58 protein-coding genes (1 of these 58 running past the window's edge) are annotated in these 56,948 nt (G+C 65.7%); 48 read left to right on the top strand and 10 right to left on the bottom strand.

The genetic code is table 11. The annotated features are described in order from the left end of the window. A protein-coding gene (locus CA236_RS13390) for an SDR family oxidoreductase (protein ID WP_225883564.1) crosses the window boundary here: on the top strand, nt 1-735 show its 3' portion. It extends 117 nt beyond the left edge of the window; only the last 735 of its 852 coding nucleotides appear in the window; the start codon falls outside the window, past its left edge; its stop codon occupies nt 733-735. Nucleotides 736-1,254: 519 nt separating this feature from the next. On the opposite strand, the gene CA236_RS13385 is transcribed toward CA236_RS13390, so the two are convergent. The 4 genes from CA236_RS13385 to CA236_RS13370 form a co-directional block, all read right to left on the bottom strand. Further along, nucleotides 1,255-1,932, bottom strand: a complete 678-nt coding sequence (locus CA236_RS13385) for a sigma-70 family RNA polymerase sigma factor (protein ID WP_225883563.1) — start codon at nt 1,930-1,932, stop codon at nt 1,255-1,257. A gap of 177 nt (nt 1,933-2,109) precedes the next feature. After that, on the bottom strand, nt 2,110-3,723 hold the full coding sequence (locus tag CA236_RS13380; protein WP_116462998.1) for an AarF/UbiB family protein: 1,614 nt from the start codon (nt 3,721-3,723) through the stop codon (nt 2,110-2,112). Further along, complete coding sequence (locus tag CA236_RS13375; RefSeq protein ID WP_225883562.1) at nt 3,723-4,397, bottom strand: TetR/AcrR family transcriptional regulator; 675 nt, start codon at nt 4,395-4,397, stop codon at nt 3,723-3,725. The genes CA236_RS13380 and CA236_RS13375 overlap by 1 nt, the downstream gene beginning before the upstream one ends. Nucleotides 4,398-4,522: 125 nt before the next feature. Further along, a complete protein-coding gene (locus tag CA236_RS13370) occupies nt 4,523-5,467 on the bottom strand; it encodes an MlaD family protein (RefSeq protein WP_125945981.1) in 945 nt (314 codons plus the stop codon). Nucleotides 5,468-5,557: 90 nt separating this feature from the next. Here CA236_RS13370 and CA236_RS13365 point away from each other — a divergent pair, with 90 nt between their 5' ends. From CA236_RS13365 to CA236_RS13340, 6 genes are all read left to right on the top strand, one after another. After that, a complete protein-coding gene (locus CA236_RS13365; protein WP_018251276.1) occupies nt 5,558-5,971 on the top strand; it encodes a PaaI family thioesterase in 414 nt (137 codons plus the stop codon). Then, a complete protein-coding gene (locus CA236_RS13360; protein ID WP_018251277.1) occupies nt 5,968-6,372 on the top strand; it encodes a PaaI family thioesterase in 405 nt (134 codons plus the stop codon). Before CA236_RS13365 ends, CA236_RS13360 begins: the two co-directional genes overlap by 4 nt. Nucleotides 6,373-6,405: 33 nt before the next feature. Then, nucleotides 6,406-7,644 carry an HlyD family secretion protein gene (locus CA236_RS13355; protein WP_018251278.1) on the top strand — a complete coding sequence of 413 codons (1,239 nt, stop codon included), beginning with the start codon at nt 6,406-6,408 and terminating at the stop codon, nt 7,642-7,644. After that, entirely contained in the window at nt 7,644-9,170 is a 1,527-nt protein-coding gene (locus CA236_RS13350) for a DHA2 family efflux MFS transporter permease subunit (protein WP_018251279.1), read from the top strand. Before CA236_RS13355 ends, CA236_RS13350 begins: the two co-directional genes overlap by 1 nt. Continuing rightward, a complete protein-coding gene (locus CA236_RS13345) occupies nt 9,170-10,597 on the top strand; it encodes an efflux transporter outer membrane subunit (RefSeq protein ID WP_030541334.1) in 1,428 nt (475 codons plus the stop codon). Before CA236_RS13350 ends, CA236_RS13345 begins: the two co-directional genes overlap by 1 nt. A gap of 100 nt (nt 10,598-10,697) precedes the next feature. After that, nucleotides 10,698-11,129, top strand: coding sequence for a MarR family transcriptional regulator (locus tag CA236_RS13340; protein WP_018251281.1), 432 nt, complete (start codon nt 10,698-10,700; stop codon nt 11,127-11,129). Nucleotides 11,130-11,194: 65 nt separating this feature from the next. Here CA236_RS13340 and CA236_RS13335 read toward each other — a convergent pair whose 3' ends face one another. Continuing rightward, nucleotides 11,195-11,764, bottom strand: coding sequence for a DUF4142 domain-containing protein (locus CA236_RS13335; RefSeq protein WP_018251282.1), 570 nt, complete (start codon nt 11,762-11,764; stop codon nt 11,195-11,197). A 141-nt stretch (nt 11,765-11,905) separates the two neighbouring features. On the opposite strand from CA236_RS13335, the gene CA236_RS13330 reads away from it, so the two are divergent. Together CA236_RS13330 and CA236_RS13325 are read left to right on the top strand one after the other, a co-directional pair. Beyond that, nucleotides 11,906-13,468, top strand: coding sequence for a DUF4403 family protein (locus tag CA236_RS13330; protein WP_241212657.1), 1,563 nt, complete (start codon nt 11,906-11,908; stop codon nt 13,466-13,468). Between the two features lie 80 nt (nt 13,469-13,548). Continuing rightward, complete coding sequence (locus tag CA236_RS13325) at nt 13,549-14,226, top strand: phosphoribosylanthranilate isomerase (protein ID WP_083949045.1); 678 nt, start codon at nt 13,549-13,551, stop codon at nt 14,224-14,226. Between the two features lie 66 nt (nt 14,227-14,292). Here the strand turns inward: CA236_RS13325 and CA236_RS13320 are convergent, their stop codons facing one another. Then, nucleotides 14,293-14,628: a response regulator gene (locus CA236_RS13320; protein ID WP_241212656.1), complete on the bottom strand. Its 336-nt coding sequence runs from the start codon at nt 14,626-14,628 to the stop codon at nt 14,293-14,295. Between the two features lie 572 nt (nt 14,629-15,200). Beyond that, complete coding sequence (locus CA236_RS13315; protein ID WP_066516455.1) at nt 15,201-15,869, bottom strand: recombinase family protein; 669 nt, start codon at nt 15,867-15,869, stop codon at nt 15,201-15,203. 273 nt (nt 15,870-16,142) lie between these two features. On the opposite strand from CA236_RS13315, the gene CA236_RS13310 reads away from it, so the two are divergent. From CA236_RS13310 to CA236_RS13270, 8 genes are all read left to right on the top strand, one after another. Beyond that, on the top strand, nt 16,143-16,367 hold the full coding sequence (locus tag CA236_RS13310) for an AbrB/MazE/SpoVT family DNA-binding domain-containing protein (RefSeq protein WP_206430571.1): 225 nt from the start codon (nt 16,143-16,145) through the stop codon (nt 16,365-16,367). After that, nucleotides 16,360-16,758 (top strand): type II toxin-antitoxin system VapC family toxin, encoded by a 399-nt coding sequence (locus tag CA236_RS13305; protein WP_093068112.1) that lies wholly within the window; start codon nt 16,360-16,362, stop codon nt 16,756-16,758. The genes CA236_RS13310 and CA236_RS13305 overlap by 8 nt, the downstream gene beginning before the upstream one ends. A 48-nt stretch (nt 16,759-16,806) precedes the next feature. Next, complete coding sequence (locus CA236_RS13300; RefSeq protein ID WP_093068110.1) at nt 16,807-18,201, top strand: toll/interleukin-1 receptor domain-containing protein; 1,395 nt, start codon at nt 16,807-16,809, stop codon at nt 18,199-18,201. Further along, complete coding sequence (locus CA236_RS13295) at nt 18,198-19,733, top strand: hypothetical protein (RefSeq protein ID WP_125945980.1); 1,536 nt, start codon at nt 18,198-18,200, stop codon at nt 19,731-19,733. Before CA236_RS13300 ends, CA236_RS13295 begins: the two co-directional genes overlap by 4 nt. Nucleotides 19,734-19,959: 226 nt before the next feature. Beyond that, nucleotides 19,960-21,135, top strand: coding sequence for a tyrosine-type recombinase/integrase (locus CA236_RS13290; protein WP_125945979.1), 1,176 nt, complete (start codon nt 19,960-19,962; stop codon nt 21,133-21,135). Nucleotides 21,136-22,148: 1,013 nt separating this feature from the next. Then, nucleotides 22,149-23,501 carry a plasmid replication protein RepC gene (gene repC, locus CA236_RS13280; protein WP_241212655.1) on the top strand — a complete coding sequence of 451 codons (1,353 nt, stop codon included), beginning with the start codon at nt 22,149-22,151 and terminating at the stop codon, nt 23,499-23,501. A 176-nt stretch (nt 23,502-23,677) separates the two neighbouring features. Next, the gene (locus tag CA236_RS13275) at nt 23,678-24,565 is read left to right on the top strand and encodes a replication initiator protein A (protein WP_093068102.1); all 888 of its coding nucleotides are present in this window, start codon (nt 23,678-23,680) and stop codon (nt 24,563-24,565) included. Between the two features lie 84 nt (nt 24,566-24,649). Further along, nucleotides 24,650-24,925 carry a hypothetical protein gene (locus CA236_RS13270; protein ID WP_093068099.1) on the top strand — a complete coding sequence of 92 codons (276 nt, stop codon included), beginning with the start codon at nt 24,650-24,652 and terminating at the stop codon, nt 24,923-24,925. Here CA236_RS13270 and CA236_RS19280 read toward each other — a convergent pair. Continuing rightward, nucleotides 24,892-25,773 (bottom strand): lytic transglycosylase domain-containing protein, encoded by an 882-nt coding sequence (locus tag CA236_RS19280; protein WP_277600068.1) that lies wholly within the window; start codon nt 25,771-25,773, stop codon nt 24,892-24,894. The genes CA236_RS13270 and CA236_RS19280 overlap by 34 nt on opposite strands. A gap of 262 nt (nt 25,774-26,035) precedes the next feature. Here CA236_RS19280 and CA236_RS13260 point away from each other — a divergent pair, with 262 nt between their 5' ends. From CA236_RS13260 to CA236_RS13195, 14 genes are all read left to right on the top strand, one after another. Beyond that, complete coding sequence (locus CA236_RS13260; protein ID WP_093068094.1) at nt 26,036-26,713, top strand: ParA family protein; 678 nt, start codon at nt 26,036-26,038, stop codon at nt 26,711-26,713. Next, the gene (locus CA236_RS13255) at nt 26,710-27,021 is read left to right on the top strand and encodes a hypothetical protein (RefSeq protein WP_093068092.1); all 312 of its coding nucleotides are present in this window, start codon (nt 26,710-26,712) and stop codon (nt 27,019-27,021) included. Before CA236_RS13260 ends, CA236_RS13255 begins: the two co-directional genes overlap by 4 nt. Before the next feature lie 38 nt (nt 27,022-27,059). Beyond that, nucleotides 27,060-27,896, top strand: coding sequence for a toprim domain-containing protein (locus tag CA236_RS13250; protein WP_093068089.1), 837 nt, complete (start codon nt 27,060-27,062; stop codon nt 27,894-27,896). A 59-nt stretch (nt 27,897-27,955) separates the two neighbouring features. Next, the gene (locus CA236_RS13245) at nt 27,956-32,191 is read left to right on the top strand and encodes a strawberry notch family protein (RefSeq protein WP_125945977.1); all 4,236 of its coding nucleotides are present in this window, start codon (nt 27,956-27,958) and stop codon (nt 32,189-32,191) included. 94 nt (nt 32,192-32,285) lie between these two features. After that, complete coding sequence (locus CA236_RS13240) at nt 32,286-34,352, top strand: ParB/RepB/Spo0J family partition protein (RefSeq protein WP_125945976.1); 2,067 nt, start codon at nt 32,286-32,288, stop codon at nt 34,350-34,352. Between the two features lie 100 nt (nt 34,353-34,452). Next, nucleotides 34,453-35,415 carry a zincin-like metallopeptidase domain-containing protein gene (locus tag CA236_RS13235; protein WP_125945975.1) on the top strand — a complete coding sequence of 321 codons (963 nt, stop codon included), beginning with the start codon at nt 34,453-34,455 and terminating at the stop codon, nt 35,413-35,415. A 24-nt stretch (nt 35,416-35,439) separates the two neighbouring features. Beyond that, a complete protein-coding gene (locus tag CA236_RS13230; RefSeq protein WP_125945974.1) occupies nt 35,440-35,928 on the top strand; it encodes a hypothetical protein in 489 nt (162 codons plus the stop codon). After that, on the top strand, nt 35,925-36,122 hold the full coding sequence (locus CA236_RS13225) for a hypothetical protein (RefSeq protein ID WP_125945973.1): 198 nt from the start codon (nt 35,925-35,927) through the stop codon (nt 36,120-36,122). Before CA236_RS13230 ends, CA236_RS13225 begins: the two co-directional genes overlap by 4 nt. 72 nt (nt 36,123-36,194) lie before the next feature. Next, the gene (locus tag CA236_RS13220) at nt 36,195-36,839 is read left to right on the top strand and encodes a hypothetical protein (protein ID WP_125945972.1); all 645 of its coding nucleotides are present in this window, start codon (nt 36,195-36,197) and stop codon (nt 36,837-36,839) included. 50 nt (nt 36,840-36,889) lie between these two features. Beyond that, entirely contained in the window at nt 36,890-37,180 is a 291-nt protein-coding gene (locus tag CA236_RS13215) for a hypothetical protein (protein WP_125945971.1), read from the top strand. Nucleotides 37,181-37,731: 551 nt separating this feature from the next. Then, nucleotides 37,732-39,645, top strand: coding sequence for a reverse transcriptase domain-containing protein (locus tag CA236_RS13210; protein ID WP_241212654.1), 1,914 nt, complete (start codon nt 37,732-37,734; stop codon nt 39,643-39,645). A 78-nt stretch (nt 39,646-39,723) separates the two neighbouring features. Beyond that, nucleotides 39,724-40,056 carry a hypothetical protein gene (locus CA236_RS13205; protein ID WP_125945969.1) on the top strand — a complete coding sequence of 111 codons (333 nt, stop codon included), beginning with the start codon at nt 39,724-39,726 and terminating at the stop codon, nt 40,054-40,056. Nucleotides 40,057-40,089: 33 nt separating this feature from the next. Then, the gene (locus CA236_RS13200; RefSeq protein WP_125945968.1) at nt 40,090-40,299 is read left to right on the top strand and encodes a hypothetical protein; all 210 of its coding nucleotides are present in this window, start codon (nt 40,090-40,092) and stop codon (nt 40,297-40,299) included. Next, a complete protein-coding gene (locus CA236_RS13195) occupies nt 40,296-40,811 on the top strand; it encodes a thermonuclease family protein (protein ID WP_125945967.1) in 516 nt (171 codons plus the stop codon). The genes CA236_RS13200 and CA236_RS13195 overlap by 4 nt, the downstream gene beginning before the upstream one ends. A gap of 64 nt (nt 40,812-40,875) precedes the next feature. On the opposite strand, the gene CA236_RS13190 is transcribed toward CA236_RS13195, so the two are convergent. Further along, nucleotides 40,876-41,397: a hypothetical protein gene (locus tag CA236_RS13190; RefSeq protein ID WP_125945966.1), complete on the bottom strand. Its 522-nt coding sequence runs from the start codon at nt 41,395-41,397 to the stop codon at nt 40,876-40,878. 76 nt (nt 41,398-41,473) lie between these two features. Between CA236_RS13190 and CA236_RS13185 the strand changes: the two genes are divergently transcribed. The 11 genes from CA236_RS13185 to CA236_RS13135 all read left to right on the top strand — a co-directional run bounded on the left by CA236_RS13185 (nt 41,474) and on the right by CA236_RS13135 (nt 52,113). Further along, nucleotides 41,474-42,784, top strand: coding sequence for a hypothetical protein (locus tag CA236_RS13185; protein ID WP_125945965.1), 1,311 nt, complete (start codon nt 41,474-41,476; stop codon nt 42,782-42,784). Between the two features lie 47 nt (nt 42,785-42,831). Next, the gene (locus CA236_RS13180; protein ID WP_206430570.1) at nt 42,832-43,473 is read left to right on the top strand and encodes a hypothetical protein; all 642 of its coding nucleotides are present in this window, start codon (nt 42,832-42,834) and stop codon (nt 43,471-43,473) included. A gap of 73 nt (nt 43,474-43,546) precedes the next feature. Beyond that, complete coding sequence (locus CA236_RS13175) at nt 43,547-44,122, top strand: hypothetical protein (RefSeq protein WP_206430569.1); 576 nt, start codon at nt 43,547-43,549, stop codon at nt 44,120-44,122. Between the two features lie 30 nt (nt 44,123-44,152). Next, entirely contained in the window at nt 44,153-45,829 is a 1,677-nt protein-coding gene (locus CA236_RS13170; protein ID WP_125945964.1) for an ATP-binding protein, read from the top strand. Then, the gene (locus tag CA236_RS13165) at nt 45,826-46,761 is read left to right on the top strand and encodes a hypothetical protein (protein ID WP_241212652.1); all 936 of its coding nucleotides are present in this window, start codon (nt 45,826-45,828) and stop codon (nt 46,759-46,761) included. The genes CA236_RS13170 and CA236_RS13165 overlap by 4 nt, the downstream gene beginning before the upstream one ends. Nucleotides 46,762-46,795: 34 nt before the next feature. After that, nucleotides 46,796-47,155, top strand: coding sequence for a DUF3768 domain-containing protein (locus CA236_RS13160; protein WP_125945963.1), 360 nt, complete (start codon nt 46,796-46,798; stop codon nt 47,153-47,155). Next, the gene (locus tag CA236_RS13155) at nt 47,155-48,207 is read left to right on the top strand and encodes a hypothetical protein (protein ID WP_125945962.1); all 1,053 of its coding nucleotides are present in this window, start codon (nt 47,155-47,157) and stop codon (nt 48,205-48,207) included. Before CA236_RS13160 ends, CA236_RS13155 begins: the two co-directional genes overlap by 1 nt. A gap of 63 nt (nt 48,208-48,270) precedes the next feature. After that, nucleotides 48,271-50,664 (top strand): DNA cytosine methyltransferase, encoded by a 2,394-nt coding sequence (locus CA236_RS13150; protein WP_125945961.1) that lies wholly within the window; start codon nt 48,271-48,273, stop codon nt 50,662-50,664. Beyond that, entirely contained in the window at nt 50,652-50,912 is a 261-nt protein-coding gene (locus CA236_RS13145; protein WP_125945960.1) for a hypothetical protein, read from the top strand. Before CA236_RS13150 ends, CA236_RS13145 begins: the two co-directional genes overlap by 13 nt. Before the next feature lie 31 nt (nt 50,913-50,943). Next, nucleotides 50,944-51,750, top strand: coding sequence for a hypothetical protein (locus CA236_RS13140; protein WP_125945959.1), 807 nt, complete (start codon nt 50,944-50,946; stop codon nt 51,748-51,750). Nucleotides 51,751-51,813: 63 nt separating this feature from the next. Beyond that, entirely contained in the window at nt 51,814-52,113 is a 300-nt protein-coding gene (locus CA236_RS13135) for a hypothetical protein (protein ID WP_125945958.1), read from the top strand. A 12-nt stretch (nt 52,114-52,125) separates the two neighbouring features. On the opposite strand, the gene CA236_RS13130 is transcribed toward CA236_RS13135, so the two are convergent. Then, nucleotides 52,126-52,707 carry a hypothetical protein gene (locus tag CA236_RS13130; RefSeq protein WP_125945957.1) on the bottom strand — a complete coding sequence of 194 codons (582 nt, stop codon included), beginning with the start codon at nt 52,705-52,707 and terminating at the stop codon, nt 52,126-52,128. 103 nt (nt 52,708-52,810) lie between these two features. Here CA236_RS13130 and CA236_RS13125 point away from each other — a divergent pair, with 103 nt between their 5' ends. From CA236_RS13125 to CA236_RS13100, 6 genes are all read left to right on the top strand, one after another. Continuing rightward, complete coding sequence (locus tag CA236_RS13125; RefSeq protein ID WP_241212651.1) at nt 52,811-53,110, top strand: hypothetical protein; 300 nt, start codon at nt 52,811-52,813, stop codon at nt 53,108-53,110. Nucleotides 53,111-53,206: 96 nt separating this feature from the next. Beyond that, a complete protein-coding gene (locus tag CA236_RS13120) occupies nt 53,207-53,716 on the top strand; it encodes a hypothetical protein (RefSeq protein ID WP_125945955.1) in 510 nt (169 codons plus the stop codon). A 27-nt stretch (nt 53,717-53,743) separates the two neighbouring features. Next, the gene (locus tag CA236_RS13115) at nt 53,744-54,448 is read left to right on the top strand and encodes a hypothetical protein (protein ID WP_125945954.1); all 705 of its coding nucleotides are present in this window, start codon (nt 53,744-53,746) and stop codon (nt 54,446-54,448) included. Between the two features lie 53 nt (nt 54,449-54,501). Further along, nucleotides 54,502-55,812, top strand: a complete 1,311-nt coding sequence (locus CA236_RS13110) for a hypothetical protein (RefSeq protein ID WP_125945953.1) — start codon at nt 54,502-54,504, stop codon at nt 55,810-55,812. Nucleotides 55,813-55,944: 132 nt separating this feature from the next. Continuing rightward, nucleotides 55,945-56,466 (top strand): hypothetical protein, encoded by a 522-nt coding sequence (locus CA236_RS19140; protein ID WP_241212650.1) that lies wholly within the window; start codon nt 55,945-55,947, stop codon nt 56,464-56,466. Nucleotides 56,467-56,628: 162 nt separating this feature from the next. Continuing rightward, on the top strand, nt 56,629-56,948 hold a 320-nt coding region (locus CA236_RS13100; RefSeq protein WP_164518938.1), incomplete at its 3' end, for a DUF736 domain-containing protein.

The following is a 56,948-nucleotide window of genomic DNA, read 5'->3' as shown; positions in this document are numbered from 1 at the left end:
GCCACCGCTGCACGCGAGCTTGCCGAAGTCGAGGCGGTCGCAAAGGAGGCAGAGCGTGAATGCGGCGACGATCGGGTGCGGCCGCTGCTCGCCGACGTGACCCGGGCGGCGGATTGTGCCGCGGCGGTGCGCGAAGCGGTCGCGCGGTTCGGCCGGCTCGACATCCTCGTCAACAACGCCGGGCGCGGCATGAAGTATGTAAGCGATACCTTCCTGACCGAACCGACCCGATTCTGGGAGGTCGCCCCCGACACCTGGCGCCTGGTGATCGACACCAACGTCAACGGACCGTTCCTGATGGCGCGCGCGGCTGTCCCGGCGATGCTGGAGAGAGGCAGCGGGAGGATCGTCAACGTCTCGATGAACCGCGAGACGATGCGGCGCAGAGGCTTCTCGCCCTATGGCCCGTCCAAAGCGGCGCTGGATTCAGAAACCGCGATCTGGGCGCAGGACCTTGCTGATAGCGGCATCACGGTGAACGCGCTGCTGCCAGGGGGCGCAACGCTGACCGGCATGATCCCCGAAGGGCTGCCGGACAGTGCCCGCGCCGGGCTGCTGTCGCCCGAGATCGTGGTCCCGCCGCTGCTCTGGCTCTGCTCCGACGCTGCCGCGACGGTGACGGGCAAACGGCTGGATGCCTGGCGGTGGACGGGGGCGCAGTCGGCGGGCGAGCCGGGGCATGACGCGATCGAGGATGCCGCCTGGCAGGACAGCCACGGGGCAGAACTCGCCTGACCAGCCGAGACCGCGTCCTTTCACGATCGCAGCGTCGTCCAGACGCGTAGTGCCCAGCGTGGCAGCGCCGAACGATCCGCAATCGTCCGATCGCCCCACCTTCCCCAAGCGACGCCCAGACGCGAACCAGCGCGTTCAGCTGCTGCTCCCGGACAGTGATGGCGTTGAGCTCGACCGCGAAGAGGTTTCTGTGGGCATCAAGCTCGTCGAGGTACGAGGCATAACTCCGCGGTAACGATCGCGAGCGAGATTCGACGGTCGCTGCAGGATCGACCGTCGAACCGAAACGTGGACGATCTGTTCCCGTAGCACCTGCTCGCTTGTAACCAGGGCGCAACGATCAGAGGTGAATGCTAACGAAAATACATGATCCAGGGAAAATCGCCTGTTTGGCAGCGATTAACGGGCAAACTCGCGAGACGACTCCATCGCGCCATCATTAACTCGTGGCGCCACGGGGGCTCATCGCGGGTCTGAAACGGAAGGGACACAAACGGGATCTGGTGGATCCTAAGAAAGTCATCCGACGGCGCAGCGAGCGGCCGCACGCTCCGCGCGCCACCTTCGCAGCAGTTCGATCTGCTTTGAGTGTTCATCATCAACGCGCGACGGCTCATACCGAGGGGACGAATCGACCGACAGGATCCGGGATGCTGTCCCCTTGGCTGGCACGACGTTCGCTTGATCCAGGAGTGCGCGCAGCATCTGCCGCCCTCTCACCACGCGGCTCTTGATCGTACCGACAGGAACCTGTTCGATCGTGGCTGTCTCTTCGTAGCTCAAACCCTCGATCCCGACAAATTGGATGCACCGCTGCTGCTCGGGTGTCAGGCGCGGCCACAGGCGGCGAACATCGCCCAATGTCACGACCGATTCTTGATTTGACGCCACCGGAACATCAATGAGTTCGGCGGTCTCGCCTGCCTGTCCCGCACCTTTACGACGAACCTGCGACAAAAAGGAGTTGCGAAGGATACGGAAGGTCCAAGCTTTCAAATTCGTGCCGGCCTCGAAGGACGCACGGCTGCGCCAGGCTTTCAGCACGGTATCCTGAACGAGATCCTGTGCAGCATCGGGATTTCTTGTTAGCGATCGCGCATAGCTCGCCAGCCTGGGCATCAAGTCGCTCAGTGCAGCACCGAAGTCAGACAACTCCTCAGCCGGTACATGCGCTTCGTGATCCGGTTGTTCCGACACGCAAAAGCCCTCGCTCGATCGAACCAGGGTGCGGTTTATACACCGCCTGGTTTACTTGTTCGGAAACGCCCCCTCTCGTGGGTTGTTCCACTTCTCAGCGAGGAGCCGGATACCCGAACAAGCGCGCGAAAGGGTAAGGGTGGAGAGTCGGGTGTGGGAAGGTCGGGCAGCAGGAAGTCAGCGCCTCTGCCTGCTCGAAAACCAAGCCCAGCCTGCAGGCAGCACCGCAGACGCCATCAACATCGCGCCGACAACATCATGGTCGCGCTGAAGGATCGCGCCCGCGACAAGCAGTCCGGTGGACAGAATGTTGGGATCGGCGCGCCGGGGCGATGCCGGAGTTGGGAAAACCGCGCCTCCCTGCAATTCGATCGGCAGCGCACCCGACCGCGCAACCCGCTCGGCGAAGGCCACCAGCTCGGGCGAGGCGGCGGCCAGACGGCCCAGGCTCGTCGCCAGCCGGCGTCCGCCACGCTTTAGGCCGGCTGGGCCGATCCGCTCCCGCAGCAGTTCGCGCGCGATCGGTGCCGCGCGCGCGGCAATGTCAAAGCCGGGATCAAGCCGTCGCACGAATCCTTCGGCGATCAGCAGGGTGCGCAGCAGCAGGGCGAGGTCGGGTGGCAGCGCCAGGCGGTAGGTGCGCAGCAGCGCGAACACGCGGCCGAAGATGTCGGCGAGCTCGATCTGCTGGAGTACCGCCCCGCGGAACTGGTCGATCAGCGCGTCGAGGTCGCGGGTCAGTGCCGGGCGATCGACGTCGGTCTCGCCCGACCATTGCAACAGTACGTCCGTCACCGATCGTGTGTCCTCACCCGCGATGGCAAGGACGAGCGTGACAACCTCGTTCCGCCGGGCGGGACTGAGCACGCCGACCGCCCCGAAGTCGATGAACGCCAACGACCCGTCGGCCAGAACAAACACGTTGCCGGGATGGGGGTCCGCGTGGAACCGGCCGTTGAAGATGATCATCCGCAGCACCGCATCGGCATATCTGCCGGCGACGTCGGCAGCGCCCTGACCCGCCCCGTCCTCACCCGCTCGGTCGAGGATCGCGCGGACCGGCACGCCGTCGAGCCGTTCCTGCACGTTGATCCGGCGACCAACCTGATCCCAGTAGAAGCCGGGCGTGCGAACGCCGAGCGGCTGCAGGAACACGCCGATGCTCTCGCAGGCTGCCGCTTCGGCGCTGAGGTCCATTTCCTGCGACAGGCTCTCAGCGAAGAACCGGAGCAGTTCGTCAGGCTTGAGGCGACGGATCTCCGGTGAGTGTCTCGCGGCGAGCCGCGCAATGCGGCGAAGCAGCCTCAGGTCGGCATCGACGCGTTCCGCGATCCCCGGTCGGCGTACCTTTACCACGACCTCGGTTCCGTCGCGCAGGATGGCGCCATGAACCTGCGCGATCGAGGCCGCGGCGATCGGTTCGCGGTCGAAGCTCGCGAACACGTCCGCGATCGGGGAGCCAAGCGCGGTCAGGATCGTCGGCTCCAGCGCCTCGAACGGCAGCGGGGTCACCCGGTCCTGCAGCGTCGACAACGCGCGCACCCATTCCGGCCCGAGCAGGTCTTCACGGGTCGCGAGCACCTGCCCCAGCTTGACCGCGACGGGTCCAAGGTCTCGCAGCAGCGCGACGACCCGCTCGGGGGTACCGACGTCCACCGGCTGCTCCGAACGACCGGGCAGCAGGCCCAGGCGCGAGGCGAGCCCGTTGAAGCCATGGCGCCCCATGATCTGGAGGAGCTCGGCCAGGCGCGCGCGCTCACCGATCTGAGGTTCGTCGTCGGTGGTGGGCATCAGGCGCTGCAACCATCCGCCTCGCGCGGACGGCAGCCATCGAGGAACAGGTCGATACCGCGAGAGATACGATCACGTGCGGCATCGTCGTACGCGGGAGGAGACAGCCCGAGCGCTGCGCGGCGCATGGGTGCGACCACTACGAGGGTGACGAACTGCTCGGCGGCAAACACCGGGTCTGCCAGCGATAGCTCACCCTTTGCATCGGCATGGGCGAGGATCGAGGCCACCCACTGCACGGCCCGCTGGTAGCCGAAGTCGTGGATGTTTGCCGCAAGCGCTGGAAAGCGCACGGCCTGCGCGATGACGACGCGTTCCATGGAGGTGATCCGCGGCGTCAGCAGCCACTCAAGCAGACGATCGGCGATTACGCGAAGCCGCGATCGGATGTCGGGTTCGTCGCTGCCGGAAGGTTCGAGCGCGCGCAGCTGCGTATCGATCTCGTCGAGGATCACCGCCTCGAACACGCGGGCCTTGCTGCCGAAGCGCGCGTACAGGGTTCGCTTGGAGATACGCGCCTGTTCGGCGATCATGTCGGCACTGGCGCCGTCAAACCCGTGTGCGAAGAACATCTCGCGGGCGCTCTTGAGGATATGCGAGGTCAGGCGAAGCGCATCCTCGGTCGTGGGTCTGCCCATCTTCCTGGGCCGACCTTTCTTTTCGTTGTCGCTCAATCTCGTTCTCCTGGATCGACGGTAGCCTGATCCGGACAGGTTGACGAGAAATCACGCCGAGAGGGTCGCTTGCTCGCCTGCCAGCTCGATCTCAGCCCAAGGCTGTGCTTTTGTATCGCCGTCGCTCAATCCTGTGACGTTGGCTTGTAGACGGGAAGAGACGCAGCACCCACGCCCAGTCCCTCCTGATCGATGCGAACGGCCGTATCCCTGACAGCACCGACCTTGTTCCTTGCTGAACGAATGGTCTCACGCAGTTGAGCCTGTTTGGCAGTCGTGCCGCGGATCGCGGGTCGAACCGCCTCAACGCGCGCCACAAATCGCTCGGCTCCGTCTCGAGCGTTCACCAACGTGCGGTTCGCTCTCGCGAGAACGGTCGCGCTGCGTTCGTCCACTGCCGCTCTCAGCTGTTGGGCGCTGTCGCGGGATCGCTGCAAGGCGTCGCCCACGGCAATCACGCGGCCGCGCGCACCGGTGAGAGCATCGGACGCTGCTCCGGCTTTGTCTGCCCAACCGGCGGAACTTTCCGCAAGCGCCGCCAGTCGATCGCTGGCCCGCTGCTGCTGAGCGGCGTCGAGGTTGCGAGAAACAGAATCCACGGTGCGGCTGATCTTTTCGACCAGTGCGACGGGGTCCCCTCCGCCGCCAAGGAGCCCGCCTTCCTTGGCGGGAATGACGGGAAGCTCGGTGTCGCTCGCCGCAACGATCGGGGGCGCGCCAGAGGTTGCACCGTCGAGGCTGATGTTCGCGGTGCCGGCCAGTGCCGATCTTGCGATCGACGCTTTCACGCCTGCGACGATGGGGATCCGCGGTTCAAGGCTGACGGTGACGAGAACCGCTGACGGGTCCTCCTTGTCGAACCGTATCGACGTGACGTGACCGGCCGGTACGCCCGAGAAGGTCACCGGCGACCCCTTCTCCAGACCGGCAACGCTTCCGGTAAAGCGGATCAGATAAGGGTTTCCGTCTTCATTGCGTGCATCAAACAGCCAAAGGGTAAAGACGAGGAGCGTACCCAACAGAAGGCTGGTGACCGCGAGCACAAGGAATTTATTCGACCGCGTTTCCATGAGAGACCATAACCATTAGGAAGCCGGACCAAATTTGTAAACCGTACCGTTTCCAAGGTGGCAAGGCCTGATCAGGACGAGGATGGAATCGTGGCTGGAGACTGGAGCCTGCAACCAGGCGACATACCGTGGGGCAACAGGCTTGGCCTGGAGTTGGTTTCGATCGGCGATGGCCTCAGCTCGCTACGTGTCGGTTGGCGTGAGGAGCTGGCCGACGAGGACGAGACTTTAGCAACGGGCGTGTTGACGAGCCTTATCGATCAGGCCTGCGGCGTTGCCGTAATGTCCCGACTGGGAAGGCGATTGGCAATCTCGACCCTCAACCTGAAGGTGGACCATGTGCGGTCCCCCGAGGCGAGATGCTCCGCGACAGCGTGGGCGCATTGTTACGACGCTACCGAGCGCCGTGCGTTCGTACGGACCGAAGTCTGGGATACCGATCCTTCTCACCTGATCGCGACTGCCCAAGGCGTCTTTTCGATCAATCGGGCTGTCGGGCCATGACCGGCTTCGCGCAGCTGCTAGGCTCCATGATTTCAGAGAGCGGTGACGCCTTTGTTTTGACGCCAGTGGAGTACATGATCGGCAGCCCTCTCCTTCCCGCCTTGCATGGCGGAGCTGTGGCATCCTTTCTCGAAGTGGCAGCGAAGCGTGCCCTTGCACGCAAACTTCCGCCCGGGCACTTCCCGAAGCTCATCAGCGTGAACCTCCAGTTCCTTGCCTCTGCTCGGCTGGATGCACTTGTCACGACGCCGAAGGTCAGGCGTGTCGGACGTCGGATCGCAGTCGTTCACGCCGAAGCATTCCGCCGCGAAGATCCAGCGGCTGTTTGTTTCGCGCAGCTTGAGTTTGCTGTGCACGAGCCCATCAGAGTGGGTGGCAGTGCCGATCGCCACATACTATGATACGGTCCGGTTTACATACGTTAGGGTTGCTGAGTGGCTGACGAGCATGCTGAAGATCGAGGCGGCGATGCGCCGCATGACGACCGGAATGCGCATTCCCAGCCAGAAGCTAGGTCGAAGGACGGTGTCGAGGAGAACGACGGCGTAAAGAAGCCCTCGCTTCTCGAGCGCTATCCGATCATCCGCTACGTCCTCATCGCCGCGCTCGTTGCGGGCATCGTCGCGGCGGTCGTCTGGTACATGAACTACCGCGCGAGCGGCCAATACCTGCAGTCGACCAACAACGCCTATGTGCGCGCGGACTTCGTGACCGTTTCACCGAAGGTGGGCGGCTATGTCGAGCGTGTCCTCGTCGCCGACAACCAGCCTGTCCGCCGCGGCCAGCTGCTCGCCGTCCTCGATCCTCGTGACTACCGCGCCAATGTCGAACAGGCGCAAGCTCAGATTGCCGCGGCCGGCGCCAACATCACGACCGCGCGCCGGACGCTTGACGAGCAGCAGGCCACTGTCGCTCAGGCCGCCGCCCAGGTTGCGAGCGCCGAGGCTGCCGCGGCAGCGGCAGAAAACGAGGTAAGACGTTACGAACCGCTCACTCGGACAGGGGCGGAATCGCGCGAGCGCCTCGCCAACCTCGTCCTGCAGCGTGATCGAGCCGCCGCGGAGCTGCGCGCGCAGCGCGCCGCCTACCTCGCCGCCCGTCGCAGTGTCGCCACACAAGCGGCTCGCATCGGCCAGGCGGAGGCGCAGCGCGGCACCGCGCAGGCGCAGCTTGCGCGCGCCTCGACGGACCTCGGCGCCGTCGAGATCCGCAGCAGCATCGACGGCGTTGTTGCCGACAAGGCGGTCCGGGCCGGGCAATATGTCCAGCCTGCGACCCGGCTGATGTCGGTGGTGCCGGTTGATCAACTCTACATCGAGGCCAATTTCAAGGAGACCCAGGTCGCGCTGATGCGCGTCGGGCAACCCGTGACCATCAAGGTGGATGCACTGGACGGCGCCGAACTGCGCGGCCGGGTTGCGAGCTTCTCGCCAGGCACGGGCGCGCAGTTCTCGCTCATCCCGCCCGAGAACGCGACCGGGAACTTTACCAAGATCGTTCAGCGAGTGCCCGTGCGGATCAGCATTGAAGCGGGGCCGGAGGCGCGCCGGGTGTTGCGTCCCGGCCTGTCGGTCGAGGTTACGGTCGACACGATCAGCGCAAAAGGAAGTCGTGACCGGATCGAACAGGAAACCGAGCGGCTTAAGCACGACGAGACGCAGGGCGGGCGCTGATGGCGGCCGAACGCGCCGGCCTGCGCGACTGGCTCGCCGTCGCAGCGGGCACGATCGGGTCGTTCATGGCGCTGCTCGACATCTCGATCGTCAATGCGGCCTTGCCCACCATCCAGGGCGAGATCGGCGCGAGCGGAACGGAGGGCACCTGGGTCGCGACCGCCTATCTCGTGGCGGAAATCGTCATGATCCCGCTTAGCCCCTTCCTCGTGCGTCTGTTCGGTCTGCGCAACTTCCTTCTGGGTGCGGCGATCAGCTTCACCGGCTTCTCGATCATGTGCGGCATCTCGACGACGTTGCCGATGATGATCGCCGGGCGTGTAGGGCAAGGCTTCACCGGCGGTGCGCTGATCCCGACCGCGATGACCATCATCGCGACACGGCTGCCGCCATCGCAACAGCCGATCGGCACCGCCGCGTTCGGCGGCACCGCGATCCTCGGTCCGGTGCTCGGGCCGATCATCGGCGGCTGGCTCACCGACAATTACAGCTGGCACTACGCCTTCTTCCTGAACGTGCCGGTTTGTGCCGGGCTCGTCCTGCTCCTGCTGTTCGGGCTCAAGCATGAGCGTCTGCGGCTCGACCAGCTGCGCCATGCCGACTGGTTCGGGATCGCAGGGCTCGCAATCGGCCTGGGTGCGCTCACCGTCATGCTCGAGGAGGGGCAGCGCGAGATGTGGTTCGAATCCGCCATGATCGTGAAACTCGCGATCGCCACGGTCTTCGGCTTCGCGCTCATCACGATCGGACAGGTCCGCTCCGCGCATCCGGTGCTCAAGCTGTCACTGATCTTCAGCCGCTCCTTCGGCAGCGTATTCGTCCTCAGCCTCATCATCGGCGTCGTGCTCTACGGGGTCACCTTCCTCATCCCCCAGTTTCTCTCGTCGATGGCGGATTACAGCGCGCTGCAATCGGGCAAGGTGGTCTTCGTCTCCGGCATCCCCGCCCTGATGCTGATGCCGTTCCTGCCGCTCGCGTTCAAATATCTCGACGTCCGGCTGGCGGTCTTTGTCGGCATGACGCTGATCGGCGTCAGCTGCGCGATGGACTGGCATCTCACCGCGCGGTCGGCCGGTGGGGACCTGACGAACTCTCAGCTCGTGCGCGGCTTTGGGCAGATCTTCGCCATGATGTTCCTCAACCAGGCCGCGATCAGCGCCGTGGCGCCCGAAGACGCAGGCGATGCGTCCGCGCTGTTCAACGCGGGGCGAAACCTTGGCGGATCGATCGGCCTGGCGCTGATGGCGACCCTCCAGGACCGGCAGACCTTTCTGCATTTCAACCGGCTGGGCGAAACGGTGTCGGCCAACGCGGCGACCACGCAGGAATGGTTCGCTAAAGCCATGGTCATGCCGTCCGGCGAAGCCGGCGCGTATCGGCAGCTCGCCGGTCAACTTCTCGAACAGGCTACCGTCATGGCCTATAACGACCTGTTTTTTGCGCTGGGCGTCGCGATCGCGATCACGACGCCGCTGGCGCTGTTCCTCCGCCCGATCTCCTCCGACACGCAGATGGCGATGCACTGATGAAGCGACTTGGCTGGGCCATTCTCCCCGCACTCCTGACTGGATGCGTCGTCGGCCCCAACTATGGAGGCCCGCCGGGCGTTGCGAGCGGGGAGCGCGCCGGGTCGACATTTCGCCGCGCGGATCAGGCCGTCACGTCACCGCAGACCCCTGTCGCACGCTGGTGGGAAGGCATGGGCGACGCGCAGCTCACGATGCTGATCGACCGGGCGCTTGCCTCTAATCCGGACGTGGCGATCGCCGAGGCGCGCATCCGCAAGGCGCGCGCCAGCTTGCGCGAACAGCGCGCGAACCAGCTTCCCACCGTCTCGGGGTCAGGGACTGCGATCGTCGCCGATCTTCCCGCCGGCTCGCTCGCGCTGCCGACGCAAGGCGAGCAATCCGATCGTACCAGGGCCGAATTCTACAACGCCGGCCTGGACGCGTCTTGGGAGATCGATCTGTTCGGCGGCCGACGCCGTGCCGCCGAAGGTGCCGAAGCCCAGGCGCAGGCAGCCGAAGCCAATAGGGCCGATGCGCAGGTTCGTCTCTCGGCGGAGGTTGCCCAGAATTATGTGACCTTGCGCGAACTTCAGCAGCGTCTGATCCTGGCCCGCCGCTCCGCAGCGCTTCAGCAGCGATCACTCGCCCTGCTTCAACAGCGTGAGCAACGCGGTGCATCGTCGCGCGACGAGGTGGTTCGGCTCCAGACCGAGCTGACCCGCACGGAGGCCGGGCTGTTGCCGCTCGAAGGGCAGATCGCAACCACGCTCGACCAGCTTGCCCTGCTCACCGGCGACGAACCCGGTGCTCACGACGCCTTGCTGTCTTCCCCCGCGCCGATCCCGATGATCCCGAGGAATGTCGCGATCGGCGATCCGGCCGCCATGCTGCGACGCCGGCCGGACATTCGCGCAGCCGAGCGGCAGCTGGCGGCATCGAACGCGCAGATCGGTGTCAACGTCGCCCGGCAGTTCCCATCAGTCAGCATCATGGGTATCATTGGCCTCGGTGGTCCCAATATTGCCGATGTGATCGATCCTGACAGCGTCGCGGGCCTCCTCCTGCCGCGAATCAGCTGGAGCTTCCTCGACTTCGGCCGTAACCGTGCCCGGGTCGAGCAGGCGCGGGCCGACCGCGACGAGGCGGAAGCACAATACCGCAAGGCGGTTCTCGGCGCGCTGTCGGACGCGGAAAGCAGCCTGACCCGCTTCGGGAATCAGCGCCGGAACCTGTTTTCGTCTATCGAGAGCCGGCACGGCGCCAAGCAGTCAGCGACCTATGCCGGGCAGCGATACGCGCAGGGAGCGATACCGCTGACCACGTCCATCGATGCCGAACGCGCGGCGCTGGCTGCCGACCAGTCGGTGCTGGAAGCCACTGGCGAGCTTGATCGTGCCTTCGTTGCCCTTCAAAAGGCGATGGGACTTGGATGGAGCCAGCCGTGACGGTCTTCCAACTATGCGAGCGGAGGGCGCCGACCGCGTGACGGCTCCGCTTCTGCCGCCCCCTGCCCAGTATCTGCGTGATGACGCGATCAGGGGAGGAATGGACCTGATGTTCTTCGCCCACAGATCCCATCTGGCGCATGCCGACGCCGAACTGGCGACGCGTAACCTCGGGCGGGCGCATCACCGCGCCCTGTATTTCCTCGGCGGGTACCCGGAAATCTCTGTCAGCGAACTGCTGGACGTTCTTTGCGTCTCGAAGCAATCGCTTGGCAGGGTAATGCGGGATCTGATGGATCGCGGGCTCGTCTGCGGCCGTGTCGGGGAGCGCGATCGTCGTCAAAAGCTGCTTTCTTTGACCGATGAGGGGCGAGCGCTCGAAAACGCGCTTTTCGAGGATCTCAGGCGCAACATGGCGAACGCTTACCAAGCGGCAGGAGAAACAGCCGTCACGGGCTACTGGATCGTAATGCAGCAGCTCATGCGCGGCGAAGCACGGGAGCAATTCCGCCGGCTGCACTCCAGGCAGTGATCGCCGCAAACAAGTGCCGGACCAGGTCGAAGGGGGCTTCGTCGACCTGGCCCGGCGGGTATCACCTATCCTGCAAGCCCGGAGGGAGTAAGCGACTTGCCGGTGGTGAGCTCGTTTTCCAGCACAGGGACCGCAGTACCGGCAACCTGCTGCAGCGCCGGGTCGGTCCCATCCTGTGCATAGCCCTTATGCACCGCCCACGCAGCCTGCTGAACCTGCGCCGACTGGGTCAGATACAGGTTGTCGAAAGCGCTCTTCGGCGCCTTCTGGAGCAGCTTTAGGAGGGCGGCGCGGTCGGCGGACAGGTTCGAGGGCGGCGCCTTGATCGTGCGCTGATCATTCTTCAGCGCTGCCAGCAGCGCCTTGTGGCTGCTCTGCGTTTCCGCCAGCACGCGCTTTGCGTAGGCCTTGACGTCGTCCCGCTGCGCGCGCGTCGCGGCGAGCTGCGCGGCCTTGATCTGGTAGAGGTTGGCGTCGGCCGCGGCGAGCACGTAATTAGGGCCGCTCTGGCCCGAGATCGGCGAGACGCCGACGTCGGCGCTGGTCATCGTTCCCGAAGTGGCGGGCGAAACGGCCTGCGCCAACACCGTAACCGGCGCCAGGGTGAGCAGCGCAGCGACAATCGCAATCTTCATAGAGGGCCTCCGTTGGTGTTGTCAGGCATTGACCGAAATCAACCGGCCGAACGATAAAGAAACGGAACGGTTCCCTTTTGCGAAACTGATTTGGCAAACCTATGGGATGGTGGCCGCTCGGACGGCTGGAGGTGCGCGGCGATGAAGAACACGACCGCTCGGGCAACCGTCTCAACGCCGAGTCGGTCGATAGCTGAAGCGGCAGGCCAGATTGCCGGGGCTTTTTTTCGCGAGAACGAACTCTCGAGTGTCTCGATCGTGTCCGCCCTGCTCTGCGTTGCATGCCTTAGTGGCTGCGACCGGACTCCTCGCGAGGCGCCTCCGCGAGCGACGGACACCATCAGCGTGCCCCCGCAGACTTCTACCATGGATGTCCCGATTGTTGCAGACATGGACAAGCTGGCGGCAAGCCTCGAACAGGCGGTTCCGCGTCGCCTCTGGTCGATCGACAAGCCGGGGCAGACCTGCCTCCCGCCGAAAAAGGTCAAGATCCTCTTCGCGAAGATCAAGACGCCCGCGATCCGGTGCCGCATCACGGGCACCGTAGTCCGAGGGCCGTTGGTGCTGGAGGGCTCGGGCAAAACGATCACCGTCACCATGCCGCTTCACGCCGCGATCAGCGCCCGGGACGTGGGAGGCGTGCTCAGCCGGGAAACAGCCGAGGCGGACGCCCGCGTTCGGGCAGTAGCCAGGCTCGACATCGCCGGCGACTGGTCGCCGCGCGCAACGGTATCGATCGCCTACGACTGGACCGACGAGCCGCACGTCGACTTCCTGGGCCAGCGTATCGAGTTCACCAGCAAGGCCGACGCCAAGCTCGCCGGCGTCGTCGCGCGCCTGGAGCACACTCTGCCGCAGGAGCTCGGCAGATTGCAGCTGCGCGAGCAGATCGCGCAGGTGTGGGGCGCGGCGTTCACCTCCGTCCAGCTGAACCGGGCGAACCCGCCGGTGTGGATGCGGATCACTCCCCGACAGTTGAGCTACGGAGGCTACACTATTTCGCGCAATCGGGTGAACCTGGCGCTGGGGCTGACGGCGGGGACGGAGACCTTTGTCGGCGATCGGCCGCCTGATCCGCAGCGCCAGCCGCTCCCCGCCATGACGCGCATGCAGCCTGGACCCGGCCGCATCCTGTTCGCCATACCCGTCATCGCCGACTATCGTCAGCTGGAGCCGGTGCTCGCAAAGGCATTGGTGAAGCGTTCCCGCCGCCCCTTCGAGGTGCCCGGTGTCGGTGCGGTGCGCGCGCAGTTTTACCAGGTGACCATCTACGGCACGACGGGCGGCAAGATCGCGGTCGGGCTCCGCTTCAGTGCGGCAGCCGAAGGCGGGGAGCCTTCGCGGGGCACGATCTGGCTTACCGCCACGCCGCGCAACGCCGTCAATGATCGCCGTGTCGCGTTTGACGATCTCACCGTCGCAGGTGTGACCGACTCGGTCCGAACAAGCCTGCTTCTGAAGCTCGTCAACGCCCCCGGCATCTCCAGCACCGTGTCCGCCGCGCTGACGCAGAACTTCGAAAAGGATTTCGACGAGCTGCTCGCCAAGATCACCCGTGCGATCGACGAGAAGCGGATCGGCGACCTGATCGTGCGCGCCCACATCACGGACGTGCGCACGGGCCAGCTGAAGGCGGCGGGGCAAGGCGTGTACCTTCCCGTATGGGGGCGCGGCACGGCCACGATCCGCCTTGCTCCACGATAGAGGACGCCCGACCTCACGACGGCAACCGGCACGGACCGGCGCATTGCCCTTGCATCGGCCTGGCGGCATGTCTCCATCCCATGAGAACTCGTATAAAGATTTGCTGCATCGCCTCGCCGGATGAAGCGCGGATCGCGATCGCCGCGGGGGCGGATGCGCTGGGGCTGGTAGCACGCATGCCCTCTGGTCCCGGTCCGATCTCCGACAGGGCGATCGCAGAGGTGACGGCGCTCGTGCCACCGCCGGTGGCCACCTTCCTGCTGACATCCGAGACGACCGCCGACGCCATCTCCGCCCATGTCCGCGCGACCGCTCCGTCGGCGGTCCAGATCGTGTCGCACATCGATCCCGCGGAGTCGGGCAAGCTGGCAGCGCTGGAGCCGCACGTCCGCCGGATACAGGTCATCCACGTCGAAGGGCCGGAAGCGCTACAGCTGATCCCGGCCTATGAGCCTTGCGTTCATGCCTTCCTGCTCGACTCCGGCAGGCCCAACGCCCCGGTCGCTGAGCTGGGCGGAACCGGCCGCGCGCATGACTGGGCGGTCAGCGCCGCTTTCGTCCGTGCGACCGAGAAGCCGGTGTTTCTTGCCGGGGGCCTGACCGCCGCTAACGTGGCGGAAGCGATCGGGCAGGTTCGCCCCTATGGTGTCGACCTGTGCTCCGGCGTCCGGACGGGTGGTCAGCTCGACCCGCAGAAGCTGTTCGCCTTCGTCACCGCGGTCCAGCAGATCGACCGGGAAATGGCGCGGGCGATGTGACGGCACTGGCACCGGCGTGAACGCCTTCCTCCGCCGGAGTCCTGTGCAGTTAAGGTTAGCCCCCCGTCACAGACTTGCCGCCTCCAGTTCGCGAAGCAGGCGATGCGGATCGAACGGCTTGGGCATGAACGCGGTTCGGACCGGCAGATCCTCGCTGTCCAGGGGCACGTTGCCCGACACCACGAACAGGACGGTTGGCGGATAGCGCCCGCGCACGTGATGAGCGAGTGCAAGGCCGTCCATCGACCCAGGCATGTTGACGTCCGTCAGAACAGCGCCGATCTCCCTGTGACGATCGAGCAATTCGATGGCGCTCTCGGCATTCGTGGCCTCGAACACTTTCCAACCTGCATGTTCGAAGAAGTCGACCAGATCGAACCTGAGGATGGCTTCGTCTTCCACGATCAGGATCGTCTTGTTCGCAATCGGCTTACGCTGGCCCACTAATTGTTTCCATCATTGATCGAGACGTCTTCAAGGCGTGCATGGAGGGTGAACGTGAACCCTTCCGCATCGAATGCAGCTTCCGTCTTGCCGCTGGTGTACGCGCTCAACGATCGCTCGATGAGAACTGAGCATCGCCATCGCGCGCCGTGTAGGTCGCGCACGCATCAGAGGAAGCGCGAGCGCGGCCAGCGCCATCCAGCCTGCCAGCACGCCCAATCCGCCCGGCGACGCGCCCCACCGCTCGATAAGGCCCGCCAATGACGCCGCGCCGTAACCCAGCAGCAGGATTAGCACGGCCGCGACAGAGAGCGAGGCCATGCGGCTCGGAGGGTAAGGTGCGGCAATCGCCATCGAAATACGATAGCGTGAACCGGTTGCCTTGAAATTAAAGTTCGGCAGTAATTTCCGCAGGCTCGGGTGTCACAACCGGACGGTTGTGACGCCGTCCCGCTGCCCCAGCCTTTCCAAGGTTTGCAGGTGTCAGAACCCCGTGTCAGATCACCGATCAGGATTATGGCGGCAGTTGGCTACCTACTGTTGTCGGCTGACGCACTTGAAGGCGGTGCTGATCTAGCGCGATGGATCGCCGTCACCCGCTTGACGTGAGCGATGCTGCACCCAGCGAGCTCAGCCGTCTTCGCAATGCTCATACCAGCCTCGCGCAAGCCTACGATGCGGCGGTGATGGGCTAGGTCAGGTTTGCGACCGGTGTACCGCCCTGCCTTCTTCGCGATCTCAATGCCCTCGCGCTGCCGCTCGCGCCGGGTTTCGTAGTCGTCGCGCGCTGTTTGGAGTGCCACGCGCAGCAGCATGTCCTGCACCGCCTCCAGCACGATGCGCGCCACGCCCGCGCTGTCCGCCACCAGATCGGACAGATCGACGATCCCGGGCACTGACAGCCGCGCCCCCCTGCCCCTTATCGCCTCCACGAGCAGTTCGGCTTCCGGCAGCGGCAGGCGGCTGATTCGGTCGATTTTCTCAGCGACCACCACTTCGCCCGGCTGCAGGTCCGCCACCATGCGCAACAGCTCCGGCCGGTCAGGTCGCGCGCCAGACGCCTTCTCCCGGTAGACCGCCGCGACGTAGAAGCCGGCAGCCCGCGCGCCAGCAACGATGCTCTCCTGCCGCGTCAGATCCTGCTCGTCCGTGCTCACCCGCAGGTACACCCGCGCCGCCCGTACCTCGCTGCCTTTCACGTGGTCGTTACTCCTGCCCGGCTTAGTTAGGTACACCCTTGTGAGCCAGTCATGCAGCAATCGGCTCAGAACGGCAACTACCGGTCCTACGTAGCCTAGCTAAGCGGACCGGGTCTAAGTAGCTGCCCCATTATCGATGAACGCTATTTCGGTGATCGGCCGTGCATTAATCCCTGCCTTCACGCTGGCGTCCGACTTTGCTCTCCGGTACAAGGTCTTGGACGGGTTGTATCAGCGGGTTTGGTGCAGATGGAAGCACAGAGGGTCAAGATCGTGGACGGTGGTAAGCTCGTGATCCCGGCGGCAATGCGCCGTGAGCTCGGGATCACCACGGGTGACACCGTCCTCGTCGATGTGGACGATGGCGAGCTGCGGGTACGTTCCGTACCTAAGGCACTTGAGCGTGCTCGCGCGATCCTGCGCAAGTATGTGCCCGAAGGCGTCGGCTTGGCTGACGAGCTGATCGCGGAGCGTCGGCGTGAGGCGGAGCGTGAGTAGCAAAGTCGTACTCGACGCCTCCGCCCTGCTCTGCCTTCTAAACGATGAACCCGGGGCGGATCGGATAATCGACGTCCTGACCCGCAGCATCATCGGAACAGCCAACCTCGCGGAGGTCGTTTCCAAGCTACGGGACCGAGGATTGCCGCTCGACGAGGTACGTGAGGCACTTGGCGGGCTGCATCTCGATGTCCGGCCGCTCACTCCTGCCCAGGCGCTCATAGTAGGCGACCTTCGGCCAGCGACGAAGGCGCTCGGTCTGTCCCTCGGCGATCGGGCATGCCTTGCCTTGGCGATCGACCTGCAAGCTGAGATGCTTACAACGGACGAGCCACTTGCGAGCGCCGATGTAGGCATCACCATCACCAACGTGCGCCCCTTGGCAGAGTAGTCGCACATTCGTGCTTTTAGGTTCGGCACTCTGCTGGCGGGGACTCCCATGACTACCGCTCCGACACCGGTGCGCGACACAATTCTGATCACGCACGCCAATCCTGAGGACAATCGCTTCGCCCGGTGGCTTGCCGGGCGCCTAACCACGGCCGGATACAAGGTCTGGGTCGACGTTCGCGCGCTTCGGGGCGGCGACGATTTCTGGGACAAGATCGAGCACGTGCTGCGGCACGAGGCGATCAAGCAGATCGTCGTCGTGTCCGAGCACATCGGCAAGCAAGGCGTAAAGAAGGAACTCGCCCTCGGCGACGTCATGCGTCGCAAGCTAAACGACCCGGAGTTTATGGTCCCAATCCGGATCGCCGCCGTGGACTTCGGCGATTTCCCCACAGAGATCCTCCGCCAGAACGCACACAATGCGTTCCCTAACTGGGCAGCCTGCCTTCAGCCCTTGTTCGAGACGCTCGACACCTCACGTGTACCGAAGGTCGAGCATCCGGACGCCGAGCAGCTTGCGATGATCGTCGCTGCCCAAGAGGACGGTCGAAAGCTGGTCACGCTAAATTCCGAGACGCTTTACAGCAACTGGTTCGAACTCCGGGCGAGGCCTGACGTCTGGATCCTGGAGGCGAAGGGAACGACTGCGCAGCTGGAAGCGTGGAGCCAGTTCACCAAGGTTCCCCACGTCCTTCACGAGGGAGGCGCTATCGCCTTCTGCGGACCCGATGCGATCGAGCGTCTCGATAATGGCGCGCCGCCGTTGAAGGCACGCGCTAGCCTGCCCTTCAACGGCGTGATCGACGGTACATATAGCCGCCACTTCGGTGAGCGTTCCAACGCGCGGCGGATCGCCGTCAACCTGATGCGTCAGCATTGGGACCTGGCCATGCATCGTCTCGGGCTACTTCCTGTCGATTTCGCCTCGGGCGCCCGAGGCCGCTTCTTCCCCGACGGACTCATCGACGGAAGGGTGAAGCTGACGCTGAGCGACGGCCATCGGGTCGACCGTGTCCTGAGCGGCAAGTTCAAGGACCGGCGCTGGCATCTGTGCCTTGTCGCTCAACCCAAGCTCTGGCCGGATGCTCTCTTCCGGGTCCATGCCAATGTTGCGGTGACGACCAATGGCCGAACCCCGCTCCCGGGTGAACAGCTGCAGCGCATCCGGTTGCGCCTCACGCGGTCTTGGTTCAACGACAAATGGCGCGACATGCTGCTTGCCGCAATGGGCTGGCTTGCCGAAGGTGATGCGACCTTAGATATTGCCGCGTCCGGTGAGCGCCTCGCGGTCGCTAGCCTACCAATGAGCTTCGACTTTCCGGTCAGCTTCGCCGCGGAAGAAGACCGCCGAGCCGAGGAAGACGAGGGAGGCCAGATAACTCTGTCAGAGGACTTCGAAACGGCCTTCGACCGGGATGGGATACCGGAGGAGGCCGACGCATGAGCATCCTCACGCACCGCATCGCCGAGCCTTTGCTCGAGTTCGGTCACGGGCAGCAGATGGAAGCGCCAAAAGATGGGCTCTTCCTCTTCGGGCCGCTCGAAGGTCCAGATGGCCGCTCCCAGGTCCGCTTGGGCGTCATCGGGACGGAGAGCGGCGTCGGCCTATCCCGCCGCTGGTTAGAGCGGATCAGCCTGCATATTCCCGGTAAGGTCGATGCAAAGGGCAAGCCCGTCCTATGGGCACCCGCATGGCCAGGCTTCGAGGCCTGCTTCGGCATCGCGCTGCCGACCCGCGGCATGGTCGAGCTAGCGGTCAAGAGCGGCGACATCGATCATTGCATCAAAAAGAACAATCGCGCCGACGCGGTTCGTTCCACGGTGCTGCTGTTCGCCGACGCGATCCGCGCGCACATCCGCGCCGAGGAGCGCCGTCCCGACGTCTGGCTCGTTGTCGTTCCGGACGTCGTCTATCGCTATGGACGCCCCCAGGTCGCACCACCGCCCAAGGACGAGCGCACCCCCTCCGACATCACGAGCTTCAAGGACGCCAAACGCTTCTTCCAGATGGGCGGCGACCTGTTCCCCGACACGGTGCGGGATGCCGAGACCTACCTGTTCTCAAGCAATTTCCACCATCAGCTGAAAGCCGAGTTGCTGCAGGACGGCGTCGTCCTGCAGCTGATTCTCGAGAGCACGTTGGTCGACCGCAACCTCAACATTGCCAACGACCGCCGGCGCGGCCTCCAGGACGAGGCCACGGTTGCCTGGAACTTCTGCACCACGCTCTACTTCAAGATGGACGCCAAGCCGTGGGCGTTGGCTCATGTCCGTCCTGGCGTTTGCTACGTCGGACTGGTGTTTAAGAACGACGACACGCCTGCGGCAACGGGCGAGGCCTGTTGCGCCGCGCAGATGTTCCTCAACTCAGGCGACGGCCTCGTCTTTCGCGGCGCCCTCGGCCCCTGGTACTCCGACGAGCGCAAGGAATATCACCTCTCGAGGAGCGCGGCGGCGAATTTGATGACCTCCGTGGTCGAGGGCTATAAGCTCAAGCACGGCAAGCCACCGAACCAGCTGTTCATTCATGGGCGTCACCGCTTTTCCAACGATGAGTGGGACGGCTTTTGCAGCGCAGTGCCCACCGAAACACAGCTGGTAGGAGTCAGGATCAAGCAGCTCGATGATGTTCGGCTGTTCCGTCCCTCTGCGTCGACACCCGTCCTCCGCGGCACGGCCCTCACCGTGGGTGACTGGTCAGGTTACCTTTGGGCGCGGGGGTTCGTGCCTCGGCTGGCAGGGTATCAAGGGTTCGAGACCCCCAAGCCGCTCACCGTCGACGTGACGCATGGCGAAGGGGACATCGTAGAGGTGCTCGGTGACATCCTTGCGCTCACCAAGGTCAACTATAACGCCTGCGATTTCGCGAGCGCCCTGCCCGTGACGCTCAAGTTCGCCGATCGGGTAGGTGAGATCCTGATGGCGTCGCCACATACCGTTACCGCACCGCCGCTGCCGTTCCGGCACTACATCTGATCCCATGAGCGCCGACTGAGGCAGATGGGAGTTCGATCCTAAGGCGAAGACGCTGACGTCCACCAATTTAGGTACAAATCCGCTGTTTTGGGTGCGTGCCGCTGGGCAGATGCCGTCCACCATTTCAGGAAAACCTACAGGTTCGGCTACGGATTTTGCCCGAAACGTGAGACCGGTCTCACCCACCTGCAACGAATCTCACCCACGATGACGAACGAGCCGGCCGATGGTCACCGATGATGAGACTCCTGTCGCGGCTGGTGAGACTGGCGGGCAAGGCGACGAGCTGGCTGGCGGCCGCGCGCCGCCTGATGCCGACAGTCCGGCCGACCTCGACGCGATCGTCAGCGGCGCGCTCACCGTCCTTGTCCGTGCCGAGCCGCAGGACCTCTACCTCCCCGAGCTGGCGCCCAGCGATCAGGAGCGCGTCGACAGCTTCGCCAAGCGCGGCCGCGCCGCCGCGACGCTCCAATCCTACAAGTCCGACTGGGACCTCTTCATCGCATGGTGCCTCGAGCGGCGATACCGGCCGCTGCCGGCGTCGCCGGCGACGGTCGCGGCGTTCCTGAGCGAGCTCGCCACGACCGGCTTCGCCCCCGCGGCCGAGCAGCGCACCAAGACGGGCAAGCTGCGCGCGCCCCGCGCGCCCCGTAAGCTGAGCCGGTCGACGATCGAGCGACGCCTCGCCGCGATCGTGTTCGCCCACCGGATGGCCAAGGTCGAGCCGCCGACGTCCCAACCCGGCGCCAGCGACCTCGGCCTGGTCATGGGCGGGATCCGGCGCACCAAGGCTGGCGAGGAGAAGCGCAAGAAGCGCGCGGCCGACGGCGACACCCTCCGCGACATGCTCCGCTCGATCACCGGCGACGACCTCCGCGCGCACCGCGATCGTGCCCTGCTGGCGATCGGGATGGGCGGCGCCTTCCGGCGCTCGGAGCTGGTGGCGATCACCGTTGCCCAAGTAACACGCGACCCGGATGGGCTAACCGTCAGGGTCAAGTCGTCGAAGACCGATCAGTATGGCGAGGGCCAGGGCGTTGCCGTACTGGACGGGCCGCGGCTAGAGCCGGTTCGTCACTACGAAGCATGGCTCGTGATCGCGGGGATCACCGAGGGACCGGTGTTCCGCAAATTGACCCCGCAGGGCCGCCTCACCGACAAGCCGATGAGCACAAAGGGAGTAGCGCTGGTGGTCAAGGCGGCCGCAGCTGCGGCGGGCTATCCGGCCGAAGCGTTCTCCGGCCACTCCCTGCGCGCCGGCTTCCTCACCGAGGCGGGGCGACAAAACGCCAATCTGTTCAAGATGCGCGAGCATAGCCGTCACGCCTCAATCGACATGGTCGCGGAATACGTCCGCGACACAGAACGATATCGCGATCACGCGGGCAAGGGGTCCATGTGAGAAGCGGCCGCCGCTGGTATTCCCCTGCCGACAATCTTGAAGACGGCTGGAACCTACCCGTTTTGGTGTTCGTGTCATATGCGATCACACCATACAATTGGTTTGCCCTTTTCGGGAGCGACCTACTTCCCTGGATGAGTTTGCCGACTCGATGCGCGATAGGCGTGGTGTTGACTGCAATCGTTGGACTTTGCTCGATGGTAACGGGCGCGGCCTTAAAGAGGTATGCGAGGCGCGAAGATCGTCTACTTCCGATTGCCGCTGACTTCATCGCAGCTCTAGCCCTCCTTGGAACACAGGCCGTCCTCGCAGCAGTGCTAATTAGCACGCCACGCGAAGTCCCTCTTCTTGAAGCTACCCGGACTTTCATGGTCCTCGCACAGGCCTCAATCGCGGGCTGGTTTCTGAAGGTCTTCTGGGATCGCGCGACTGAGATTATTTCAGCTCAGAGCGACTACCAGACGATTAAAGCTTGGGATGACCCGGTCGTCTGACTCCTCGGTAATGGCTGAGTGCGAACTATGCGCTACTGGGATCGGGAGGCCTCAGAGATAGATATACTGAAAGCACGAGCCATGCTCGAAGGCTGCGAATCCGACCCGTGGGAGCCTCCAAAAGTGTGTAACTGGGTTACACACTTTCCCATCCCAGCCCTCTGCCGGGCACTCGCGCCACATAGATGTACTGATAGCACGAGGATTTCCGAGATAGATTAACTGAAAGCACGAGCCGTCGAACAGGACGGGTGCCACTCGTGCCGTTTACGTTCCCCTCGCCGTCCGCGTCTGGTGATTCCAGGAAGGTGCGGCCCTGCGGTCGTCCGATCGCGTGTCACCGAAAAGGGGAAGCCGTGCAGAAAAGAAAAACCCGGCACTAGGCCGGGCTTTTCGGAACCTCGGAGAGGTCGTGTCGCAACGTCGCCTTAGCCGAGATCCGATGACGCAGCAATAAGAAAGCGCAATTCGCGCCACGGGTGGTTGCGTCCGCACGGGTATCCCAGGGGGATTATCCGAATGATGTCCTATGCTCTCGCTCCCGGCGCGGGCCACCGCCGCCTCGACGAACGCTCGAGCGCTACCGACCAGCTCGCGCAGCGGTTCAGAGGGCTGCCAGAAGACGTGACCCACCGGCAGGTCCTCACCGTCTTCAAGCGCGCGGCGCCGTATCTTGGGATCCCCCCTCGCCTCGTCCATGCCGTCGATACCCTTATGAGCTGGTCACGCGCGATTGATTGGATCGACGGGCAGCGGCCGATCGTCTTCCCGTCGAACGAGAAGCTGACGCAAAAGCTCGGTATTGGCGTGCGCCAGGTCCAGAAGATGCTCGCCAATGCAGCGCGGTTTGGCCTGATCACCCATCGCGACAGCGCAAACGGCAATCGGGTCGGCGCCCGGGGCAAAGACGGTCGGCTCATCTACGCCTACGGCATCGATCTCAGCCCACTGGCGGTTCGCTATGAGGAGTTCGCAGCGGCCGCCAGGGAAGGCGTGGAGGCGGACCTGCGGATCAAAGTGCTACGACAGCGCCTCTCCGCTGCACGACGCCGAATCCGGACGCTCGCCCAGCTGCTCGAAGACGAACAGATCGATAGCATTGATGCCCGGACGGCCGTGGAGATTGCTCTTCTCGCCACCAGCCAGATGCGCCGTGTGCGTGACGAGGAGTTGCTGGCAGCATGCGTCGAGCAAATGGAGGATCGCGCTGAAGGCCTCGGCAAGGCCGTAGCTGCTGTGTTTCATGGGGCTTCGGATGCTCCATTTTCACAAAATGATTCACCCTCGGACGAACTGTGCGACGCCCCTATTACAACTACAAACCAACCCGATACTGCTAAAGCAGTCTACAGTAGTGGCTATCCGAAGAAGGGTAGCAGAAACGGGTACGACGTCCGTGACCCGGAACCTCAGACCGCCGTCGAGGCCGACCTGGCGAAGCACGGGGTCGATCCCGAGTTCATCGCTACAGTCGTTCCGGAGTTCATCATGACCGGTTCGCCGCGGCCGACATGGGGAGAGCTGATCGGCACGGCCGAGCGCCTGGTCGACCAAACGGCCATTCACCGGAGTGTGTGGCACGAAGCGTGTCGCCTCATGGGGCAGAAGGGGGCCGCCGCGTCGGTTCTCGCGACCGCGCACAAGCATATGCGAGGCGACGTTGATCGCCCAGGAGCGTACCTGCGGGGCATGAACAAGCACGCCGCGTCCGGGCTGCTCAACCTAGGGCGAACTTACCACGGGCTGAAGGACAGTGCGCGGTCGGAGGGCATGCGCTCCCTCTCCACCGGATCCGATCCTCGCTCGATTGGCCAGCTCGCCGCTGCAGCGCTGGGTCTCGGACGAGGCGGGCGGGCTCACCGCCTGCTATGAGGACATAGAAATACTGATAGCACGAGCCGCGACCCCCCTGCCCTGCCCCTTAGGAGGGAGCGCTATAGCGCGCTGCGACCAATTGACGGCAATCCTCGTGCTATCAGTATTTTTATCTCCGACCGGGGTGCTTAACGATGTCCGGCAGGGTATCGTGACCGTTGAAGGGAGCGAAGATGGCCAAGCCGAAAGCCATGCCGCAGCAAATCTCGCTGTTCGATATGGATAGTCCGCTGCACGGCAAGGTTCGCGGTGAGCGCTCCATCATGCACTATCCGTTCTTCGCGCTATCGAAGAACCCGCACATGGAACGTATTGAGTGGCGGCGCGACAACGTCTCCATTGAGATACGCCCGAGCGACACCGGGGTTGCTACGATGTGGGATAAGGAAATCCTGCTTTACGTTGCTTCCCTGATTGCTCAAGCTATAGCTGATGGCCAAGCGGCTCCTGAGGAGGTCACCTTTGCCGCCCACGATTATTTTCGGGTAACCGGGGTCGAGAGGCCGTCTACTAGGGACTATCGTCGTTTTGCTGAGGCGCTCGAGCGACTGCAGGGCACCCAGATCAAGACCAACATCGAAACTGGATCGAAGATCGATCGCGGTTGGTTCTCGTGGCTCGCTGAGGCCCAGGTCGAGTACGAGAAGATGGCCAATGGCGAAGAATCGCTGCGGTACGTCCGGATTCGTCCCTGCAACTGGCTCTTCCGCGCGATCCAGCGTGACCAGCGGATGTATCACTACCATCACGACTATTTCCGGTTGGGTCCGATCGAGCGGCGCATGTACGAGATCGCGCACTGCTCCGGCGAACCGATCGAGATGACCGTTGAGGAATTGCACACCCAGGTGGGGTCGATGGGTCCGGTGTCACGATTGAAGAGCCTCGCGAAGGAGATCGAGGCGGAGAACCGGCTACCGGACTACGACGTCAAGGTCGTCAACATGGTGACCGGCGAGCGCATCGACACGCTCGGCCGAACTCGCAAGACCAAGGGCATGGTGATCCAGATGCGTCCCAAACAGCGCGCCATCGCTCAGCCTAAGTCACTGGTCGCCTGAACCCCCTGCCCTCTCGGCCTCACGAAACGAATGCGTCGCCCCTCCGTTAAGGGCCTGAAAGGGTCTTGACGCTAAGGAGGGTTTATGCCGCAAGCCACCATAGACGCCTGGGTCTCTCTCTACGCCGCGGTCGGCCTCCTCGTCGCAATGTGCGCGGTGTTCGCGGTCATCAAGACGGCCCACGACTATCGCACGGGCACGCAGACACTGGCGACGACGACAGTGATGGACAAGGTTCTGGCAGCGCCGCGGGTCTGGGTGCGCTGGCAGCTCAACTACCTTCTCGGCGCGCCGGCTATCCTAGTGATCGCGACCCTCTACGCCCATCACCTCGGGTTCGCGACGCTCGTCGACGTGTAGGCGAACAGCTGAGCGCCGCGGAACGAGGGACGCGGTATGACAGTCGAGGCCGTCTGGATCGTCGCCGTCCGGAACGCGCTCGCGCTCCACCCACGGGTAATCGCAGACACGTAGCCGATCGTCTCGCGGAACGGCGGGATTTGCCCTTTCAGGCGCACCCTCCCCGGTCCCGCGTTGTAAGCCGCGAGCGCCAGGTCGACGCGCTTGAACTCGTCCAGGTGCTCGCGCAGGTAGCGAGCCCCTCCCCTCAGGTTCTGCAGCGGGTCGCGCGAATTGTAGACCCCGAGATAGGCCGCGGTGCCAGGCATCAGCTGGGTCAAGCCCACCGCCCCCTTGGGAGACACGATCAGCGGGTTGTACTGACTCTCCTGGGCGACCAGCGCATCGAACAGCCCGACCGGCACCCCGGCCTCACAGGCAACCGCCGAGATCAGCGGATAGTAGCGCTCGCGTCGCTGCTCCAGATACGCGGGCAGATCACCGCGCGGCCGGTACGGAGAGAGCGAACAGCCGGCCGCAGGACTGTAAAGGTGCGGCACGGCGACGGACGCGGCGACCAGCCCGTTCAAGCTGACCTTGCCGGTCTGCATCCACAACGGCACCGGGATCGAGGAACGCTGGATCTGCTCCGGCAAAACGGCCGGCATCATGGTCGGTGCCGGGGCAAGACCGGCGAAGTCCTGCAACAGGCTATCGGTCGAGACCCCCGCTTCCATCGCGGTAGGTTCAGGCGCTGGCTTGGGCGTGGGCTTGCCGACCTCGATCACGACCCCGTCGTCCGCGGTGCGGAACGGCACCAGCTCGACTTGCTGCGCGGTCGCCGCGGAGGCCGCGGCGACGATCGCCACGCTCCCGACAAGGCTTTGCACCCAACTGATCCCACCCCTCTTCATAGGCGCGAAAAGAGCACATCATCGAACGGCTGGGGAGTGGAATAATTTTACACACTCGCAGTACAAAGCGCATTGCAGGGCGCATTGCAGGGCGCATTGCAGTGGCAGTCGCTTGCAGAATGCGATTGCCCGCAGCTAGCGCTTTCGCCATACAATGCGATTGCACATGCAACGCGCATTGCATTGTGCTGCGGTTTAGCATTACAGGGGAACCATCATGCCGGTGATCTTGGTAGGATCCATCAAAGGCGGCGTCGGGAAGTCGACCAGCGCCCTCGCACTCGCCTCCGAGATCCGCTCGGCAGGCCAGACTGTTCACATCATCGATACCGACAAGCAGAACTCGCTCTTCCGCTGGTATCAGGACTGGGAAGCCAAGGACCGGATCACGGTCGAAGACGGGCACAAGATGGGTCAGCGCGACCTGGAGAAGGCTGTCCACGAGGCATCACGCGAGCACCCGTTTGTTATCGTCGACGTCAAAGGCGCCATGAACGAGATGGTCATGTACGCCACGCTTCAGGCGGACGTCCTGATCATCCCCCAGCGGGCTTCGGCAACCGACCTGGAGCGTTCGATCGAGTTTCTGGAACAGATCGACTTCATCGAGAGCGCACGCAAGAAGCCCCTCCCCCACCGTGTCCTGTTCACCCAAAGAACCGCCGCGATCACCTCGCGAGCTGAACGCGAAATCATGGACCAGACCCGCGATGCTGTCGGAGTCTTCTCGTCCGAACTGCTGCTTGGCGACGCATACCGTGCGATGTTCCTCTACCGCATGACGCTGGAAGAGCTTGCGACCCACAATCTCGCGCGAACAGAGCGGGCGCGAATGAGCGTCCAGGGCCTGCTCCGCGAAATCGTAGCGATCATCAAGGGAGAAGCCGACGGATGAGCGAAGCACCAGCACCGAAGAAGTTCGGCAAGCCGACACCGCAGCCGCCTACCGGCGCTCTCGACCTGTCGGACATCAAGGCGGTCCCCTCCTCTCCTCCCGGTGCGCCCCTGGCGCTCCCGGACGACTATCAGGGTGCGTCTCCGCCGCGGCGTCGCCGCGCGCGGGAAACCAAGAGCCGGCCGCTCACGATGCGGATCACGCCGTCGACATTCGAGCGATTCAACGACTTCTGCGATCGCGAGGCGCTATCCTACTCGGACGCGCTGGTGCGGCTGCTGGACGCTGCAGATACGGCCAGAGACTAGAGAAAAGGGGGCGGGTGCATCGTGAGAAAGGATGCACCATGGCTATAATCGCCCTCAAACCCACCCAGCAGGTTGTCGATATCGTCGGAGCTCTTGGCGGGACCTGGCGGGGCTACAACGCAATGTGCCGCTGTCCGGCCCATCAGGACGGCACGCCGAGCCTCTCCATCAGGCAGGGCCACGACGGCATTCTCGTTCACTGCTTCGCCGGCTGCGATCCCGAGGACGTGCTCCGCGAGATCGCGCGACTTCGACCCGGCCGGCACTACGACCCCCCTGCTCCGACCCGCCGGGTCGGCACCGCCAATGTCGAGCGTCTCTGGAACGAGGGTTTGCCCGTCCAGGCTTCGCCGGCAGAGGCCTATCTCCTCCACCGCGGCATCAGCCAGCCATTCGAGGACCTGCGCTTTCATCCCCGCTGCCCTTGGGGACCAAAACCGACGACACGCTTCCTTCCCGCGCTGCTGGTCGCGGCACGCGAGGGACGAACCCTCAAGGCTATCCAGCGCGTCTTCCTCGACCTGAAGGATGGCGGGTACATCGACAAGGTCATGCTCGGGACACCCGCGGCCGCGAGCTGGCAAGGGCGCCGTGTGACTGACACCCTTGCGCTGGCCGAGGGATTCGAGACCGCCGCCATGTTCACCCAGATCAATGACATTCCGTGCTGGGCGACCCTGGGCGCTGCGCGGCTCGACCGGGTCCACATACCCGACAGCGTCACGACGCTCATCTTTGCCGAGGACAACGATCCCGAGGGGCGGCGCGCGCGGCGCAAGGCGTGGGCTGCCTATCGGCCACGCGGGCTCGATCTCCGGCGCATGCCTCCGCCACGCCGGTACGGTGACTGGGCCGAGGTCAAGCCAGGAGCATAGAGGGGAGGGGGGCTGGAGTGGTGAGCTGCGAAGGGCAGCCACCAATCCGGAGACCCTCCATGACCGACCTGTTCGACGACGCGCTCTTCCGCGCGGGCGCCTGCACCGCAGCTGCCAAGGCCCTGGAACCCGCGATCCTCGCGGACGTGAAGATCACCAGGGCGATGCTGAACGACGCCATGATTGGCGCATACGGAGGGACCGACGCCGAAGGGCGCTGGACCCAGCGCGAGAGCTTCGAGGTACTGGAGCATGCCATTGCACTTGTAATGCGGAAACGCAGTGCATTGCGACCGCACATTGTAGTGGCAGACATCGAGGCGGCCGCGGCGGTCCTCCACCGGCTCCCGACCCAGACCGTTCGGAGCGAGGAGCAGATCGAGTGGCAGCAGTTCTCGACCCCGCTCGACCTCGCTGCGGTCGCCCTCCACCTCGCGGCGCCAACGCCACAGGACATTGTCCTCGAGCCGAGCGCGGGTAACGGCCTCCTCGTGGCGCAGCTGCCGGCAGTCGCGGCGCTGCAGCTCAATGAGATCGACCCGACGCGCCGTGCCAGGCTGGAAGCCGCTTTCCCCGACACACAGGTCTCGGGCCACGACGGCGCCATGGTCGCGACCACCATGGCCGCGTTGCCCCGTCCCGGCCTCATCATCATGAACCCGCCCTTCTCGCGGTCCTTCGGCCGGGGAGGGGACTCGCTCGCTGCTGTCCGCCACCTGCAGGCCGCGATCCGGCGTGTGCGGCCGAACGGGCGCATCGTCGCCGTCATGCCCGACTGGTTCACGCACTCCGCTCGGATGGGAGAGACCTGGACGTCGACGCTGGAGCAGGTCGCTGTCCGCACGTCGATTCGGCTGACCGACGCCTACGGCAAGCATGGGACCAGCGTAGCGGTGCGCTTGTACGTGCTCGACAAGTGCGTGGGGCAGGGGAACGGCGTCACCATCCAGCGTGCGAACGTCCGCGAGCTGCTCAGCGAGCTCCGGGTGCCCGAGCGCCTGCCGCTCTCGGCCGAGGCGGAAAAGCCCGCCACCCGTGGCGGCAGCGTGTCGCTGTTCCGCAGCGTCCGCTCCAAGCCCGCCACGGCCCCGCGCGTGTTCCGCGCGCCCACGCGCAACGAGGTCGCGCCGGTGACCTACCAGGTCCTCGACACGCCCGCGCCGCTCGCCGAACAGACCGGGGTCTATCTCCCGTATCGGCCAAGCCGCATCGTCTTCGACACCGCCGGCGAACATCCCACCGCGCTGGTCGAGTCGGTCGCGATGGGATCCATCCCGGCCCCGATCCCCACCCATGTGCCGGCGCTCCCGGAACGCACCGTGTCCGAACGGCTCCTCTCGTCCTCGCAGCTCGAAACCGTCGTCTATGCCGGCCATGCCTGGACGCAGTTCATCCCCGGCCGGTTCCGCCCCGACAAGGAAGGGGTCGGCCTCGTCATCGACGAGAACGGCAGCCGCTATCGCAAGGGCTTCTTCTTGGGGGACGGCACGGGCGCCGGTAAAGGGCGCCAAGTCGCGGCCGTCATCCTCGACAACTGGTTGGCGGGCCGGCGCCGCGCAATCTGGGTGTCGAAGAACGAGGCCCTGCACGCAGACGCCATCCGAGACTGGACGGCCCTTGGCGGCATGGCCGCGGACGTGCAGCCGCTCTCCCGCTGGAAGATCGACGAGCCGATCAGCATGTCCGAAGGCGTGCTGTTCGTCACCTATCCGACCCTGCGGTCTACACGGGGCGACGCGAGCCGGTTGGAACAGATCATCACCTGGGCCGGCGAGGATTTCGAGGGCGTCATCGCGTGGGACGAGGCCCATGAGATGGGCGGCGTTGCAGGCGGGGAGGGGAGCATGATCGCCAAGAAGGGGTCCCAGCAGGGGATCGCCGGCGTGCTACTCCAGAACCGTCTCCCCGGTGCCCGGGTGCTCTACGCTTCCGCGACCGGCGCTTCCGAGGTCAACAACCTCGCCTATGCGGTGCGGCTCGGCCTCTGGGGGCCGGAAACGTCCTTCGCCAACCGCGAGGCCTTCATCACCGAGATCCGCCAGGGCGGCATCGCCGCGATGGAGCTGGTTGCCCGCGACTTGAAAGCCACGGGTCTCTATACGGCGAGGGCGCTCAGCTTCGCCGGGGTCGAGTACGAGATCCTGCGCCACGAGCTGACGGCCGACCAGATCGAGGTCTACGACACCTATGCGGACGCGTGGAGCATCATCCACCGCAACATGGAGCAGGCGCTCGAACTGACGGGTGTCGTCGATGCCGGAGGCGATACGCTGAACTCCGGCGCGAAGGCGGCCGCACGCTCCCGCTTCGAAAGCTGCAAGCAGCGCTTCTTCGGCGCCGTCCTGCTCTCGTGCAAGCTCCCGACCGTCATCGCCGCAGTCCGGCAGCACCTCGAGGCGGGCCAGTCTGTCGTCCTGCAGCTGGTCAGCACCGCGGAGGCCATCCTCGATCGGCGCTTGGGCGAACTCTCGCCGGACGAACGCGCCGAACTCGACCTGGACCTGTCCCCGCGCGAAGCGGTCATCGACTATCTGCAGCGCGCTTTCCCGGTCCAGCAGATGGTGCCTTATCGCGACGACACCGGCGAGGTCCGCTCGCGCCCGATGTTCGACGAACGCGGCACGCCCGTCACCAACCCGGAAGCCGAGGCCACACGCGACGCGCTCATCGAGCAGCTCTGCGCGCTTCCTCCGATCGCGGCCGTCCTCGACGGCATCCTGGAGCACTTCGGTCACGACAACGTCGCGGAGGTCACCGGACGCACCAAGCGGCTCGTCAACACGTCGAATGGCACCCAGAAGCTGGAGACCCGGTCCGCGCGTTCGACCCAGGCCGATGCCGCGGCGTTCATGCAGGGCACGAAGCGCGTCCTCGTCTTCAGCGACGCGGGCGGCACCGGACGGTCCTACCACGCCAGCCTCGACGTTACGAACCAGGAGCAGCGCGTCCACCTGCTGCTGGAACCGGGCTGGCGCGCCGATCGTGCGATCCAGGGCCTCGGACGCACCCATCGCACCCATCAGGCCTGTACGCCGCTCTTCCGGCCCGTAACGACCGACTGCAAAGGTGAGCTCCGGTTTACCTCCACGATCGCGCGACGGCTCGACAGCCTCGGTGCGCTCACGCGCGGCCAGCGGCAGACGGGCGGGCAGAACCTGTTCGACCCGGCCGACAACCTCGAAAGCGAGTACGCCAAGGCCGCGCTCATCAGCTGGTATCACCTGCTCGTCGCCGGCAAGCTGACCAGCACGAACCTGGTCGACTTCCAGCATCGGACCGGCCTCGAACTGCAGGACAAGGACGGCGTCCTGAAGGAGGATCTGCCGCCGATCCAGCGCTGGCTCAATCGCCTCCTGGCGTTGCCTATCGGGCTGCAGAACCTCATCTTCGACGAGTTCCTCGCGCTCGTTGAGACACGCGTCGCCGCGGCGCGCGATGCCGGCACGCTCGACGTCGGGGTTGAGACGATGACCGTCGACACCGCGACGGTGCTGGAGGACACCATCCTGCGGACCGACCCGATCAGCGGTGCCACGTCGCATCTCCTCACCATCGAGGTGGCGCGACGCCGACAGCCCGTGTCGCTCGATCGGGCGCTGCGGATCGCCGATAGCGACAGCACGGCAGTCTTCGTGATCAACACCCGGTCGAACAAAGTCGCGCTGCGTACGGCCGCCCGATCCGGAATGACCGAGGACGGCGTTGCGGTCGCCCGTGTTGAGCTCATGCGGCCCACCCGGCGCGAGTATCTGACCCAGGAGGACCTGTACGAGACCGCATGGGAGGAATGCTCGCGCGAGGTCTTCTCCACCACCTGGGAAGCCGAGGCGGAGGAAGCACGCCACAAGGTCGACACCGAGACGGTCCGGCTCGCGACCGGGCTTCTGCTCCCGATCTGGTCGGCGCTGCCGAGCGACCACCTGGTCGTGAACCGCATCGTCGACGGTGAAGGTCGTTCCTGGCTCGGCCGCATGGTGTTCCCGCGCGACGTGCCGGCGTTGTTCGGGAAGCTCGGCCTCGACGAAACGCAGATCCTCAGCCCGGACGAGGTCGCCCAGGCGGCGCTGCAGGGCGGCTCGATTACGCTGAAGCGGCCGTTCGCGTGCGAGGTGAAGCGGGCTCGGGTCAACGGCAAGCCGCGCATCGAGATCGTGGGCGCGCCCGCAGCGCAACTGCCTTGGCTCAAGTCCATCGGCTGCTTCGCGGAAATCATCTCTTACCGCACGCGGGTCTTCTGCCCCACCGAAGGTGCCTCGGAGATCCTCGCCCGCCTGATGGCGACACAAGACGCCTGAGCGGCCCGGGACCGGGACGAGAAGGGAAGGGGGAGCGAGAAGGTGTTCGGCGAGGGACTTCGCCGGGCACCTTCACACGCTCAGGAGAATGAAGATGACCCAGACCGTCAAGCTCGCGAAGCTGAAGCAGTCCGAGAAGAACGTGCGGACCACCCCGCCCAAGAACATCCCGGCGATGGCCGCCAGCATCAGCGCGCGCGGCATCCTCCAGAACCTCTTGGTCACGCCCTGCAAGCCGCGCGGCATGTTCGAGGTGATCGCCGGCGAGCGCCGCTTCCTCGGCGCGATGATGCTGGCCGAAGCCGGCGAGATCGTCGCGGCCGACTACGACGTGCCGGTCAAGATCGTGAACGGCGACGACAACGACCTGCGCGAGGTCTCGCTCACCGAGAACTTCCAGCGCGAGGTGATGACGCCGGCCGAGGAGTGCCGCGCGTTCCAGCACTTCCTGAAGTCGGACGGCGACATCGACGCGGTCGCAAAGCGCTTCGGCCAGACCCGCCGCTTCATCGAGGGCCGGCTGCGCCTCGCAAACCTCGCCGAGCCGATCTTCGAGGCGCTCGCCAACGGCGAGATGACGCTCGACATGGCGAAGGCCTACGGTTCGACCGAGGATCGCGCCAAGCAGGAGCGCGTGTTCGCGCAGTACAGCCACAGCCCGTACATCAACGCCGACCAGATCCGGCGCGCGATCGCCAACGACACCATGAAGGCCACGGACCCCGTCGCGGTCCTGGTCGGCGCCGACGCCTACGTCGCCGCGGGCGGTCGCATCGAACGCGAGCTTTTCAGCGAGGACGGGGACCGCTGGTCCGATCCCGAGCTCGCTCAGACCCTCGCGGGCGCGATCATGGAGGCCGAGGCGAAGCGCATCGGCGAGGAACAGGGGCTTGCCTGGATCCGGCCGATCGCGACCACCAACCTGTACGGCGCGACCGCGGACCTCCACCGCGTCCCGCTATCGCCGGCTGCGCTCAGCGAGACCGAGCAGGCCCGTTCGGACGCGATCGAGGAGCGCGTCGCGGTCCTTGAGGAGGAGATGGCCGACGAGGACATCGAGGAGGCCGCGTACGCCGCTCTCGAGCACGAGTTCGACACCCTGCAGACCGAGTATCAGGAGCTCCATTCCAAGCCCCCGGTCCTGCCCGACGAGATGAAGGCACAGGTCGGCACGTTCCTGATGCTCGATCGCAACGGCAAGATGGTGCTGGAGACCACCTACTACAGCGAGACGCCGCTCCGCACCCCGGGCGACGGGACGGACCAGCGCCCGACCGGGTCCACCCGCGACACCAGCTCGCTGCCGCCCGAGGCCGTCGCGCCGGGTGGGAAGCCGCTCAGCGCCCGTCTCCACGACGAGCTGGCCGTGCAGCGCCGCGACATCCTCGCGGCGTCGATACTGGCGGATCCCGGTCTGGCGCTCGACTACGCGCTGTTCGCGATGGTCGACCGCAACCGCACCTACGGTCGCGCCGGCACGACGATCACCGCCGGTCGCCCGAACGATCCCCAGATGCCTGCGGATGCCAAGCCGACCCAGGCGAAGATCGCCATCGCGGAAGCCCGTGAGGCGCTCGACGGCTCCTGGACCGAGGGCAAGACCCCGGTCGAGCGGTTCGAGGCCTTCCGCGCTCTCGACGACGACGCGAAGGCGTCGTGGCTGGCGATGATCGTGGCGGACTCGCTGGAGGCGAAGCAGGACTATGGTGCGGTGACGACCAACCCGCTCCACGCCCGTCTCGCTGCCATCCTCGAGGTCGACGTCGCCAAATGGTGGCGGCCGACGTGCGCCAACTTCTTCGACCGGGTCTCGAAGGGCACGCTGCTCGCGACCCTGACCGAGGTCGGGGGAGCGACGCTCGCCGGACGATATCTCGGCTCCAAGAAGGGCGAGATCTCGACCAGCTGCGAACGGCTCTTCGCCGGCGAGGCGATCACCGAGGCGGAGACCAAAGAAGCCGCCCTTGCCTGGGTCCCGGACGCGATGCGCTTCGACGCGACCGGTGCGACTCCGATCGAGGAGGACACCGGCGACGACGAGCCCTCCGATGAGGAGGATCCGGCCGACGACGAGGACCTGCTCGAAGACGGCGATGACGGCGACGACAGCTCCGGCTCCGGCGCGGTGAACGACGACGCCGAACTCGTCGCGGCCGAATAACCCCGCCCACCCGTCTCCTGGGCAACCTAGCGGCCGTCCTCCCGGGGGCGGCCGCCTTTCTTTTTCCGGGCGCCGCGAGCGCCCCTGGGGAGCACCCGACATGACCTTTCGACGCAAGCCCGACGGGCCGCGGCGCGACGTTGCCGCTGAGATCACCAACCTCATCATCGAGAAGCTGGAAACCGGCGTCCTGCCCTGGTCCAGGCCGTGGGGCCTGACGGGTTCAGGCGGTCGGCCGCTCCGCCATTGCGGAACGCCCTACACCGGCATCAACACCCTCTACCTCTGGGCGATCGGCGATGCCCGCGGCTACAACAGCCGGACCTGGATGACGTACCGGCAGGCCGAAGAGCTCGGCGGTCAGGTCCGCCGCGGCGAGCGCGGTTCGTTGAGCGTCTATTTCTCCAGCTTCTCCAAGACGGAGACCGACCGCGTCACCGGCACCGAGGCGACGAAGAACATCCGCTTTCTGCGGTCGTACATCGTCTTCAACGTCGACCAGATCGACGGCTTGCCAGCCTACTACTACCCCGTCCCGGCTCCGCCCGCGCCGAGGGTCGAATCCGAGCATCGTGCCTGCATCGACGCCTTTTTCGGCGCCCTGCCTGGGACCGTCCGGCATGGCGGCGACCAGGCCTATTTCTCGCCCATCGGCGACTACATCCAGATGCCGAACCGCGGTGCGTTCAAGTCGGACGACCACTACGCCAGCACGCTCGGCCACGAGTACACGCATTGGTCGGGCGCCAAGGACCGGCTCGCGCGCGAGTTCGGCAAGAAGTTCGGCGACAGCGCCTATGCCTTCGAGGAGCTGGTGGCCTCGATCGGGCAATGCCTGATCTGCGCCGAGCTCGGGTTGCCCGGCGACCTTCACGACAACCACGCCAGCTACATCGACCACTGGCTGAAGATCCTGAAGGCGGACTCGGGCGCGATCATCAAGGCCGCCTCCAAAGCCGAGCAGGCGTTCAACTTCCTGCGGGATCTCGCTCGACCGGCCGCGGCGCCGGTCCCTTCGTCCGACGAGGCCGAGTGGCACGAGCCACAGGCGATCGCGGCATGACCGCCCATTCGAGGACACGCACCCATGCAGATCGAGCTCAAGAAGCTGAAAGTCGTCGCCGCACTCTCCGAGGAGACGACCTGCTACACCGCCGAGATCTGGATCGACGGTGCCCGCGCCTTCCTGGCGTCCAATCGCGGCCATGGCGCGATGGACGACTTCCATCAGGTCGGACCGCTGACCGAAACCGAGGTCAACGCGTGGCTCGCCGCCAACCGACCAGCCACCCGGCTCGACGACGTCGTGCTCGAACACAACCTCGAGTTCGAGGTCGCCGCACGGATCACGAGGAGCGAGGAGGCGAAGCGGCTCCGGCGCAACTTCAAGAAGCAGCTCATCGTGATCGATGACGGTGCCGTGTACGGCTACCCGCTCAAAGGACGGCAGGCGTCCGCCGTCGCGGACGCCGTTCGTCAGCGGCGACCCAACATCCGCGTCGTCAACGACGACGACGCCGCGATCGAGGACGCGATCACCATCATGATCGCCAAAGCCGAAGAGCCGCCAGCATGACGCTCGACCTCATGAAGCTGCTCGGACCTGCCAGGGTCGACCCCCTCTGGGAGGCTGAAAAAGCCGGTTGGCGGTGCTTCGTCTTCCAGAACGCCAACTGCTGTTACCGGCGCGGCAGCCGGTTGGCTGCAGCCTGGGAACGTGGGTTCGCCGCGGCAGCGCGCTCGACCGATCCGGTCGGCCTGATGCTCTGAACGGACCGGGAGAGGGAAGGGGGGTCACGGTCTTTTGAGCGCGAAGGGCGCTCGGAAGCACGGAGATCCCCTATGCCCTATGACGTCGCCTTCCGTCACCAGCAGGCGCTGGATCCCAGCGCCATCACGACCGTGACGACGGGGCTCCATGCGCTCACCCGCGCGATCGACGATTGCCGCAACGCCGGCGTCGACCACGAGAGCGATCCCGCCGTAATCCTGCTCGCCCGCCACCTGGCGGCGATCACCAGCGAACGTGCCGACGATGCGCCGCTCCGTCGCCGGTGCATGGAGACGATCGCTGAGCTGAAGCGCCACCCGGCCCTCCTCACGCTCGCCGTGCGCGGTGTCGCCTATGATGCCGCGGCGAAGGATCTCTTCCACGCGGACGGCCGCAAGGCGATGCGCAATCTTGCGGTCGCGCTGTCGCTCGCAGAAGGGAGCTTCACCATCCGCTCCAACCGATCCGGTCCCGGGGTCTCAGGCGAGATCACGCTCCACGGCGAGGAAGTCTGGGTCCAGCTCTCCCTTGGTGGCCTCGGACCCGACCACGAGGTCATGTACCGCCGCGTGCGCGGTCAGCACGACCATCTCGGCGACAAGAACCGCTTCGCGCCGATCCGCGACCTGCTCGGTGCCGAACGATTCGCCTCGCGTCTCCGCCAGGAGCTGCGGCTGACGCCGCCCGTCGCGGAACCCGTCCGGCTGTTCGCCTGAACAGACACCTCCACCACCGCCGAAAACGGCAACGCAGAAAGGTTCATGTCATGGGCTGGATGACCATGCCGCTGTCGTCGATGTACCCGCACACGACCCCCAAGGCCTATCTCGACGCGCAATTCACCTACGACCGTCGCGACGACGCCGGACAGGGCAGGGCGCTCCGGATCGTCGCCTCCTCGTGCCTCCGCAACAAGGTGTACTACGCTGCGGCGATCCCGAGCACGGACGGCGTCGACGGGCCAGCCTTCGCGGTCGTATGCCTGGTCAAATGGAACCCGCGCGACAAGGAGGGCTACGTCTTCGGCTACAAGGATAGTGCGCCGTTGTGGCGCTGAAAGGAGTATCAGCAATGATGGGGTAAGTTGAGGAAACCTCTGCCCACCAAGCTAACCTCGGGTCCAAAAGACCTGAAATCCGGAAACGGACGGGGGACAATAGCATGCTTGGAGCAAGGCCGAATGCGTCCCAGTCGTAAAGGGGCGATGCCGGTCAGGGCAAGACGCGCATGGTGAAGGCTACACTGCTTAAATCCCAGTCTGCAGCGTTTTATATAGCGAAAATTGGCGAAAGCGACTGATACGTCATTCCGGACGATGGCAAGGGTCTCATGTCTTGGCCCTTTGCTCCTCAGCCCGTCCGGCGCGCCTCTCGTCGAGGGGTTCAGTGGATGAACGGGACACCTAACCGCGTCGTATCTCCAATCAGTGTAACTACGGGATGCCCTAAACAGGCGGCTTTGGCCGGCCTGCATGGGTACGGAGCCGCCATAGTATTCAAATGCCCGGGGTAATGCCCGGGACAGCTCCCTCACCAAGGGAGACGGTGAATCCGCATAAGGAACGGGCGACCGGGCCGAAAACGGGGCCCATCGGGAGAAGGGCGGCAGTTGCGATACTTCAACCGGCAATCATGGGGTGTGCTGATGCTACCTGAAACTGTGATGGCCCGGTTGGAGGCCATTCCGACGCTGGCAGCGTCGGGCAAACGGGTGAATGGGCTTCATCGTCTGATGGGGTCTCGGCTTCTTTGGGAGCAGGGACTGAGTAAGATCGCCTCCAACCGGGGGGCGATGACGCCGGGTGTCGATGGCGAGACCTTCGCGGACTTCGGTCCTGAGGACCTCGCTCCGTTGATCGCCAGCGTCACAACCGGAGCCTACAAGCCGAAACCAGTGCGTCGGGTGTTCATCCCGAAAGGCAAGGGAAAGCGGCGTCCGCTGGGGATACCCACGCGCGACGACCGTCTCGTCCAGGAAGTGGCACGCCAGCTTCTGGAAAGGATCTATGAGCCGGTGTTCTCGAACGCCTCGCATGGGTTCCGACCGGGGAAATCGTGTCACACGGCACTTGAACATGTTAAAGCCGTCTGGACGGGCGTGAAGTGGCTTGTTGACGTGGATGTCACTGGGTTCTTCGATAACATCGACCATGACGTTCTGCTCAGGCTGTTGCGCAAACGGATCGACGACGAGAAGTTCGTTGGCCTGATTGGCGACATGCTGAAGGCAGGGGTAATGGAGGGGCGGGCGCACAATCCGACCTACAGCGGCACTCCACAGGGTGGGATCGTCTCCCCGATCTTGGCGAACATCTATCTGCACGAGCTCGATGAGTTCGTCGCAGACCGGATTGCCGCCTTTGATAAGGGAAAGACCCGCGCCACGAACCCGGAGTATGGGCGACTGGCAGCGCGCATCGCTAAACAGCGAAAGCGGCTCAAAAGTCATCAAGCACGCGGCAACGCTGACGAGGCAACGATGGCGGCCATATTGGCCAAGATCGACGTTTTGTCGAAACAGATGCGTACTCTACCGTCGCGAGACGGCATGGACGCCGGGTATCGCCGACTTCGCTACTGCCGTTACGCCGATGATTTTCTCATCGGCGTGATTGGCAGCAAGGAAGATGCGCGACAGGTCTTCGCCGAGGTTGAGGGTTTCCTGACCAACGCGTTGGCCCTTAGCGTGTCCGAGGAGAAAAGCGGTATCCGCAAGGCGAGCGATGGCACCGCCTTTCTCGGTTACGAGGTGCGAACCTACACGGGTCGCCAGTGGACAGTGCGGAGCCAGCGTGGCTCACAGCACTTCACCCGCCGGCCTCCTTCGGAGGTGATGCAACTCAATGTGCCGTGGGAGAAGGTGTTCGAGTTCGCCTCGAAGAAGGGTTACGGGGATATGGCTGTTTTGAAGGCCCGTCACCGGAACACCCTCCTTAGCTGTAGCGATGCCGAGATCGTCCTTGCCTACAACGCCGAACTGCGGGGGTTCGCGAACTACTACGCCCTGGCGAGGGACGTGAAATTCAAGCTCAACCGGCTTGAGTTCATCCAGCGCTGGAGCATGTTCAAGACCTTGGCGAGCAAGCACAAAAGTAGCGTGCGTGTCGTCGCCGGCCGTATGAGGTCGGGGCAGGAATATAGCGTCGGCTACGTCGCTGACGGCCAGCCCCGGTCGGTCAAAGTCTGGAAACTGATGGATCTGAAGCGTGAATGGGTTGACCCGGTCAAGGTGGATACCCCGCCTTGGACGCAAATCTATTCGCACTCACGAACCGACTGGGTCGATCGCAAGAATGCCAAGCAATGCGCGGCATGCGGGCGGACGGACCGGCCGTGTCATGTCCACCATGTCGATGGGCTGGCCGATGTTAAGCACCGCGGTCTAGCCATGATGATGAAGGCTGCACGGGCGCGCAGGACAAAAGTCCTGTGCGACCTTTGCCACGCCGACATCCATCGAGGCCAGTTGCCCGATAGCCGGAACATGAATGGTGTTATCGCAGCGGAGAGCCGCATGCAGTGAAAGCTGCATGTGCGGTTCGGCGGGGGGATCAGGGCTGACTCACTGAGCAGCACCAATCCTACCCGACTGACCGAAGACATGGGTCCGTCCGAGGCCGAGTGCCCGGAGCGGATCCTGTCCCTTCTCGGCGACACCGACAACCACTCCGCACTCAACTGGCGGCGCCGGTGCATCGACAATCTCGCCCGCTCCGCCCGACCGCTTGAGCACGGCATGCGGATCAGGCTGCCGAGCCCCGTCCGCTTCACCGACGGCTACGAGGGTGCCGAGTTCGTCGTCCACAAGCGCGGTCGCAAGGTGGCCCTGGCCAAGCCCGGGGCGAGCTTTCCCCAGTACCGGGTGAGCGGCCTGCGTCACCTCGCCTGGACCGTCGTGCCGGAGATGAAGGTCCACAAGACGGTGTTCGGTTGAACGCCGCTCCACTTCCAACCCAGGATGACAGCCATGATCGCGCTCCCCGACCTGTTCACCCTCAGCCCCAAGCGTCGCACGCTCTGCAGCCGGGAGAACGCGCAGCGTGTCGCCGCGCGCATGGTCGAGGGCGGCCTCACCTGCGCTTCGGTCGTTCGCACCGGCAACCCACTGCAGCCGCTCCGCGTCATTGCGGAATCGCTCGACAGCCCCGACGTGGTGCTCGAAATGCGAATGGCATGAAGGCGCCGCTGTTCCTCGCACTTGTCGCGCTCGCCGCCTGCGGCGCCAGCTCGGATCGACGCGAAGCCGAACCCGTACTGCATGGCAAGGCCCGCGCGCTTGACGGCGACACGGTCTCGATCGACTTCCGATTTTCGGGCGCGGACGCAGTCGAGAGCAAGCAGCAGTGCCAGCGCCGTGGAGCCTGCTACCCGTGCGGGAAGATAGCCCAGGACGCGACCGCACGCATGCTCCGGAGCGGTGAGGCCACGATTCGCCTTGTCGGCAGCAGCAGCTACGGTCGACCCGTAGCGATCGTCAGCGTCGACGGAGCCGATCTGGGGGAGGAGCTGATCTCGCAGGGTTTCGCGGTGCCCGCGGTCGAGTACCTGACGGGCGAGCCCGAACGTGCGGCCCGCTACGTCGCCGCCTTCGAGGATGCTCGCAGCAAGCGCCGGGGGATCCATTCCGGTGAATGGGTCGAGCCCAAACAGTGGCGGCGTGGGGAACGGCTTGCCTGCGAGCGACGTTGAACGGCCACCCCCCTAACAAGAAGGGCGGCCCCGGCATCCACCGGGGCCGCCTTTTCTTTTGCTGTCAGAGCGACAGCTTCGGGTCGACCACCTGATCGTGCGCCAGGTAACCCGGCCCGGGATCGAACGACCAGGACGCTCCGATCTCGAAATCCGCATCGAAGCGACCGACCGGGCCGTCCGGCTCGGCCGCGACATAGGGCGAGATCAGCGGCATGGTCGGCCGCTTCATGCGGTGCAGCTCGCCGGCAAACTCGCCGCGGATCTTCAGCAGTTCTTCCAGCCACAGCAGATCGTCGAGGATGAGCACGATCCCCTTGCCCGCGAGCGCATAGTAGATCGCGCGCTGAAAGTCGTCGCACTGGTTGCCCAGGATCGTCGTGAGCTTCGCCTTGCCCTTCGGCTCTCCCTCGTGGATCCACTCGATCGCCTCGCGCAGCTCGCGGACCGAGTAGTAGGCGTCCTCGAACGGCATGCCGATGCATATCCCTGCAACAATGCGGCGCGACACGCGCACGTTCGGGTCGAGCGAGGCGTCCTTCAGCGTCAGGTCGAGGTCGAATGGTTCGATACCGTCCATCTTCATGGCGTGCGTCTCCTTCGGGATGAACGTACCGTGAACATCGTGGACCACGCAAGTATAATATCGTATAGAGCCGCACATGTGGTTGGTCCCGCGCGACACTCGTGGACTTCAGCAGCGAACGCCCGTGCCCGAGGTCGTGCGCGAGGCGCTCGTTCGCTGGTACATGGGGGAGGGCGACGACAGCGACCACCGCGCATCCGTAATCACCGTCGTGAAGGCCCGGGACAACAACCAGTGGATCGCCTGCAGCTGCCAAGGCAACACCGAGGCACCTCCGCTGCTCTCGCCGGCCTACCTCTCCGAGGCGGAAACCTACTATCTGCGCCGCCTGACCAGCGTTCGGCAGCGTCGACCGGAGCACGCGCTCGACTGCCCCTTCTACCGCGAGCAGGCACCTCCGCGCATCCGTGAGAAGGCGACGGCGACCCCGCGCACCATCAATGAGCCTGACGGCTTGTTCTCGGCGCACCGTCTCGCGCCCGAGAAGCTCGCCCAGATGCCCGACGAGGCCGAACCCGACGATCGGACGCGCGGTGTCGCGATCCCGCGCCTGGCACGGCTCCTGTGGCTGCTCATGGAGATGGCTCACGTCAACGTCGTCGAGCCGCTCGAAGCCGGGGAACCGCGCACGACGTCGATGACCAGCGAGTTCGCGGCGATGCGCCGAGCGGCCGATCGCGTCGAGATCGCTCCTGGTATTCCGCTGTCGCGGCACTTCTACACGCACATCGATCCCTATGAGCGCGGCATCGTCTTCGCCAAGCTGAGACAGGCGGCCAAGAAGTGGCCCTCGGGCCACGCGCCGCAGGCGTTTCTCCTGCTCTACGCCATCGATATATCGGGAACGACCATCACGCTCGCCGAGGGGCGCGAGCTGGAGGTCAAGAACCGCATCCGCCATATCGGGGTACACCAACGCCAGCTAGGCGCGCCGTACCTGGTCCTCGCCGTCGTCGGAGAGCATAACCCCCGCGAGGGCTATGCGGCGCTCCGCGCCTACGCCCAGCCGATCGCGCGTCCCTCCAACTTCGTCGCCGTCCACAACGGCGCCGAGCGCCAGACCATCGTCGGCCTGCTCGACCTTCAATACCGGCTTCGCCGGCGCGGGATCGGCATCGGCTTCAAGCGCCTGCTGTTCGATGTCGCAACGTCCGCCGGAGATATGCGGCCGGACATGCTGCTCGACTTGCGCGACTTCACGACGGGTGAGGTGATGGAGGCCGCGTTGGAGATCGTGACCGGGAGCGACGCCGATGCGCTCGGGGTGAAGCTCCGACAGGTCGAGAAGATCCGCGCGATCGCGCCCGTGGTGACGATCCACGGCGAGGACCTGGACGAGGATCACGGCCTGGAGGCCGCCATCCTGGACCAGCTGCACATCGGCTAAGGGAGAGGAGAGGGAGGGTTGCGGTCGTTCCATGAAGGAGACGACCGATGCCCAGCTACACCTCCGTACCCGCCCCGATCGACACCATCTGGGGCGTACCCGACACCAAGGACCAGGTCCTTCCCGGGATCTGGCACGTCACCACCCCCAGCCATGGCGGCTATGTGCTCTCCGACGAGCGTCAGGCGGCGATGCCTGCGGCACTCCGGCGCGACGATCCTTTCTACGAGGAAGACGTGGACTGGGCGCTGGTGCTGCTCGGCTTCGCGAGCGAGTTCCGGCGCCTGCCGACCGCCGGCATCACGCTGCAGGTCGAGAACGCGCGCCGCTCGGTTCGCGCATGGCATCCCGACCGGTACAGCGCCTACACCGGCGAGGACGTGCCGCCGAGCGACAGCCATGTGCTTCGTCGCCGTGCCGCCTACACCGCCGCCATAGGGCAATACGCCAGCGTCAGCGCTTCCGGCGATTGGGCGGACTGGGTTCCTGCCGGCAAGGTCGGCGTCATGTTCCGCCGCGTCGAGGGCGTCGATGCCTTAGGCTTCGCCCGCTTTAGCGGCGACCCGATCCACGGGCTCGTCGACAAGGACCAATACGGCAAGCGCGGCGACGTCGAGACGTTCGATAGCCTCGGGGCCGTGCGCGTCGAGAGCACCGCGCCGATCACGAAACAGGTCGCCAGCCTCTAAGCCACGACCGCAGCGCACATGCGCTGCGCTTTGCACTGCGGTCTCGCAACCAACCTCCATCGGAGAACCCGCGATGAGCGTCTTCCTCTTTCTCTTCCACGGCCGCGACAGCGCCGACCAGGACATGACAGACTGGGGCGCGCAGGGTCCGGCGATCGGTCCCTTGAGCTACGTCCACACCACCTACGGCAGCGAGGTGAAGATCCGAGGCCGACGCGCCGTGCTGGAAAGGTTCTTCCCCGACGCGGAAATCCATTTCCACGACGGCTTCGGCGACCACGCCATCCAGCTCGCCGGGGACTGCCTGCCGCATGGCGGCAAGTTCTACGGTGACTGGAGCGTCTGCACCGAGGATGCCCTCCGTTCGCGGCCGACGCCGTCGGTCACGCCGGTCTGCGACGTCTGCGGAAGCGCGGACCTGATCAAGGACGCCGCGGCGCGCTGGGATCGCGATCTTCAGGAATGGTCGTTGGTCTCGACCTACGATTCCACAACCTGTCAGGCCTGCGAACGCGAGGGCGACGACATGGCGACGTGGATCCCGAGCGATGAAGCGCCGCCCATACCCGACGACGAACCCGCGTCGGACACCCGGGGAACCGAGGCAGCCGGAACAGAAGGGAAGGGGGAGGCGGACGGACAGGCGTGAATGATCACGCCAGCCTTCAGGAGCTGCCCCATGATCCCCGCCATGATCGCGACGGCCGTCGCGCCCGAGACCATCACCAAGGTCACGCGCCTCTTCAACAACACCGCCTATGACGTCATCTGCGAGCTGTTCCAGAACGCGCGACGGGCGGGTGCCACGGCCATCGCCGTCGCGGTCATCCCCGCGCCGGACGCCACCTACCTCGAGATCGTCGACGACGGACACGGCATCGACGATCCTGCGTCGATCGTCACGCTGGGTCGCTCGGGTTGGTCCGACGACACCCGCAAGGCCGAGGATCCTGCCGGCATGGGCGTGTTCAGCCTCGCCGGTCGCGACGTCATCATCCGCTCCTACTCCCGGCCGGACCGGCAGGGCTGGATGGCCCACATTCCGGCTTCGGCCTGGGAGACGAGCCGCCCCATCGCGATCTCGACCGATCCGATCCCGCTTGGCACGTCGATCATGGTCCGCATGCCCGACAGCTGGCTGAAGACCATCGAGCGCGACGTCGCCGCGGCCGCGCTGCATTTCCCGGTGCCGGTGACGCTGAACGGCACCGCGCAGCCGCGCAAGGATTGGCTGGCCGACGCTGTCTATACCGAGACCTGGAACGGCACACGCATCGGCATCTTCAAGACGCCCGCCCCGCAGCACTCGCGTCACAACCAGCGCCTCAACTTCCACGGCTTGACGATCCCGTGCGACCTTCCGACCCTCAGCGAGGTCGACCGGGGCCACATCTGGACGGCCAGGATCGACATCCTCAACGCACCCTCGATCCAACTGGTGCTCCCGGCCCGCAAGGAGGTCGTGGAGAACGCCGGCATCGAGGCGCTGCGCGCCGCGGTGCAGCGCGCGCTCTTCCACGCCGTCGCCGCTCAGGGCACGCACCGGCTGTCGTTCGAGGACTGGAGCAAGGCGCGGGATCTCGGCATCGCGCTGCCCGAGGCCGAGCCCTATCTGTGGACCTGGACAGCACCCGCGGCAGACAGCTCGCGAAACTTCGACACGGGCGGACGGACCGCCGACCCGGCCATGGTCCTGATGCCCGACTTCGATGCGCTGATCGCGCAGCCGGCCGAGCGCGCGATCGTCAAGCACAACCCGTTCGGAGGTCCGCTCGTCGAGGCTAAGACCGCCTTCGAGGGCTATGGCTGGTACGACTGCCTGGCGCGCGTCGAAGCGCTAGGCTTCCGCGTCACGCAGGGCGACCTCGTCTTCGAGATCACCGATGGCGAACCCGCCCCTGCAGAGGCCCAGGACGGTTGGGTCGACGCGATCGCGCTTGAGGCGACGATCGCCCACGCCGGGGCCTATGTCGAAGTCTCGTGCGACGCCGACGTCGCCTTCGCTCCTTCCGACGCACATTGGAACTCGGCCGAGGACACCTCGATCTTCGTCCGTTGCGACTCCGGTGCTCGCGCCCTCGACGTCGCGGACCTGTTCGAGAGCGCGGCGTTCTGCCCGAGCGACGACGGCGACGCCGACAGCTACGACACCCAGCAGGAGCGCTTCCAGCGATTCGCCGCATCCCGGATCATCGGGCTCCTCGAGGGTGGCGATGCGGCGCTCGCAAGCCGGATCCGCGACCTCCTCGCCGGCCATTACTATCTGATCCCGGCCGACCGGACCGTCACCATCACGGTGACCAGCGCCGAGCTGACCGTCGCCATCGCACCGCTCGCCACCGAGGCCGCGTCGTGATCCCGGCTCCCCCCACCGTCCTCGCCTACGGCATCGGCGTCGACAGCACCGCGCTGCTGATCGAGAAGCATGCCCGTGGCGAGGCGCCCGACCTCTGCCTGAGCGCGGACACCGGCGTCGAGAAGCCGGAGACCTACGCCTATCTGGACGTCATCCGGCCCTGGATGCGCGATCGGGGCATCCCCTTCGAGCTCGTCTCCTACACCCCGAAGCGGTTCAAGCACTGGCCGCCCTATTACGGCATCCTGGAGATGTGCCTGACCAACGCGACCCTTCCGAGCAAGTCGCTCGGAGGGTCGAGCTGCAGCCTGAAATACAAGAAGGCTCCCCAAGACGCGTATCTCGCCTCCTGGCAGCCCGCCATCGACGCATGGGATCGCGGACAGCGCGTGATCCGGCTGATCGGCTACGACGCGGGGCCGCGAGATACCAAACGCGCCAACCACGCGCTGTCGATCGATGACCCGAGATACGAGTGCCAATACCCGCTCCGCTCCTGGAACTGGGATCGCGACACTTGCATCCGCCGCATCGAGGCGGAGGGTCTCCCTGTTCCGCCCAAAAGCGCGTGCTGGGTGTGCATAGCGAACTCGCCGGCCGAGATCCGCTCACTCCCCGCATGGTGCCTCCGCCTGATCGTCCTTGTTGAGGCGCGGGCAGCACCGAGGCTCCACACGGTCGAGGGGCTGTGGCGCCGCAGCACCCGCGCTCGACCTGGCTCGATGACGATGTTCATCAGGCAGGAGCGGCTCCTGCCGGCCGACGAGATCGACCGGATCGTCCGCGACGCACCCACCGAGCTCATCCGCTTTCAGGATGTCGCGGCCGCCATCCCGATCGACACGCGGCCGACCCTCGCCAGCTGGCTCGACCGCTTCCACGCGGCCTTTCCCGACCAAGGCCGCAGGCCCGCCCACGCGCTCGCCGCCTGACCGCGGCTCCGTCCACCCCAGCAGGGGAACCAACATGCTCGATCACGCCACCACCACCCGGGCGGAAGCGATCGCCCGACTGAACGACCGCTGCCGCCAAGGCTACGACCGCACGGCTCGCATCGTCGTGACGCGCACCTGCCTCGCGACCTTCTCCAACGAGAGCATCGCATCGCAGGCGATCGCCCAAGCCATGCTCCTGCAGAACCTGCGCGGCTATGCCTTCCCGCCCGACGTTCCGGAGCGCGACCGCGGCGACTTCGTCATGGATGGGACGCGGGTCTATTTCCGCATCGACTATTACGATCCGGACCTCGCCCACGGCTCCGAGGATCCCACCGACGCCAGCGTCACCCGGCGCGTCCTCACCATGATGCTGCGCGAAGACCTGTGATGCTCGCGCCGTTCGCTCCGCGCACGACAATCGTCCCGTCGGGGATCGAGATCATCATCGGGCTTCCCCACCTCGCCAACGGCGCTCTGCTGGAGCGTGCGGTTCAGCTCCAGGCACCTGTCCTGATCTCGGCCAACTGCCTCTCCAGGTGGCGCAAGGCCGATGGCTGGCGCGACTGGACGGGATGGCGGACCGCGACGCTGCAGAACGCGCGCCGTTTGCCCAGCGTCGACCTCGATAGCGCGGGCTACACGATGACCGTGGCTTACGGGGGCATGCCCTGGTCGATCGCCGACTACATGGCGCTCGCTGCGTCCTTCCCGTTCCGGCGCGTCGCCTCGGCCGACTATTGCTGCGAGCAGGAGATCGCGGTCGACCGTGAGGAGGTCCGCGACCGCATGTCGCGCACCATCGCCACCAATCGCGAGTGCCGTTCGCGAGCGATCGACCTCGGCATCGCGAACCGCTTCATGCCCGTCCTGCAGGGCCGGACACCCGACGACTATATCCGCTGCCTCGATGCCCTTGCCGGCATGATTGCACCCGGCTCGATCGTCGGGGTCGGCAGCATGTGCCGCCGCCAGATCCACGGTCCGGAGGGCCTGGTCGCCGTCGTGGAGCGGCTGAGCCGTGACCTTCCGATCGGGGCGAAGCTTCACGCCTTCGGGGTCAAGGGCGACGCACTACCCTACCTCGCACCCTTCTCGCACTGGGTCGCCTCGATCGACTCCCAGGCCTACGGCATCGCGGCACGCCGGGACGCCCGACGTCGCGGGATCGCCAAGGACGACCGCCTCGTCGCCGACCATCTGGAGCACTGGTATCGCCAGCAATGTGCGCGAACGATGCTCCCGTCGCGCGACCTCCCCGAGGCCGACGAGCCCTTGGCGCTGCCGCCACCATCCGATCCGTGGGAACGAGCCATCACGCTCGCCCGCCAGCAGATCCGCGAGCTGATCGAGAGCGGCGACCTTGACCATGACGAGATCACCGCCGGTTGGGTCGAGACCTGGGCGGCCGACCTCTACCACGCCGACCGGCAGGCGGCCTGAGAGGGAAGGGGGAGCGGAAGGGCGAGCGATGCGGGTGCTGACCCGCGCAACCCTGGAGGCTCCATGTTGCAGTCCACCCCCACCGTCCGCGTCTACCGGCACGGCCACCTCTTCGCAGGCATCGGCGCCGGCGCCCGCGGCTTCAACCAAGCACAGCCCCGGGTCGGCAACATGGTCGGCCGCTGGGAATGCGCGGGCGGAATCGACGTCGACCCTGGCGCGATCCGCAATTTCGAGCGGCTGACGGGTGTCCCGGGCACCGTCATGGATCTCTTCAGCCGTGACCAATATCGCGCCTTTCACGGTCGCGACCCCGAGGCCGAGTGGCGGGAAGCCATGCCGGCCGACATCCGGCGCGCGCTCGGACATCTCACCTGCATGCTGCTCAGCCCGCCCTGCAAAGGGTTCAGCGGCCTCCTCTCGCAGGCGAAAAGCCTGACCGACAAGTACCAGGCGCTCAACGCGCTCACGCTGCGCGGCATCTGGCTCACCCTCGAGGCCTACAAGGACGATCCGATCAGGATCATCCTCATCGAGAACGTGCCAAGGATCCAGACACGCGGCCGCTGGCTCCTCGACCAGATCATCGCGCTGCTCCGCGCCTATGGCTACTCGGTCAACGAGGACCGGCACGACTGCGGCGAGATCGGCCATCTTCCGCAGAGCCGGAAGCGCTTCCTCCTCATCGCGCGCCACGCCGACCTCGTGCCACCCTTCATCTATCAGCCGCGCAAGTACCGCCTCCGCGGTGTCGGGGAGGTCATCGGCCAGATGCCGCTACCCGGCGACCCGGTCGCAGGCCCGATGCACCGTGTCCCCGCCTTGCAATGGCAAACCTGGGTTCGGCTCGCGTTCGTCGAGGCCGGCTCCGATTGGCGGTCGCTCAACAAGCTCGCCGTCGAGAACGGGGTGCTGCGCGACTACGGCATCCGGCCCGAGCTGCCGCTCCGCGACAACGCCTATGGCGTGTGCCGATGGGAGGACCGCAGCCCGCTCGTCACCAGCGCTCGCGCGCCCGGTCAGGGCCGATTCTCCGTTGCGGACCCGCGCGCCTTCTCTTCGCGCGAAGGCACCGGCTACCTGGGAGTCCGGGACTGGATCGATCACGTCGGTGTCGTCTCCAGCCGGGGCGGCCCGACGAACGGAGGCTATTCAGTCGCGGACCCGCGACCGGGCTATCGCTCCGGCACACACACCAGCCTTCTGTCGGTTGCCCCCTACGATGCAGCGGCACGCGTCGTCAGCGGCGCTGCCCATGTCGCGGGCGGAGCACTCAGCGTCGCGGACCCGAAACACGGTGCCCGAGGCCGCGGGAACGAACCGGCAGACGCCGCGGCCATCTTCTCGATCGCGGACCCGACGCCGTCCTACGGACCGGCGACCCACCGGCACGTGCTGGGCGTGATCGACTGGACGTCCGCCACCGGCGTCGTCACCGGATCGCCCAAACCGAGCACCGGTGCCCATTCGGTTGCCGACCCTCGCATCAACGGTCACCCGTCGAGCGTCCAGCTTGGGATCCGCACCTGGGACCAGCCTGCCGGCGTCGTAACCGCGAACATGTGGGTCGGCTCCGGGCCGAACGCGATCGCAGACCCCCGCCGTGAACCCCCGCGCTTCGCCAGCACCTACCGCGTCGTCCCGCTGCTCGACCCGGCGAACCCCGTCGAGGATCCACGCGCGCGCGAGGGCCGCCACACCAACGGCAAGTACCGGGTCACACCATACGACGCACCGGCAAACGCCGTAATCGGGGCGTCGACGACGGGAATGGGCGCCTTCGTCGTAGCAGACCCCGTGTACCGCGCCGACGCCATGGGCCAGTACGCCAACAAGATGCGCGTCGTGCCGGCGACCGCCGCGACGCCCACGATCACGGGCTCCGACCGGGTCGGCTCTGGCGCGCTGTCGGTCGCCGACCCGAGGCCGCGAAGCCTCAACCGTGGCGACCGGCAGAACTACCTCTCGCAGAGCCATTACGGCATCGTCGGATGGGACCAGCCTACCGGCGCCATCCCGGGCTTCGCCAAGAACAACAACGGCAGCTGGTCGATCGCGGATCCCCGCGAGGCCGAGGCGGAGCCGTTCCCGACGGCTCTCCCCGCCAAGGATGATCGCCTCGTCGCCCGTATCGTCGCGCTCGACGGGACCTGGCATCGGCCGTTCACATCGGCCGAGCTGCTCGTCATCCAGGGCATCCTCGATCCGACCGACTATATCGACCTGATCGGAACATCGGACGCCGAGAAGCGCGAATGGGTCGGGAACGCCATCCCGCCACCCGCCTCGCGCGGCATCGCGGAGACGGTCGGGGAGACCCTGCTCTTGGCCGACGCCGGCGAACAGTTCGCGCTCTCCCCGCGCGAGATCTGGGTGAAGCCCGGCGCGCTCGCGCTGACCATCGACAACCGCCAGCAGGCGTTCGACCTCGACGGGATCGACACATGGTTCATGTGACACCCAGATCCTCGCGCGTGGAGGTCCGCAATCCGATCCTGACGCTCCCGGCTGTCGACGCGCTCAGAAGCCTCGACCCAGCAGCGCAGGACGCGCTCCGACTGATCCTGCTCGACCTGCAGCGCGACGCCCGTGCCCGCGCCGAGAAGAGCTGGCGAACCCACAAGCCGCCGCTCGCAGCCTACTGGTCCGCAGTCGGCGTCTATGCCGGACACATCGCCCGCACGCTCCATCGAGCGCGACGCTGACCCGAGGCCGTAGACAACGAGGGCCGATCCCATGCTCACCACCAGAAGCCAGCGCTGGCGAGACCGGCGAAGCCTGTTCGTGTCGGGCGACACGACGATCGATCCGCGCCGCTACGCCGTCGACATCGTCGACCACGCGACCGCCCGCGCCTTCATCAACGACCACCACTACCTGACGCGGTATCCGGCAGCCCAGATCGCGGTCGGGCTCTTCGGGCCGTCGAAGGGCGGTACGCCGTCTCTCGACGGTCTAATCGTCTTCGGCGTGCCTGCGACCGGCGCCGTCATCACGCGGCACACCGGCTTCACCGATGCCGCTCGCGGCTGCGTCCTGCAGCGGCTGCTCTGCCTCCCCAGCGTCGCGGCGAACGGGGAGAGCTTCTTCACGGCGCGCGCCTTTCGCCTCTTGCGCCGCGAACGACCGCTGATCGAGGCCGTGGTCAGCTTCTCCGACCCCCAGTTCGGGCATTGTGGGGGCGTCTATGCCGCGCTTTCCGGCGCCTACCGAGGGCGGACAAGGCCGCGCCAGGTGCTCCGCATTGCCGGGGCCACGATCTCCGACCGGACGCTCTCCAAGATCCGCAACCTGGAATCCGGCCACGCCGGAGCCGTCGACCAGCTGGTCACGCTCGGCGCGCCACGCCCGAGGCCGGAGGAACACCCACGCGACTGGCTTGCGCGATGCCGGTCGATCGGAGTGCTCACCCAGGCGAGGCAGAGCCCGCTCTTCACCTACTGCTTCGAGCTTACGCGCGCCGCACGGCGCACCGCCCGCGCGCTACCGCGCCTCGCCTATCCGGTCCGATCCGACGTCCTGCGCGAGCAGCTCGGAGCCTGACCCGTCGTACCGACGGGGAGAGGAGAGGGAGCGTGCCTGGTGTTCTTTTGGAGGAGACCAGCAATGCAGATCCAACACGCCATCGCGATCGCCAAGGGCGACGAGCGCCGCATCGCGCGGTTCATCGACCGTCGCGATCGCTTCCTCGACGCGCTCGACTGGGACGCGCTGCCCGAGCAGGCCGCACGCGAGTCCGCGATGATGGACGCGCTTCTCGCCCAGGACCTCGCGGAATCCGCCTCCTATGTGGACTGGCTCGAAGGCTGCGTCGCGATGGGCGTCGAGGACATCGTCGGTGTCGTTCGGTTCGACGCCGGCCCGCGACCGTGGCAGGCCGCGTGGGTCACCATAACGGCGCAATAGGCAACGGTTCGCCTACTGCCCAAGACGACGGCGCGCCGCGTTCTCCTGTTTAATGCACTCCTCCAGGATCATGTACGATCCGCCGGCCGCTTGCGCGACCTTGTCGCAATAGCCGGAGCTGCTGGAACGCGGAACCGGCGCGGACGCCGCCCCCGATCCGGCGACGCGCTGAAGCAGCTCGAAATGCTGGATATCGCCGAAGCAGTGGGCCAGGTTCTCCGCGTCCTTGGACCCGAGCGCGCGGTACAGCGCCCAGCACTTCTTCACCTGATCGGGCCGGTACTTCGTCGGAGGATCGGCATCCAGGTCGGAGAGCGCCTGATCGACAGACATGATCGCGGTCGCCTGCATCAGCGTACACCCGCTGACGTCCTTGTAGAGATCGCCCGCAGCGGCATAGTCGAGGCCGCGACAGAACGCGTTCGCGGCCGCCTGCATCCGGTCGACATCCGCCTTTGACAGTTTCCTGAGCAGCGGCACCCACTGCGCGGGATATGTCCGGTCTGCGCCACTGGCCGGCGCCGCCACCTGCGCGTCCGCCGGCACTGCCGCCAGCAGCGCCGCACTCATCAACGCCACGAGACGCATTCTCACCTACCCCCACCCGGTTTAGGCTGATCGCACAACGGCATCGCCCATCAGCGACACGACTAGACCGACGCTACCTCCGGAGAAAGCCACCATGAGCCGACACGTCTTGACCGGCATCAACAGCGCTACCACCGTGGCGATCGGATGGGATCGGCCGCTCGAGACGTTCTTCGTCCAGGTTCTCGGACCGCACCCCGAGATGGAGGGCGAGGACGAGATCCTGTTCTGGCGCGGCACCGACTTGCGCGAACTGCCGACCGCGGCCGACGCGATCGCCGAGGCTCGCAACTGGGCGATCCTACCGGCCGACCTCAACGCCACTCTCGAAACCGATCGGCTGAAGACGCTCGGCAAGTCGGACGGCGAGCACCAAGCCGCGGTGAAACGCCGGCTCTTCCCGGACTGACACCGAGCGACCGCCTTCGTCACGCCATTCACCGCGGTCAGACGAAGGAGAGGGGGAGGGGATCGGGCGGTCCGATAGGGACCGACGGAGATCCCCATGCCCTACATCGTCGACATTGGCGGCGCGCCCGCCAACGAGCCCTGCGCCCAGCTCGGCCAGACCCACCGCTTCGAAGTGCTGAACAAGCTCGAAGTGCTCGCCTACAAGTACGCGATCATCGCGCGCTACGGCGAGCCACCCGCCGGCTGCCGCCTGTCGGGCCTCGCCAACCGCCACGACTTCGGGACCTACACGACGCTCGTGCTCCACGTCGAGAACGAGCTGGACGAGGCCGTTGCCGACTATGCGGAGCGCGTCGAGGAGGGGCTGGGGACCTGGCTCGAAGCGGGGTTCCGCGCACCCGTCACCTACGATGACGCGACTGCGGTCGAGATCCGCGACGATCCCATCGAGCTGCTGGTCGGCGCGCTCCACGTCACAAGGCCCGGGCCGGATGGCCGCTTTCCCATTCCCGACTTCGAGACGCTCCACCGCAACCTCACCACCGCCTTCCCCGGCGAGGCCGAGATCGCCCGCGCGCGCCTGACCGAGGCCGCGAACGCCTGACCCCGACGCCCAGACGGAGACGATCCCATGTCCAACTCCTACACCAAGGCCGCCTTCACGATCCTGATGAGCCGCGAAGACGCCGCGCTCTTGCGGAGCGCAGAAGCGGCCGTCGACATCCTCGAAACCAATGGCGAGGACGCTGACCTCGCTGCCGCATACGATACGCTCGACGAGCGCTTCCGGACCATCTTCCCGCCCAAGGGCGAGAGCCGGTTCGAGACGTTCCTCGAACTCTTCGACGATCCCCACTTGCCGTATCTCGATGCGCGCATCGAGATCGAGGACAATCCGGACGAGGCGCTGGTCAAGGTCAACTTCAGCGGCGACCAGTTCGGCATCGACCAAGTGGCCGAGCTGCTCTTCCGCGGCTGCAAGTCCGCCCTCCCGTGCGGCTTTGCTTGGTCCTACGACTGTGACCGCCTGCGCGTCGGGGAGTTCGGGGGCGGGTGCGTCATCATCACCGATGCCGGCATCCAGAGCTACAGCACGCAATCCCTCCTGGAACACGCCTTCAGGCGCATTGAGGGCGGACCGCATGAAGGCGTCGACGGATTCGTCCTGACGACGACCAGCGCCGCACACGGCCTCTCCTTCTGGAGCAACACCTACGGGTTCGGTGCGCTCGCGACGGCGACCGTATTCTCCGAAGCGGAAGCCGCGCGCTTCGACAAGCCGATCGCCGACGACGAGCCCGAGTGGCTCGCGCTGCCCGCTCCGATGATCCCCTGAACCGAGGCCGGGACGGCCCCACCGTCCCGCCTGCGATCGCAACGAGGCCGACCATGGTCACCGACGACTTCGACCCGGCCGACGCCGCGAGCTGGCTCGCGCGCGGACGGACACCCGAGCACGCAGCTGCGATCGCCGCAGCCTGGCGGGACTTTCCGGACCTCCCCGCGACCGCGCCGCTGAACGAGCGTATGGCGCGCGGGCGCGAACGCGTCGCCGCGATGCGCGTCGTGAACGACGCGATCAGCGCGCACGGCGAAGCCGAGCGACAGGCCGCCAACTTCGCCTTCACCGAACGACAGCTCCGGGAGGGCAAGGGCTCGGACCGCGATGTCGCGGTGCTGCGCGGCCGCGACGCCTACGGCTACGACTGGGACGTCTGCAACCGCTACGCCGACGGATGGTACGCCGCCCATGCGGGATGGCCGCACCGCTATCCCGAAGGCGTCCCGTGTAGGGCACCGGTTCAGGTTCGGAATGCCGCATACGACCGGGGCTTCTCCGATGGAGGCGGGGACAGGACCGACCTCTTCGACGCGGCACGACGCACCAACCTGGCGCACTTGCGCGAGAGCAACCTGCCACCGTCGCAACCCACCCCACTTATGGTCGGTCGCCCGCTGCCCAGCTCATGGTCCAAGCCCTCCGACGATCCACGGCCGGCACGCTGGTCGCGCCGACTGGCGATCCTCGACAGCGCCGACACGGCCGAGGCCGGTGCCGAACCGGCATGGGACTTCCTGCAGATCTTCCTGGATCGGCCCGAGGCCGACCAGGCGACGATCCTCCTGCTGGATCCCTCGGGACTACGCCGCTTCAACGCGCCAGCGACAATCCTCGATGATCCGGACCTGACGCCCGACGTCGCGCAGACGCAGCTGCGCGCACTCCTGGATGGCCGAGAGTTCGACGACATTCTGATCGCCGTGCCGGAAGACCGTATGCCGCTGATCGACGCGATCGCCGCGGCGCTGCCACTATGCCGAACCATGGAGAGGACCCGCAACACCCGGCTGCAGCAGCGCGCTCATCTCCGCACCTGGCTCGATCGTGGCTACGGCAACAATGAGAACATCGCCGCCGGGCATATCCGCTGGAGCAAGGCCATCCATGGCCTGAGCGGCAAGCTCGGAGAGTTCACCGTTCGCCATGTCGGTCCGGCACCGGACAGGGGGCACTTGATCCGGGTGGAAACCCGGAACGGCTGCCTCGCCACGGGATATGCCGACGCAAACGGTGCCGCGCTCGCGCCCGAAGTCGTCGTGAACAGCAAGGCGCGCCTCCGCGCCGCGATCGCATCGACGCTCCGCACCTTCGCCGCGGCGACCCCACTGATGGGCGTCCTGCACCTCGAGGCGGCTTAGACAACGTCCGCATTCCGAAAGCGCAGTGCAATGCGCTTTGCATTGCCAATCCGGCGAGGCGCTTGAGAGGAGAGGGGGAGGGAAGGTGTCGGGACCGGCTGCTGGAGCCAGGTCCGGACACAGGAGCCTCCCATGCGCAACATCCTCGCCTTCTACGACATGGATCGCGAATATGGCGGACCCGAAGAGGGTGGCTGGTGGTACGACAGCGGCACCTTCGTGCGCGTGATCGCCCTCTTCTTCGACGAGGACGCCGCCATCCGCGCGCAGCAGCGCGCGAACCGGTTGCTCGAACGCCTGCAGCGTCGTCGCACACCGCTGTCCTCCGTCACCTATACAGGCGGACGCTACCGCGCCGTCGTCTTTTCCGGGCTGCCGCCCGCGCGCTTCCCCGAGGAGACCCCGACCTACTCGGGTGAGGAGCGAGTACAGGACGTGCCGACACGGACCCGTGTCCCCGGCGAGGCACAGGTCACGCTCGGCTTCGACGAGCTGATGGTGACGTCAGACGCCGTGGAGCGACGCCTCACTCAGTTGCGCGACCGGCTGCAGGGCAAGGAGCAAGAGTCCGAGGGGTTGTTCCTCGCTCAGGCCATCCGACGGCTCGAGGCGGCACGAGATCGGCTGCGCTGCCCAACCAACGCCCCGGGGTGATCGATAATCTCTCCTGTGGGTCGTCCATCGCCGCGCGAAGGGCGCGCCGATGAGGGGCGCTGACGCGCCCTGCTCGGCCCTGAAAGGGGCCGAGGAGAGGAGTGGGATGAGAGAGAGTGTCGAGGACAAGGGGTCCAGAGACACCAACCAGGAGACGTCACCATGAACATCGGTTCGATCAAGCAGAACGCCGCGGGCATCTACATGGGCCGCGTGTCGACGCTGGCGGTCGCGATGACCATCGCGCTGAAGCCGGTCCAGTCCACCAACCCGCGCGCGCCGCGCTACGAGATCCACGCGCTCACCCCGGGCAAGACCTGGGTGCAGGTCGGAGCGCTGTTCGAGCTCACCTCCAACAACACCGGCGAGGCGTTCCTGAACGGCCGCATCGACGATCCCTCGCTCGCCGCGCCGCTGCAGGTGTCAGCCTTCCGGCAGGAGGACGGGTCCTACAACCTGGTCTGGCAGCGGCAGCAGAAGCG

Origin of the sequence: Sphingomonas sp. ABOLG (assembly GCF_003950435.1) — a bacterium.
Taxonomy (GTDB): Bacteria; Pseudomonadota; Alphaproteobacteria; order Sphingomonadales; family Sphingomonadaceae; genus Sphingomonas; species Sphingomonas panaciterrae.
This window is presented reverse-complemented; position numbering and strand designations above follow the sequence as displayed.

Coding starts and splice junctions, on each gene's coding strand:
- CA236_RS13380 (WP_116462998.1), bottom strand. CDS start 3,723: ATGCCCACCACCGACGACGAACCTCAGATCGGTGAGCGCGCGCGCCTG.
- CA236_RS13370 (WP_125945981.1), bottom strand. CDS start 5,467: ATGGAAACGCGGTCGAATAAATTCCTTGTGCTCGCGGTCACCAGCCTT.
- CA236_RS13360 (WP_018251277.1), top strand. CDS start 5,968: ATGACCGGCTTCGCGCAGCTGCTAGGCTCCATGATTTCAGAGAGCGGT.
- CA236_RS13350 (WP_018251279.1), top strand. CDS start 7,644: ATGGCGGCCGAACGCGCCGGCCTGCGCGACTGGCTCGCCGTCGCAGCG.
- CA236_RS13345 (WP_030541334.1), top strand. CDS start 9,170: ATGAAGCGACTTGGCTGGGCCATTCTCCCCGCACTCCTGACTGGATGC.
- CA236_RS13340 (WP_018251281.1), top strand. CDS start 10,698: ATGGACCTGATGTTCTTCGCCCACAGATCCCATCTGGCGCATGCCGAC.
- CA236_RS13335 (WP_018251282.1), bottom strand. CDS start 11,764: ATGAAGATTGCGATTGTCGCTGCGCTGCTCACCCTGGCGCCGGTTACG.
- CA236_RS13330 (WP_241212657.1), top strand. CDS start 11,906: ATGAAGAACACGACCGCTCGGGCAACCGTCTCAACGCCGAGTCGGTCG.
- CA236_RS13325 (WP_083949045.1), top strand. CDS start 13,549: ATGAGAACTCGTATAAAGATTTGCTGCATCGCCTCGCCGGATGAAGCG.
- CA236_RS13300 (WP_093068110.1), top strand. CDS start 16,807: ATGACTACCGCTCCGACACCGGTGCGCGACACAATTCTGATCACGCAC.
- CA236_RS13295 (WP_125945980.1), top strand. CDS start 18,198: ATGAGCATCCTCACGCACCGCATCGCCGAGCCTTTGCTCGAGTTCGGT.
- CA236_RS13290 (WP_125945979.1), top strand. CDS start 19,960: ATGGTCACCGATGATGAGACTCCTGTCGCGGCTGGTGAGACTGGCGGG.
- repC (WP_241212655.1), top strand. CDS start 22,149: ATGATGTCCTATGCTCTCGCTCCCGGCGCGGGCCACCGCCGCCTCGAC.
- CA236_RS13275 (WP_093068102.1), top strand. CDS start 23,678: ATGGCCAAGCCGAAAGCCATGCCGCAGCAAATCTCGCTGTTCGATATG.
- CA236_RS13270 (WP_093068099.1), top strand. CDS start 24,650: ATGCCGCAAGCCACCATAGACGCCTGGGTCTCTCTCTACGCCGCGGTC.
- CA236_RS13260 (WP_093068094.1), top strand. CDS start 26,036: ATGCCGGTGATCTTGGTAGGATCCATCAAAGGCGGCGTCGGGAAGTCG.
- CA236_RS13255 (WP_093068092.1), top strand. CDS start 26,710: ATGAGCGAAGCACCAGCACCGAAGAAGTTCGGCAAGCCGACACCGCAG.
- CA236_RS13250 (WP_093068089.1), top strand. CDS start 27,060: ATGGCTATAATCGCCCTCAAACCCACCCAGCAGGTTGTCGATATCGTC.
- CA236_RS13245 (WP_125945977.1), top strand. CDS start 27,956: ATGACCGACCTGTTCGACGACGCGCTCTTCCGCGCGGGCGCCTGCACC.
- CA236_RS13240 (WP_125945976.1), top strand. CDS start 32,286: ATGACCCAGACCGTCAAGCTCGCGAAGCTGAAGCAGTCCGAGAAGAAC.
- CA236_RS13235 (WP_125945975.1), top strand. CDS start 34,453: ATGACCTTTCGACGCAAGCCCGACGGGCCGCGGCGCGACGTTGCCGCT.
- CA236_RS13230 (WP_125945974.1), top strand. CDS start 35,440: ATGCAGATCGAGCTCAAGAAGCTGAAAGTCGTCGCCGCACTCTCCGAG.
- CA236_RS13225 (WP_125945973.1), top strand. CDS start 35,925: ATGACGCTCGACCTCATGAAGCTGCTCGGACCTGCCAGGGTCGACCCC.
- CA236_RS13220 (WP_125945972.1), top strand. CDS start 36,195: ATGCCCTATGACGTCGCCTTCCGTCACCAGCAGGCGCTGGATCCCAGC.
- CA236_RS13215 (WP_125945971.1), top strand. CDS start 36,890: ATGGGCTGGATGACCATGCCGCTGTCGTCGATGTACCCGCACACGACC.
- CA236_RS13205 (WP_125945969.1), top strand. CDS start 39,724: ATGGGTCCGTCCGAGGCCGAGTGCCCGGAGCGGATCCTGTCCCTTCTC.
- CA236_RS13200 (WP_125945968.1), top strand. CDS start 40,090: ATGATCGCGCTCCCCGACCTGTTCACCCTCAGCCCCAAGCGTCGCACG.
- CA236_RS13195 (WP_125945967.1), top strand. CDS start 40,296: ATGAAGGCGCCGCTGTTCCTCGCACTTGTCGCGCTCGCCGCCTGCGGC.
- CA236_RS13190 (WP_125945966.1), bottom strand. CDS start 41,397: ATGAAGATGGACGGTATCGAACCATTCGACCTCGACCTGACGCTGAAG.
- CA236_RS13185 (WP_125945965.1), top strand. CDS start 41,474: ATGTGGTTGGTCCCGCGCGACACTCGTGGACTTCAGCAGCGAACGCCC.
- CA236_RS13180 (WP_206430570.1), top strand. CDS start 42,832: ATGCCCAGCTACACCTCCGTACCCGCCCCGATCGACACCATCTGGGGC.
- CA236_RS13175 (WP_206430569.1), top strand. CDS start 43,547: ATGAGCGTCTTCCTCTTTCTCTTCCACGGCCGCGACAGCGCCGACCAG.
- CA236_RS13170 (WP_125945964.1), top strand. CDS start 44,153: ATGATCCCCGCCATGATCGCGACGGCCGTCGCGCCCGAGACCATCACC.
- CA236_RS13160 (WP_125945963.1), top strand. CDS start 46,796: ATGCTCGATCACGCCACCACCACCCGGGCGGAAGCGATCGCCCGACTG.
- CA236_RS13155 (WP_125945962.1), top strand. CDS start 47,155: ATGCTCGCGCCGTTCGCTCCGCGCACGACAATCGTCCCGTCGGGGATC.
- CA236_RS13150 (WP_125945961.1), top strand. CDS start 48,271: ATGTTGCAGTCCACCCCCACCGTCCGCGTCTACCGGCACGGCCACCTC.
- CA236_RS13145 (WP_125945960.1), top strand. CDS start 50,652: ATGGTTCATGTGACACCCAGATCCTCGCGCGTGGAGGTCCGCAATCCG.
- CA236_RS13140 (WP_125945959.1), top strand. CDS start 50,944: ATGCTCACCACCAGAAGCCAGCGCTGGCGAGACCGGCGAAGCCTGTTC.
- CA236_RS13135 (WP_125945958.1), top strand. CDS start 51,814: ATGCAGATCCAACACGCCATCGCGATCGCCAAGGGCGACGAGCGCCGC.
- CA236_RS13120 (WP_125945955.1), top strand. CDS start 53,207: ATGCCCTACATCGTCGACATTGGCGGCGCGCCCGCCAACGAGCCCTGC.
- CA236_RS13115 (WP_125945954.1), top strand. CDS start 53,744: ATGTCCAACTCCTACACCAAGGCCGCCTTCACGATCCTGATGAGCCGC.
- CA236_RS13110 (WP_125945953.1), top strand. CDS start 54,502: ATGGTCACCGACGACTTCGACCCGGCCGACGCCGCGAGCTGGCTCGCG.
- CA236_RS19140 (WP_241212650.1), top strand. CDS start 55,945: ATGCGCAACATCCTCGCCTTCTACGACATGGATCGCGAATATGGCGGA.